At 72.6% G+C, this 56,734-nt stretch carries 53 protein-coding genes (1 of these 53 cut by a window edge); 23 read left to right on the top strand and 30 right to left on the bottom strand.

Annotated features, from left to right (window positions below):
- The 8 genes in view from ACFYPH_RS23505 to ACFYPH_RS23470 are tightly spaced (at most 38 nt apart) and all read left to right on the top strand, a layout consistent with a single transcriptional unit that may run on beyond the window.
- Window positions 1-1,957: the 3' portion of a nitrate- and nitrite sensing domain-containing protein gene (locus ACFYPH_RS23505; protein WP_387184565.1), read on the top strand. The gene continues 422 nt to the left of window position 1, outside the view; the window shows 1,957 of its 2,379 coding nt (coding positions 423-2,379); the start codon falls outside the window, past its left edge; the stop codon is at window positions 1,955-1,957.
- A gap of 16 nt (window positions 1,958-1,973) precedes the next feature.
- Complete coding sequence (locus ACFYPH_RS23500) at window positions 1,974-2,378, top strand: roadblock/LC7 domain-containing protein (protein ID WP_007460021.1); 405 nt, start codon at window positions 1,974-1,976, stop codon at window positions 2,376-2,378.
- A gap of 38 nt (window positions 2,379-2,416) precedes the next feature.
- The gene (locus ACFYPH_RS23495; protein ID WP_354862127.1) at window positions 2,417-3,610 is read left to right on the top strand and encodes an ABC transporter substrate-binding protein; all 1,194 of its coding nucleotides are present in this window, start codon (window positions 2,417-2,419) and stop codon (window positions 3,608-3,610) included.
- Complete coding sequence (locus tag ACFYPH_RS23490; protein ID WP_363939425.1) at window positions 3,607-4,503, top strand: branched-chain amino acid ABC transporter permease; 897 nt, start codon at window positions 3,607-3,609, stop codon at window positions 4,501-4,503. The genes ACFYPH_RS23495 and ACFYPH_RS23490 overlap by 4 nt, the downstream gene beginning before the upstream one ends.
- Window positions 4,500-5,528 (top strand): branched-chain amino acid ABC transporter permease, encoded by a 1,029-nt coding sequence (locus ACFYPH_RS23485; RefSeq protein WP_387184561.1) that lies wholly within the window; start codon window positions 4,500-4,502, stop codon window positions 5,526-5,528. The genes ACFYPH_RS23490 and ACFYPH_RS23485 overlap by 4 nt, the downstream gene beginning before the upstream one ends.
- Complete coding sequence (locus ACFYPH_RS23480) at window positions 5,525-6,268, top strand: ABC transporter ATP-binding protein (RefSeq protein ID WP_354862132.1); 744 nt, start codon at window positions 5,525-5,527, stop codon at window positions 6,266-6,268. The genes ACFYPH_RS23485 and ACFYPH_RS23480 overlap by 4 nt, the downstream gene beginning before the upstream one ends.
- The gene (locus ACFYPH_RS23475) at window positions 6,268-7,038 is read left to right on the top strand and encodes an ABC transporter ATP-binding protein (protein ID WP_354862134.1); all 771 of its coding nucleotides are present in this window, start codon (window positions 6,268-6,270) and stop codon (window positions 7,036-7,038) included. Before ACFYPH_RS23480 ends, ACFYPH_RS23475 begins: the two co-directional genes overlap by 1 nt.
- 33 nt (window positions 7,039-7,071) lie before the next feature.
- Window positions 7,072-7,875, top strand: coding sequence for a class I SAM-dependent methyltransferase (locus ACFYPH_RS23470; protein ID WP_387184558.1), 804 nt, complete (start codon window positions 7,072-7,074; stop codon window positions 7,873-7,875).
- Between the two features lie 121 nt (window positions 7,876-7,996).
- Here the strand turns inward: ACFYPH_RS23470 and ACFYPH_RS23465 are convergent, their stop codons facing one another.
- Window positions 7,997-8,974 carry an NAD-dependent epimerase/dehydratase family protein gene (locus tag ACFYPH_RS23465; protein WP_387184555.1) on the bottom strand — a complete coding sequence of 326 codons (978 nt, stop codon included), beginning with the start codon at window positions 8,972-8,974 and terminating at the stop codon, window positions 7,997-7,999.
- A gap of 487 nt (window positions 8,975-9,461) precedes the next feature.
- Between ACFYPH_RS23465 and ACFYPH_RS23460 the strand changes: the two genes are divergently transcribed.
- Together ACFYPH_RS23460 and ACFYPH_RS23455 are read left to right on the top strand one after the other, a co-directional pair.
- Complete coding sequence (locus ACFYPH_RS23460; protein ID WP_387184552.1) at window positions 9,462-14,924, top strand: carboxyl transferase domain-containing protein; 5,463 nt, start codon at window positions 9,462-9,464, stop codon at window positions 14,922-14,924.
- A 321-nt stretch (window positions 14,925-15,245) separates the two neighbouring features.
- Complete coding sequence (locus tag ACFYPH_RS23455) at window positions 15,246-16,439, top strand: endo-1,4-beta-xylanase (RefSeq protein WP_355068629.1); 1,194 nt, start codon at window positions 15,246-15,248, stop codon at window positions 16,437-16,439.
- A 45-nt stretch (window positions 16,440-16,484) separates the two neighbouring features.
- On the opposite strand, the gene ACFYPH_RS23450 is transcribed toward ACFYPH_RS23455, so the two are convergent.
- The gene (locus ACFYPH_RS23450) at window positions 16,485-16,658 is read right to left on the bottom strand and encodes an NIPSNAP family protein (protein ID WP_387184548.1); all 174 of its coding nucleotides are present in this window, start codon (window positions 16,656-16,658) and stop codon (window positions 16,485-16,487) included.
- 83 nt (window positions 16,659-16,741) lie between these two features.
- On the opposite strand from ACFYPH_RS23450, the gene ACFYPH_RS23445 reads away from it, so the two are divergent.
- The 4 genes from ACFYPH_RS23445 (at window position 16,742) to ACFYPH_RS23430 (ending at window position 20,810) form a co-directional block, all read left to right on the top strand.
- Entirely contained in the window at window positions 16,742-17,647 is a 906-nt protein-coding gene (locus ACFYPH_RS23445; protein ID WP_387184545.1) for an endonuclease/exonuclease/phosphatase family protein, read from the top strand.
- Between the two features lie 103 nt (window positions 17,648-17,750).
- Entirely contained in the window at window positions 17,751-18,143 is a 393-nt protein-coding gene (locus ACFYPH_RS23440; protein WP_354861919.1) for a hypothetical protein, read from the top strand.
- A gap of 1 nt (window position 18,144) precedes the next feature.
- On the top strand, window positions 18,145-20,589 hold the full coding sequence (locus ACFYPH_RS23435) for a DUF4132 domain-containing protein (RefSeq protein WP_387184888.1): 2,445 nt from the start codon (window positions 18,145-18,147) through the stop codon (window positions 20,587-20,589).
- Window positions 20,589-20,810 (top strand): winged helix-turn-helix domain-containing protein, encoded by a 222-nt coding sequence (locus ACFYPH_RS23430; protein ID WP_355068636.1) that lies wholly within the window; start codon window positions 20,589-20,591, stop codon window positions 20,808-20,810. Before ACFYPH_RS23435 ends, ACFYPH_RS23430 begins: the two co-directional genes overlap by 1 nt.
- Window positions 20,811-20,827: 17 nt before the next feature.
- Here the strand turns inward: ACFYPH_RS23430 and ACFYPH_RS23425 are convergent, their stop codons facing one another.
- The 6 genes from ACFYPH_RS23425 to ACFYPH_RS23400 form a co-directional block, all read right to left on the bottom strand.
- Window positions 20,828-21,442, bottom strand: coding sequence for a lactate utilization protein C (locus ACFYPH_RS23425; protein ID WP_387184541.1), 615 nt, complete (start codon window positions 21,440-21,442; stop codon window positions 20,828-20,830).
- Window positions 21,424-22,860, bottom strand: coding sequence for a LutB/LldF family L-lactate oxidation iron-sulfur protein (locus tag ACFYPH_RS23420; protein WP_387184885.1), 1,437 nt, complete (start codon window positions 22,858-22,860; stop codon window positions 21,424-21,426). The genes ACFYPH_RS23425 and ACFYPH_RS23420 overlap by 19 nt, the downstream gene beginning before the upstream one ends.
- 20 nt (window positions 22,861-22,880) lie before the next feature.
- Window positions 22,881-23,648 (bottom strand): (Fe-S)-binding protein, encoded by a 768-nt coding sequence (locus ACFYPH_RS23415; RefSeq protein ID WP_354861926.1) that lies wholly within the window; start codon window positions 23,646-23,648, stop codon window positions 22,881-22,883.
- A 19-nt stretch (window positions 23,649-23,667) separates the two neighbouring features.
- Window positions 23,668-24,417, bottom strand: a complete 750-nt coding sequence (locus tag ACFYPH_RS23410; RefSeq protein WP_387184538.1) for an SDR family NAD(P)-dependent oxidoreductase — start codon at window positions 24,415-24,417, stop codon at window positions 23,668-23,670.
- On the bottom strand, window positions 24,414-25,265 hold the full coding sequence (locus ACFYPH_RS23405; RefSeq protein WP_354861930.1) for a fumarylacetoacetate hydrolase family protein: 852 nt from the start codon (window positions 25,263-25,265) through the stop codon (window positions 24,414-24,416). Before ACFYPH_RS23405 ends, ACFYPH_RS23410 begins: the two co-directional genes overlap by 4 nt.
- Before the next feature lie 97 nt (window positions 25,266-25,362).
- On the bottom strand, window positions 25,363-26,178 hold the full coding sequence (locus ACFYPH_RS23400) for a helix-turn-helix domain-containing protein (protein ID WP_387184535.1): 816 nt from the start codon (window positions 26,176-26,178) through the stop codon (window positions 25,363-25,365).
- 137 nt (window positions 26,179-26,315) lie between these two features.
- On the opposite strand from ACFYPH_RS23400, the gene ACFYPH_RS23395 reads away from it, so the two are divergent.
- Window positions 26,316-26,684, top strand: coding sequence for a nuclear transport factor 2 family protein (locus ACFYPH_RS23395; protein WP_387184533.1), 369 nt, complete (start codon window positions 26,316-26,318; stop codon window positions 26,682-26,684).
- Window positions 26,685-26,709: 25 nt separating this feature from the next.
- Here ACFYPH_RS23395 and ACFYPH_RS23390 read toward each other — a convergent pair whose 3' ends face one another.
- Together ACFYPH_RS23390 and ACFYPH_RS23385 are read right to left on the bottom strand one after the other, a co-directional pair.
- Entirely contained in the window at window positions 26,710-27,594 is an 885-nt protein-coding gene (locus ACFYPH_RS23390; RefSeq protein ID WP_387184530.1) for an MHYT domain-containing protein, read from the bottom strand.
- A gap of 166 nt (window positions 27,595-27,760) precedes the next feature.
- On the bottom strand, window positions 27,761-30,562 hold the full coding sequence (locus tag ACFYPH_RS23385) for a DEAD/DEAH box helicase (protein ID WP_355068648.1): 2,802 nt from the start codon (window positions 30,560-30,562) through the stop codon (window positions 27,761-27,763).
- 86 nt (window positions 30,563-30,648) lie between these two features.
- Between ACFYPH_RS23385 and ACFYPH_RS23380 the strand changes: the two genes are divergently transcribed.
- Entirely contained in the window at window positions 30,649-31,419 is a 771-nt protein-coding gene (locus tag ACFYPH_RS23380; protein WP_354861937.1) for an HAD-IA family hydrolase, read from the top strand.
- Window positions 31,420-31,438: 19 nt separating this feature from the next.
- Here ACFYPH_RS23380 and ACFYPH_RS23375 read toward each other — a convergent pair whose 3' ends face one another.
- The 3 genes from ACFYPH_RS23375 to ACFYPH_RS23365 all read right to left on the bottom strand — a co-directional run bounded on the left by ACFYPH_RS23375 (window position 31,439) and on the right by ACFYPH_RS23365 (window position 33,478).
- Window positions 31,439-31,837, bottom strand: a complete 399-nt coding sequence (locus ACFYPH_RS23375; protein WP_354861939.1) for a hypothetical protein — start codon at window positions 31,835-31,837, stop codon at window positions 31,439-31,441.
- Entirely contained in the window at window positions 31,834-32,130 is a 297-nt protein-coding gene (locus tag ACFYPH_RS23370; protein WP_354861940.1) for a hypothetical protein, read from the bottom strand. The genes ACFYPH_RS23375 and ACFYPH_RS23370 overlap by 4 nt, the downstream gene beginning before the upstream one ends.
- A gap of 142 nt (window positions 32,131-32,272) precedes the next feature.
- Window positions 32,273-33,478 carry an MFS transporter gene (locus ACFYPH_RS23365; protein WP_387184526.1) on the bottom strand — a complete coding sequence of 402 codons (1,206 nt, stop codon included), beginning with the start codon at window positions 33,476-33,478 and terminating at the stop codon, window positions 32,273-32,275.
- Window positions 33,479-33,799: 321 nt separating this feature from the next.
- Here ACFYPH_RS23365 and ACFYPH_RS23360 point away from each other — a divergent pair, with 321 nt between their 5' ends.
- A complete protein-coding gene (locus ACFYPH_RS23360) occupies window positions 33,800-34,717 on the top strand; it encodes a DMT family transporter (protein WP_387184523.1) in 918 nt (305 codons plus the stop codon).
- Here the strand turns inward: ACFYPH_RS23360 and ACFYPH_RS23355 are convergent.
- From ACFYPH_RS23355 to ACFYPH_RS23330, 6 genes are all read right to left on the bottom strand, one after another.
- The gene (locus tag ACFYPH_RS23355) at window positions 34,680-35,564 is read right to left on the bottom strand and encodes a diacylglycerol kinase family protein (RefSeq protein WP_387184882.1); all 885 of its coding nucleotides are present in this window, start codon (window positions 35,562-35,564) and stop codon (window positions 34,680-34,682) included. The two genes, ACFYPH_RS23360 and ACFYPH_RS23355, sit on opposite strands and share 38 nt — an antisense overlap.
- Before the next feature lie 272 nt (window positions 35,565-35,836).
- Window positions 35,837-36,790, bottom strand: coding sequence for a twin-arginine translocase subunit TatC (tatC, locus tag ACFYPH_RS23350; RefSeq protein WP_355068960.1), 954 nt, complete (start codon window positions 36,788-36,790; stop codon window positions 35,837-35,839).
- Between the two features lie 18 nt (window positions 36,791-36,808).
- Entirely contained in the window at window positions 36,809-37,123 is a 315-nt protein-coding gene (gene tatA / locus ACFYPH_RS23345) for a Sec-independent protein translocase subunit TatA (RefSeq protein ID WP_007459946.1), read from the bottom strand.
- A gap of 181 nt (window positions 37,124-37,304) precedes the next feature.
- A complete protein-coding gene (locus tag ACFYPH_RS23340; RefSeq protein WP_387184519.1) occupies window positions 37,305-37,550 on the bottom strand; it encodes a hypothetical protein in 246 nt (81 codons plus the stop codon).
- Between the two features lie 10 nt (window positions 37,551-37,560).
- Complete coding sequence (locus ACFYPH_RS23335) at window positions 37,561-38,619, bottom strand: YafY family protein (protein ID WP_354862724.1); 1,059 nt, start codon at window positions 38,617-38,619, stop codon at window positions 37,561-37,563.
- Window positions 38,616-39,614 carry a helix-turn-helix transcriptional regulator gene (locus tag ACFYPH_RS23330; protein WP_387184515.1) on the bottom strand — a complete coding sequence of 333 codons (999 nt, stop codon included), beginning with the start codon at window positions 39,612-39,614 and terminating at the stop codon, window positions 38,616-38,618. Before ACFYPH_RS23330 ends, ACFYPH_RS23335 begins: the two co-directional genes overlap by 4 nt.
- 118 nt (window positions 39,615-39,732) lie before the next feature.
- On the opposite strand from ACFYPH_RS23330, the gene ACFYPH_RS23325 reads away from it, so the two are divergent.
- Together ACFYPH_RS23325 and ACFYPH_RS23320 are read left to right on the top strand one after the other, a co-directional pair.
- Complete coding sequence (locus ACFYPH_RS23325) at window positions 39,733-40,740, top strand: cation diffusion facilitator family transporter (RefSeq protein ID WP_354862721.1); 1,008 nt, start codon at window positions 39,733-39,735, stop codon at window positions 40,738-40,740.
- Window positions 40,741-40,795: 55 nt separating this feature from the next.
- On the top strand, window positions 40,796-41,881 hold the full coding sequence (locus ACFYPH_RS23320) for a DUF3866 family protein (RefSeq protein ID WP_387184512.1): 1,086 nt from the start codon (window positions 40,796-40,798) through the stop codon (window positions 41,879-41,881).
- 177 nt (window positions 41,882-42,058) lie between these two features.
- Here the strand turns inward: ACFYPH_RS23320 and ACFYPH_RS23315 are convergent, their stop codons facing one another.
- The 5 genes from ACFYPH_RS23315 to rfbA all read right to left on the bottom strand — a co-directional run bounded on the left by ACFYPH_RS23315 (window position 42,059) and on the right by rfbA (window position 46,497).
- Window positions 42,059-43,084 (bottom strand): cupin domain-containing protein, encoded by a 1,026-nt coding sequence (locus tag ACFYPH_RS23315; RefSeq protein WP_354862564.1) that lies wholly within the window; start codon window positions 43,082-43,084, stop codon window positions 42,059-42,061.
- A 206-nt stretch (window positions 43,085-43,290) separates the two neighbouring features.
- A complete protein-coding gene (locus tag ACFYPH_RS23310; protein ID WP_354862562.1) occupies window positions 43,291-43,494 on the bottom strand; it encodes a hypothetical protein in 204 nt (67 codons plus the stop codon).
- 68 nt (window positions 43,495-43,562) lie between these two features.
- On the bottom strand, window positions 43,563-44,921 hold the full coding sequence (gene pafA / locus ACFYPH_RS23305; protein ID WP_234581936.1) for a Pup--protein ligase: 1,359 nt from the start codon (window positions 44,919-44,921) through the stop codon (window positions 43,563-43,565).
- Window positions 44,922-44,989: 68 nt separating this feature from the next.
- Window positions 44,990-45,613 carry a dTDP-4-dehydrorhamnose 3,5-epimerase gene (gene rfbC / locus ACFYPH_RS23300; protein WP_363940569.1) on the bottom strand — a complete coding sequence of 208 codons (624 nt, stop codon included), beginning with the start codon at window positions 45,611-45,613 and terminating at the stop codon, window positions 44,990-44,992.
- Window positions 45,610-46,497, bottom strand: coding sequence for a glucose-1-phosphate thymidylyltransferase RfbA (rfbA, locus tag ACFYPH_RS23295; RefSeq protein WP_354862559.1), 888 nt, complete (start codon window positions 46,495-46,497; stop codon window positions 45,610-45,612). Before rfbA ends, rfbC begins: the two co-directional genes overlap by 4 nt.
- 88 nt (window positions 46,498-46,585) lie before the next feature.
- On the opposite strand from rfbA, the gene rfbB reads away from it, so the two are divergent.
- The 4 genes from rfbB (at window position 46,586) to ACFYPH_RS23275 (ending at window position 50,129) form a co-directional block, all read left to right on the top strand.
- Window positions 46,586-47,587, top strand: coding sequence for a dTDP-glucose 4,6-dehydratase (rfbB, locus tag ACFYPH_RS23290; RefSeq protein ID WP_355068955.1), 1,002 nt, complete (start codon window positions 46,586-46,588; stop codon window positions 47,585-47,587).
- Between the two features lie 169 nt (window positions 47,588-47,756).
- The gene (locus ACFYPH_RS23285; protein WP_354862556.1) at window positions 47,757-48,128 is read left to right on the top strand and encodes a DUF2304 domain-containing protein; all 372 of its coding nucleotides are present in this window, start codon (window positions 47,757-47,759) and stop codon (window positions 48,126-48,128) included.
- Window positions 48,121-48,822, top strand: coding sequence for a glycosyltransferase family 2 protein (locus ACFYPH_RS23280; RefSeq protein ID WP_007459917.1), 702 nt, complete (start codon window positions 48,121-48,123; stop codon window positions 48,820-48,822). Before ACFYPH_RS23285 ends, ACFYPH_RS23280 begins: the two co-directional genes overlap by 8 nt.
- The gene (locus ACFYPH_RS23275) at window positions 48,819-50,129 is read left to right on the top strand and encodes a polysaccharide biosynthesis protein (RefSeq protein ID WP_354862554.1); all 1,311 of its coding nucleotides are present in this window, start codon (window positions 48,819-48,821) and stop codon (window positions 50,127-50,129) included. The genes ACFYPH_RS23280 and ACFYPH_RS23275 overlap by 4 nt, the downstream gene beginning before the upstream one ends.
- 142 nt (window positions 50,130-50,271) lie before the next feature.
- Here ACFYPH_RS23275 and prcA read toward each other — a convergent pair whose 3' ends face one another.
- From prcA to ACFYPH_RS23245, 6 genes are all read right to left on the bottom strand, one after another.
- Entirely contained in the window at window positions 50,272-51,102 is an 831-nt protein-coding gene (gene prcA / locus ACFYPH_RS23270; protein WP_354862553.1) for a proteasome subunit alpha, read from the bottom strand.
- A 61-nt stretch (window positions 51,103-51,163) separates the two neighbouring features.
- Window positions 51,164-52,003 (bottom strand): proteasome subunit beta, encoded by an 840-nt coding sequence (gene prcB, locus ACFYPH_RS23265; protein WP_234581940.1) that lies wholly within the window; start codon window positions 52,001-52,003, stop codon window positions 51,164-51,166.
- The gene (locus tag ACFYPH_RS23260) at window positions 51,922-52,593 is read right to left on the bottom strand and encodes an endonuclease VII domain-containing protein (protein WP_387184505.1); all 672 of its coding nucleotides are present in this window, start codon (window positions 52,591-52,593) and stop codon (window positions 51,922-51,924) included. The genes prcB and ACFYPH_RS23260 overlap by 82 nt, the downstream gene beginning before the upstream one ends.
- Before the next feature lie 6 nt (window positions 52,594-52,599).
- Window positions 52,600-52,815 (bottom strand): ubiquitin-like protein Pup, encoded by a 216-nt coding sequence (locus ACFYPH_RS23255; RefSeq protein WP_088948111.1) that lies wholly within the window; start codon window positions 52,813-52,815, stop codon window positions 52,600-52,602.
- A gap of 104 nt (window positions 52,816-52,919) precedes the next feature.
- Complete coding sequence (gene dop, locus ACFYPH_RS23250; protein WP_354863300.1) at window positions 52,920-54,437, bottom strand: depupylase/deamidase Dop; 1,518 nt, start codon at window positions 54,435-54,437, stop codon at window positions 52,920-52,922.
- A 126-nt stretch (window positions 54,438-54,563) separates the two neighbouring features.
- Entirely contained in the window at window positions 54,564-56,522 is a 1,959-nt protein-coding gene (locus tag ACFYPH_RS23245) for a hypothetical protein (RefSeq protein WP_355068950.1), read from the bottom strand.
- Window positions 56,523-56,734: the final 212 nt, after the last annotated feature.

Here is a 56,734-nt window from a genome sequence, read left to right as displayed (position 1 = left end):
GATCACCTTCCGGGAGAACGTCTCGCACGGCGTCGTCAACGCCGGGCTCGCCGACGGGATCCGGGCCTCGGCCGCCCTGTCGAAGACCGCCGAGGCGATCGGCCAACAGCAGGTCGCCGTGCTCCGCGCCGTCGCCGCCGGCGAGTTGACCCCCGCCACCCAGCAGGACATCACCGCCGCCCGCACCAGCTACACCGAGTCCAGCCTGTCGTTTCTGGCCCTCGCCCCGACCGAGTGGAGCATCTGGTGGGAGCAGGCCGGCACCGGCAAGGAGGCCCTCGCCCTGCAACGGATGCAGGACGAGGTGTCCCGCGCCCAGCCGGGCACGCCACTGCGCCTGGAGACCTCCGACTGGGTGGCCACGACGCAGCAGCGCGCCGCCCGCCTCGCCGACCTGCGGGGGCGCGTCGACGTCGCGGTGCTCGACGACGTCCGGGCCGCCCACGCCGACCAGCGTCGCAGGGCCGTGGCCGAGGCGGTCGGCGTGCTGCTGGCGCTGCTGCTCACCGCGCTCGTGACCTGGGCCGTCGCCCGGCAGATCACCCGCCGGCTGCGACGGCTGCGCGACGCGGCCAACGCCGTCGCGTTCGAACAACTTCCCGCCGTGGTGGCCCGGTTGCAACGCCCCGACAGCGCGAGCGTCGACCCCGACGAGCTGGCCCGTCAACAGTCCACCGCGGCCCTCGAACCCTCCAGCGACGACGAGATCGGCGAGCTGGGTCAGGCGTTCAGCGCCGTGCACCAGGCCGCCGTGCGGACCGCCGCCGAACAGGCCGTGATGCGCGCCAACACCGCCGACATCTTCATCCACCTGAGCCGGCGCGAACAGCGGCTGGTCGACGCCGTCCTGGCTCAGGTCGACCGGGTCGAGCGGGACGAGACCGACCCCGACCGCCTGGACCAGCTCTACACCCTGGACAACCTGGCGACCCGGATGGGCCGCATCAACGCCAGCCTGCTCGTGCTCGGCGGCGTCGGCGTCGGCCGGGTACGCCAACACGACGTGCCGCTGCAACAGGTGCTCCAGGCGGCCCTGTCCCAGATCGAGCACTACGCGCGCATCCGGCTCGGCATGGTCGACGGCGACGTCGCCGTGGCCGCCAAGTCCGTCGACGAGGTCGTGCACCTGCTCGCCGAACTCATGGACAACGCGACCGCGTACTCGCCGCCGGGCAGCGAGACCTGGGTGAGCGGCCGCAGCCTCGGCGACCGGGTCATCATCCAGATCAGCGACGAGGGCGTCGGCCTGCCCCCACAGCGGTTGCAGCAGCTCAACGAGTTGCTGGCCCGGCCGCCCGCCATCGACGTCGCCGCCGTGCGGGCCATGGGGCTGGTCGTCGTGGGTCAGCTCGCCGCCCGCCTGGGAGCCAGCGTCCAACTGCGTCGCGGCCCCCGCCGCGGCACCCTCGCCGAGGCGACGCTGCCCGCGGCGATGATCCGGTCGTTGCCGCCGGAGGAGTTCCTGCTCGCGCCGGGCCGGCTGTCGCGGCGGGCAGCCCGCACCTCCGCACCCCCGCCGTACCGGCCGCGGTCGGAGCCGACCGCCGGGCACGCCCCCGCGGCGCGGACCCTGCCGGCGGCGCCCGTGTTCCGCCCGACGCCCAGCGCGGACCGCGGCGACGCGCCGACCGAGGAGCTGCTCATCTTCGAACAGGTCAACCACTGGTTCCACGCCGATGTCGTCGACGCCTCCGACGGTCGGCAGTGGTCCAGCCCCGCCGACGACGCCTGGCGTACCGCCGCGCAGGCGCACACGCCCGACGTGGCCGCGACCACCAACTCCGGCCTGCCCAAACGACAGCCGCAACGGCACCTGGTGCCCGGCGGCGTCACCGTGGGGCAGCAACAGCAACGCTCCGAATACCGGGACCCGGCCCAGGTCGCCAGCGCGATGGCCGCGTACGCGCGCGGAGTGGCGGCCCGCCGGCGCACCCCGATCAACCTCGGCAACTCATGACCGACAGGGAGAGCACGTGACCGACCACCAGGACCTCGGCTGGCTGCTGGACAGCTTCGCCGAGCGCGCGACCGAGGTCAGCCATGCGATCGCCATCTCCAGTGACGGCCTGATGGTGGCCGCCACCCGCGACCTGCCGCCGGACCGGGCCGACCAGCTCGCCGCGACGGGCAGCGGCCTGGTCAGCCTGCTGCGCGGCGCGGCGGCCTTCTTCGACGCCGGGGCGGTGATCTCCAACGTCACCCAGCTCGAAGGCGGCTTCATGTTCTCGATGGCCTTCAACGACGGGGCATCGCTGCTGGTGCTCGCCGCGCCCGAGTGCGACGTGGGCAAGGTCTCCTACGAGATGACGGAGCTGGCCAACCGGATCGGCGACGCGCTGACCCCCGCGGCCCGTGCGGCGCTCGCCCGCAGCCGCTGACCCCACCGACAGACCCCTCCCCTTCCCCTGGAGACGACATGTCCCTCACCACCCCTGCGCGCAGCCGTGCCCTCGCCGCCGTGCTGCTCGCGCTCGTGCTGACCGTCAGCACAGCCTGCGCCGACGACGAGCCCGGCACGACCGGCGGCGGATCCATCAAGATCGGTCTGCTCGCCTCGCTGTCCGGGACGTACCAGTCCGTCGGCAAGGAGATTCGCGACGGCTTCGAGCTGTACCTGGACACGCACGACGGCAAGCTCGGCGGCCGGCAGGTCGACCTCGTCGTCGCCGACGAGGGCAACGGCGCCGCGACCGCCGTGCCGGCGGCGACCAAGCTGCTCAAGCAGGACCGCGTGGCCGCGCTCACCGGCATCGTCGGCGGCGGTTCGGTCGCCGGCGTCTACCCGCTGCTGCAGGAGACCAAGGTCCCCCTCGTCGGCTCCAACGGCCGGCCGGAGATCAAGGACGTCACCCGGGTCTGGCACACCTCGTACCTCTCCGACGAGCCGGGCGCCGCGATCGCCCAGCACGTCCGGGACAACGTCAAGGGCTCGGTGTACGCCATCGGCCCCGACTACCAGGGCGGCTGGGACGAGCTGCGCGGCTTCACCGAGGCGTTCGCCAAGGCCGGCGGGACGCTCGCCAACCCCGACGGCAAGACCACCTTCACCCCGTTCCCGGCCACCACCAACTTCACGCCGTACTTCGCCCGCATCAAGGCCTCCGGCGCGCAGGCGGTCTACACCTTCTACGCCGGCAGCGCCGCCGTCGACTTCGTCAAGCAGTACGCGCAGTCCGAGATCAAGGACGTTCCGCTGTACGCGGCGGGTTTCCTCACCGAGGGCGGCGTGCTCAACGCGCAGGGCGAAGCCGCCCGGGACATCTTCTCGGTGCTCAACTACTCCCCCGACCTCGACAACGCCGAGAACCGGGGCTTCGTCGCGGCGTGGAAGGCCAAGCACGACGGGTCGCCGACGACGTACGCCCTGGCGTCGTACGACGCGGCGGCGGTGCTCGACCGGGCCATCGGGGCCGCCGGGAGCGACCCGACCCCGGAGGCGATCAACGCGCAGATCGGCAAACTCGGGCAGGTCGCCAGCCCGCGCGGCGCGTGGCAGTTCTCCACGGTCACGCACTCGCCGGTGCAGAAGTGGTACCTGCGTCAGGTCCGCCAGGACGGCCGGGCGCTGTCCAACACCGTCGTGGGTGACCTCGCGACCATCGGCCGGTGATCACGGTGGCGGCCGGCCCGAACCGGATCGACCCGTACGTCATCCCGGCGCTGGACGGTGTCGCCTACGGGCTGCTCGTCTTCGTGGCGGCGGCGGGCCTGGTCTTCTGTTTCGGCGTCGCCAACATCCTCAACCTGGCGCACGGCATGCTCTACGCGATCGGCGGCTACACCGCCGCGGCGCTGTTCGACGGCGGCTGGGCGAGTCTGGCCCTGGCGCTGGGTGTCGGCGTGCTGGCCGCCGCCGCGGCGGGGGTGCTGCTCGCCGGCCTGCTCACACCGGTCGCCACCGGCAACCATCTCACCCAGGCGCTGCTGACCTTCGGGGTGGCGCTGGCCGGCGGCAGCCTGCTCGTCGCCGGCTTCGGGCCCGACGATCCGCAGGTCCTGGTGCCCGCCGCCCTCGACGGGTCGGTGGCGGTCGCCGGGCACCGCTACGCCGCGTACCGGCTGGTGTTCATCGTGGTGGCCGCGGCGCTCGCGGCCGGGCTCTACCTGACGGTGCGGCGGACCCGGGCCGGGATGCTGGTCCGCGCCGCCGTGGACGACGCGGAGATGGTCGCCTGCCTGGGCGTGAGCCCCGCGCGGATCAGGGTGGGTGTGCTCGCCGCCGGTGGCGCGCTGGCCGGCGCGGCCGGGGTCCTGGGCGCCCCCATCATCGGTCCCGGCGCGGACACCGCCGACACGGTGCTGCTGCTCTCGCTGGTGGTCGTCGTCCTCGGCGGCCTCGGATCCATGGTGGGCACCCTGCTCGCGGCGCTGGCGATCGGGGAGATCCAGACCCTGGGCGTGGCGCTGCTGCCGTCGGCCGCCCCGTTCCTGCTGTTCGCCGCCATGGCCGCCGTACTCGCCGTGCGGGCACGGGGCCTGGCCCTGCGGTGGGCGGCGACGTGAGGGACGAGGTGATCCGCCGGGTACGCGTCGCCGTCGCGACGGTCGTCCTGGCCGGCCTGGTCGTGGCGCCGTGGGTGGTGGACGACTACACCGCGGCGATCCTCGCCCGGACGCTGGCGCTGGGCCTGGTCGGGGTGAGCGTGGCGCTGCTCACCGGTGTCGCCGGCATGCCCACCCTGGGCCAGACCGCGCCGTACGCCGCAGGCGCGTACGCCAGCGCCGTGCTCGGCAGCCAGGTCTCCGACGTCGGCGTCGTGCAGGTCGCCGTGGCGGCGCTCGCCGGGGCGACCCTCGCCGCCGTGACCCTGCCGCTTGTCGTCCCGGCCCGGGGCGTCATCGTCCTGATGATCACCCTGGCCGTCGGTGAGCTCGTCGTGACCGTCCTCGGGCGCTGGCGGTCGGTGACCGGCGGCACCGACGGCCTGGCCGGCATCAACCCGGTTCGTCCACTCTGGGGCCTGCCGATCCTGGCCACCGACCAGGCCCGCTATCTCTACACGCTGGTCGTCGTGGCGACACTCGTCGGCGCGGTGCTCCTGCTGCTGCGGACCCGGGTCGGGCTGCTGCTGCGCGCCGGCCGGGACGACGAGATGCGGCTGCGGGCCAGCGGGCACCGCGTGGGGCTGTACCTGTCCGGCGCGCACGTCGCCGCCGGGGCGATCGCCGGCGCCGCGGGCTCCCTGCTCGTCGTCGCCCAGCAGTACATCTCCCCCGCCGACTTCGGCTTCGACACCTCCGCGCTGCTCCTGCTCGGCGTCGTCATCGGCGGCACCGCCTCGGTCGGCGGCGCGCTGGTCGGGGCGGCGCTCGTCATCGCCGTACGCGACTGGTTGTTCGGGGTGCTGCCCGGTCACGCGCCGCTGGTGCTGGGCGCCCTGTTCGTGGCGACGGTGTACCTGCTGCCCACCGGCGTCACCCGGGTCCGCCGACCGCGCGGCAGCCCACGACGACCGATCCCCGCGCCGGGCCACCCGGACGCGGCACCCACAGGCGACCGCGGCCCGACGTCGGAGCTGCGCGTATGAACTGCCTGCTCAGCGCCGAGAAGATCAGCGTGCGGTACGGCTCACTCGCCGCGCTCACCGACGTCGACCTGTGCGTGCACGACGGTCAGCGACACGCCCTGATCGGGCCCAACGGGGCCGGCAAGACGACCCTGCTCAACGTGCTCGGCGCCACGACGCGGCCACAGCGCGGCACGGTGCGCTTCGCCGGCCGCGACGTCAGCCGGCTCGGGCCGGCGGCACGGGCCCGCCGCGGCATCAACCGGATCCACCAACGACCCGCGGTCTTCGCGACGCTCACCGCGACCGAGAACATCGAGGTCGCCGCGCTGCCCCGAACGATCCGGCGGCGCAGGTGGTGGCCCGGTGGGACTCGGGACGCGGCCCGCCAGCGCGCCACCGGGCTGCTCGACCAGCTGGGCCTGTCCGACCTCGCGACGGTGCCCGCCGGTCACCTCGCCCACGGCCAGCGCCGGCAGTTGGAGATCGCGATGGCCCTCGCCGGCCGTCCCCGCCTGCTGCTGCTCGACGAACCGGCGGCCGGGCTGTCGGCCACCGAGGTCGGCCGGCTGGCCGAGCTGCTGGCGGCGCTGCCCCGGCAGGTCGCCGTGCTGCTGGTCGAGCACCACCTCGACCTGGTGTACGCCCTCTGCGACACCGTCACCGTGCTGCGCGACGGCCGGACACTGGCCGCCGGCACACCGGACGAGATCCGTACCTCGCCGCTGGTGCGGCAGGCCTACGCCGACGGGGTGTCCTGATGCTGTACGTGGAGCGGCTCTGCGCCGGTTACGCCGGGGGAATCGTGCTGCACGAGGTGACCCTGCGGGTACCGCCGGGCAGCATCCAGGCGGTGGTGGGCCGCAACGGGGCCGGCAAGAGCACCCTCGTGCACACCATCGCCGGGCTGGTGCGCGCCTCCAGCGGCCGCATCGAGATCGGCGGCGTCCACGTGGCCGGACGGCAACCCCACCGGGTCGCCCAGTCCGGCGTCGGTCTCGTCCCGCAGGGCCGGCGGGTCTTCTCCCGGTTGACGGTGGCCGAGCACCTCGTCCTGGCGGCGGCGCCGTGGCGGGCCGCGACACCCGGCGGCGAGGGCTGGACGGTGCCCCGGATCCTCGAACTGCTGCCCCGGCTGGCGGTCCGGCTGCGCCACCGTGGCTGCGAACTGTCCGGCGGCGAGCAGCAGATGCTGGCCATCGCCCGCGCGCTGCTCGGTCAACCACGGGTGCTGCTGCTCGACGAGCCCTGTGAGGGGCTCGCCCCCGACCTGGCCGCGCGGGTCCGCGACCTCATCGGTCACCTGGCCGCCGGCGGGTTGACGGTGCTGCTCGTCGAACAGCAACTCCGCCACGCGCTGGAGATCGCCGACCGGGTCGCGGTGCTGGAGTACGGCCGGGTCGTCTACGACCGGCCGACCGCCGAGGCGCGCAGCGACCCGGGCCCGCTGGAGGCGATGGTCAGCATCGCCGCCACCGGGCCGCCCCCGGCCACCCGATCGACCCCTCGGCTCTGGGCCGACACCCCGTAGGTCACCCGATCCCTCTCGGAGAGGCAGAAGACGATGGCGACTCCCACAGGCGATGCCGCGTACACCTTCGACAACGGCGCACCGGACGCGGTCCCGCAGATGCGGGCGCTGGAGTCCTTCCTGGACCCGATCACGATGCGCCGCCTGGCCCGCCCGGTCCTGCGCCTCGGGTCGGCCTGCTGGGAGGTCGGGGCCGGTGGCGGCTCGATGGCCCGACGGATCGCCCGCGCGGTCGGCGCCGACGGCCGCGTGCTGGCCACCGACATCGACCCCACGCACCTGCGGGCGGAGGGCAACCTGAGCGTACGCCGGCACGACGTGCGCACCGAGCCCTCGCCCGGGGACGCGTTCGACCTGATCCACGCCCGTCTGGTGCTGCTGCACCTGCCCGAGCGCCGACGGGTCCTGCGCACCCTCGCCGGCGCGCTGGCGCCCGGCGGCTGGCTGGTCGTCGAGGAGTTCGACTGCACCACGCCGGTGCGGGTGCTGAACGCGCCGAGCGACGACGCGGCGAAGCTGTTCGCGCAGGTGATGGACACCATGATGGGTGTGCTGCAGGACCACGGCGCCGACCTGGGGTGGGCGCAGGACGTGCACACCGAGATGACGCTCGCCGGCCTCACCGACGTCGACACCATCACCCACTCGCAAAGCTGGGCGGGCGGGTCGACAGGCACGTCGCTCTACGAGACGAACTCCCGTCAGTTGAAGCCGGACCTGCTGGCGGCCGGCCTGACGCCCCAGCAGCTGAACGCCTTCCGTCGACTGACGGGCGACCCCGCGTTCGCCGTCATGTCGTACCACTTCGTCTCGACGCGCGGCCGTCGGGCCGGTTAGGTCACCGGTGTGACCCGCAGCCGGTGTGCGTGGCGGGCCACACACCCCCTAAAGCATCCTAGGAAAGATCTGCGGCGTCGTTGGCGGGGTTCAGGTGCGCGATCGGGTACTCATGACGTCTCTACAGCTTGCCGATGAGCGGGTTCTCCACCGACAGTTCGCCCTGATCGATAAGCCAGCTCACGGACTCGAGGATCGCGTCTTCCGGTTCCCAGGCGGGTGCGTAGCCGAGGAGGGTGCGGGATTTCTCGATGGACAGCACGTGGTTGCGCTGCAGGTGGCCCCAGCTGTCTTCGGCGAACTCGGGCGTCGTGATGCTGCGGAACTCATCCCAGGTGATTGATTCGAGTGTCGCCTGCTGTCCGAACCAGCCGGCCGCGATGGTGGCGTAACCGCGCACGTTCAGTGCGTGTGCGGCAACGGCGTGGAAGTCTTCGCCTGCCGCGGCGTCACGGTGGGTGGCCGCGAGCTCGAACACCTGCGCGACGTCGTCGGCGTGCACGTGATGCATCGATTCGGCGCCGCTGCCGGGGATGCGCAGAGTGCGACCGGCGGAGATGTCCGCCCAGGTCTCGGGGTTGGTGTTGCCGAGCACACCCGTCGGGTGCCATCCGGGTCCGACGATGTGACCCGGGTGCACGGAGGTCGTCACCAGGCCGCCGCTCGCGGTTTCCCGTTTGAGGTACTGGGCGATCATTTCCTTCTGGGTGCCGTACTCGTCGATGGCGGGGGTGCCTTCGCCTTCGCTGATGGGCAGCTTGATGCTGGGGCCGTACCGCCACAGCGATCCGCAGTGCACGAGGTGGCCGACCTGGCCGCGGATCGTTTCGACCAGGGCGGTGGTGCTCTCGATGGTGAAGCTGAGCAGGTCGATGACGACGTCGGGGTGCTGCGCCAGGACGGTGGCTCCGAAGGTGCCATCGATGTCCTGCTGCTCGCGGTCGACCACGACCTGCGTGACCTGTTGCCACTCGGGGCTGTCGGAGTACGCCTTACGGGTTCCCCGGCTCATGCTGGTCACGTCATGGCCGGCGCGTACGAGGCGGGGGACGAGAAAGGTACCGATGTGGCCGCTGCCACCGACGACGAGTACGCGCATGATGATCCGTTCGTTCAGAGGGGCCGGCATGTAAGGGCGGGGTCGCCGCGAATTGAGCGCTTCGGCTCGGTCCGGATCAGGTGGGTTGGGCAGAGAGCGACTCACGCGCCCGCTGGTCGATGTGCTCCGTGCCGGCCCGTGCGCGACGACTCTGCAGGAACTCTCGCACGTCATCCCGGTGACTCACCCCTCCACGCTACGACTGGGCGGTACGGCGTATGCGGGCCAGCCGAGCCGTCCCGGCGGCTATGGAGAAAAGGTGGCAAACACCCCGAAGGTGACGTCTGGGCATTCACGCCGAGGATCGGGCGGAGATCGACGCCCGCGGCTCGACAGCCAAAAAGTTTTGTTGGGTTCCTACAACACAGCGACGGTTGGTTCGGCGGTTGCGCCATGGCGCTGTCCGTCCGGAGCCGGAAAAGTGACCACTGCCGGGAGCCGTCGACGTCCGGCACGCACATCATGGTCTACCAAAGGGGTCAGTCGGGTGTTCAACCGTGTCGCCATCGTCAACCGTGGTGAAGCCGCCATGCGGCTCATCCACGCGGTCCGAGAGCTGGCCGCGGAGACGGGCAGCCGGATCGAGACGGTCGCCCTCCACACCGACGTCGACCGCACGGCCACCTTCGTGCGCGAGGCGGACATCGCGTACGACCTCGGTCCGGCGTCCGCCCGCCCGTACCTGAACCTGGCGACGCTGGAGCGCGCCCTGACCGAGACCGGCGCCGACGCCGCGTGGGTCGGTTGGGGCTTCGTGGCCGAGGATCCGGCGTTCGCGGAGCTGTGCGAGAAGATCGGAGTCACGTTCGTCGGGCCGAGCCCGGAGGCCATGCGCCAGCTCGGCGACAAGATCGGCGCGAAGCTGCTCGCCGAGGAGGTCGGCGTGCCGGTCGCGCCGTGGAGCCGCGGCGCCGTCGAGACCCTGGACGCCGCCCGGGCGGCGGCGGCCGAGATCGGCTACCCGCTCATGCTGAAGGCGACGGCCGGCGGCGGCGGGCGCGGCATCCGCGTGATCACGAACGAGACCGAACTCGCCGACGCGTACGAGCGCACCAGCCAGGAGGCGGCGCGGGCGTTCGGCAGCGGCATCGTGTTCCTGGAGCGTCTGGTCACCGGCGCCCGGCACGTCGAGGTCCAGGTGATCGCCGACGGCCAGGGCACCGCGTGGGCGCTCGGCGTGCGCGACTGCTCGGTGCAGCGGCGCAACCAGAAGGTCATCGAGGAGTCGGCCTCGCCGGTGCTCGACGCGTCCCAGGCGGCCGAGCTGAAGACCTCGGCGGAGCGGCTCGCCGTGGCGGTCGGCTACCGGGGCGCGGCGACCGTCGAGTTCCTCTACCACCCCGGCGACCGGCTGTTCGCGTTCCTGGAGGTCAACACCCGCCTGCAGGTCGAGCACCCGATCACCGAGCTGACCACCGGATTCGACCTGGTCAAGGCGCAGCTGCACGTCGCGTCCGGCGGCCGGCTCGTCGGCGAGCCGCCGGCCGAGCGGGGGCACGCCATCGAGGCCCGGCTCAACGCCGAGGACCCCGACCGGGACTTCGCGCCGTCACCGGGGCGCATCGCGCGGCTGGACCTGCCCGCCGGCCCGGGCATCCGGGTGGACACCGGCGTGAGCGAGGGCGACACCATCCCGGCCGACTTCGACTCGATGATCGCGAAGATCATCGCGTACGGGCGTGACCGCGACGAGGCGCTCGGCAAGCTGCGCCGGGCGATGGCCAACACCACGGTGATCATCGAGGGTGGCGCGACTAACAAGAGCTTCGTGCTCGACCTGCTCGACCAGCCCGAGATCATCGACGCCAGCGCCGACACCGGCTGGATCGACCGGGTCCGGGGCGAAGGCCGACTCGTGACGCACCGGCACTCCGCGGTCGCCCTGGCCGCCGCCGCCATCGAGTCGTACGAGGAGGAGGAGCGCGCCGAGCGGCAGCGGCTGCTGTCGACCGCCGCCGGTGGCCGCCCGCAGGTGCAGCACGCCAGCGGCCGGCCGCTGGACCTCAAGCTGCGCGGGGTCACCTACCGGATGCGGGTGGCGCGGATCGGGGCGCACCGGTTCCGCGTCGGCATCGAGGCGGGCGGCGCCGAGCGCACCGCCGACGTCGAGCTGGACCGCTTCGACCGGCACACCGGCCAGATCGTCGTCAACGGCATCCGGTACCGCCTGCTCACCGGCACGCACGGGCCGACCCACCTCGTCGAGGTCGACGGTGTGACGCACCGGGTCAGCCGCGACGAGGGCGGCGTCCTGCGCTCCCCCATGCCCGCGCTTGTCGTCGCCACTCCGCTGGAGGTCGGCGCCGAGGTCGAGGCGGGGGCGCCGGTGCTGGTGCTGGAGGCCATGAAGATGGAGACGGTGCTGCGCGCGCCGTTCAAGGCCCGGCTCAAGGAGTGCGCCGTCTCGGTGGGCAGCCAGGTGGAGGCGGGCGCGCCGCTGCTGCGGCTGGAGCCGCTCGCCGACGAGGCCACCGAGACCGCGGCCGGCCCGAGCGTCGCCAGCGTCGAGCTGGACCTGCCCGCCGCCGACGACAACGCGGGGGCGTACGAGCGCAGCCGGCGCGGTCAGGAGGATCTGCGCGGCCTACTGCTCGGTTTCGACGTGGACCCGCACGACGACCGCCGGGTGCTCGACGACTACCTCGTGGTGCGACGGTTGGCCGCCGAGGACGGGCACCGACCGCTGGCCGCCGAGGTGGACCTCGTCGACGTGTTCGCCGACCTGGCCGAGCTGAGCCGGAACCGGCCGACCGGCGAGGACGGCGGCGCCCACGTCCGCAGCGCCCGGGAGTACTTCCACACCTACCTGCAGAGCCTCGACGTGGAGCGGGCCGGGCTGCCCGACGCCTTCCAGGCCAGGCTCGCCAAGGCACTGAGCCACTACGGCGTCACCGACCTGGAGCGCTCCCCCGGCCTGGAAGCCGCCGTGTTCCGGATCTTCCTGGCCCAGCAGCGCGCGTCCGCCGACGCCACAGTCGTGGCGTCGCTGCTGCGCGAGTGGCTGCGGGAGACCCCGCCGGACGAGTCGCTGCGCGAGCCGGCCGGTCTGGCGCTGGAGCGGCTGATCGCCGCGACGCAGGTCCGCTTCCCCGCCATCGCCGACCTGGCCCGGGGCGTGGTGTTCGCCTGGTTCGCGCAGCCGCTGCTGCGCCGCAACCGGGCCCGCGTCTACGCCCAGATCCGGGCGCACCTGCGACACCTGGACGCGCACCCGGACGCCCCCGACCGCGCCGAGCGCATCGCCGAGATGGTCCGCAGCACCGAGCCGCTGGTGCGTCTGCTCGGCCAGCGCCTGGTCCGTGACCACCTGGACAACACAATCATGCTGGAGGTGCTCACCCGCCGCTACTACGGCAACAAGGCCCTCACCCGGGTGCGGACCCGCGAGGTCGCCGACTGCGCCTTCGTGGTCGCCGAACGCGCGGACTCCAGTGTGGTCTCCACGGCGGTAAGCTTCGACGCGCTGGGCGGGGCGCTGCGTGGGCTCGCCGAGCTGGCCGGCGACGAGGACTCCGTCGACGCCGACATCTACCTCGGCTGGGAGAACCAGCCGGAGGACTTCGACGCGATGGCCGCCGCGCTGCTCCAGGTGATCACCGCACATCCGCTTCCGGCGCAGGTCCGCCGGCTCACCGCCACCGTCGCGGGTCGCGGCGGGGCGGTCATGCACCACCACTTCACCTTCCGCCCGTCGGACGGCGGAATGGTCGAGGACCGGCTGATCCGCGGTCTGCACCCGTACATCGCGCAGCGGATGCAGCTGGAGCGGCTGCACAAGTTCGACCTGACCCGGCTGCCGTCATCCGACGAGGAGGTCTACCTCTTCCAGTGCGTGGCGCGGGAGAACCCGGCGGACGAGCGTCTCGTGGCGTTCGCCCAGGTGCGCGACCTGACCGAGCTGCGCGAGCAGGACGGCCGGCTGGTGGCGCTGCCGACGACCGAGGACGCCATCGCGGCCTGCCTCGACTCGATCCGCCGGGCCCAGTCGCGGCGGCCGTCGAAGACGCGCTTCACCACCAACCGGATCGTCGTCTACGTCTGGCCGCCGAGCGAGCTGACCCGCGAGGAGATGGAGATGATCGCCGGGCGCGTGCGCCCGACGACAGTGGGCGCCGGGCTGGAGGAGATCCTGTTCATCGCGCGGCAGCGCGACCGTCGCACCGGCGAGCTGACCAAGATCGCGGTACGGATCTCGTTCGACGCCGCGGGCGGCGCGGAGCTGACCGTCGGCACGCCCCCGGTCGAGCCGGTCGAGCCGCTCGACGAGTACCGGCTGAAGGTGCTGCGGGCCAGCAGCCGCAACACGGTGTACCCGTACGAGTTGACCAGCCGACTCGGTGACTTCGTCGAGTACGACCTCGACGACGCGCACGCGCTAATTCCGGTGGACCGGCCCAAGGGGCGCAACCGCGCCGCGATCGTCGCCGGTGTCGTCACCACGCCGGCCACGCTGCATCCGGAGGGTGTCACCCGGGTCGTGCTGCTCGGCGACCCGACGAAGTCGTTGGGCGCCCTGTCCGAGCCGGAGTGCCGGCGGGTGATCGCCGCGCTGGACCTCGCGGAGCGGATGCGGGTGCCGCTGGAGTGGTGGGCGCTGTCCGCCGGCGCCCGGATCTCGATGACCTCGGGTACGGAGAACATGGACTGGGTGGCCGCCGCCCTCAAGCGGATCGTCGAGTTCACCCAGGCCGGTGGCGAGATCAACATCGTGGTGGCGGGCATCAACGTCGGCGCGCAGCCGTACTGGAACGCCGAGGCCACGATGCTCATGCACACCAAGGGCGTCCTGGTGATGACGCCGGACTCGGCGATGGTGCTCACCGGCAAGCAGTCGCTCGACTTCTCCGGCGGGGTGTCCGCCGAGGACAACTTCGGCATCGGCGGCTACGACCGGGTGATGGGGCCGAACGGGCAGGCGCAGTACTGGGCGCCGAACCTGACCGCCGCGCGGGACGTGCTGATGGCCCACTACGAGCACACGTACGTCGCGCCCGGCGAGGCCGCGCCGCGGCGGGCGAGCACCACCGACCCGGTGGACCGCGACGTCTCCACGTTCGCGCACGACGTGGCGGGCAGCCCCTTCCGCACGGTCGGTGAGATCTTCTCCGCCGAGGCCAACCCGGACCGCAAGAAGCCGTTCGACATCCGGACGGTGCTGCGGGCCCTCGCCGACCAGGACCACCCGGTGCTGGAGCGGTGGGCGGGCATGGCCGACGCCGACACCGCGGTCGTGCAGGACGCCCACCTCGGCGGCATCCCGGTGTGCCTGCTCGGCATCGAGTCCCGATCGGTGCCGCGGCGCGGGTTCCCGCCCACCGACGGCCCGGACACCTACACGGCGGGCACGTTGTTCCCCCGCTCGTCGAAGAAGGCCGCGCGGGCCATCAACGCCGCCAGCGGCAACCGGCCCCTGGTCGTGCTGGCGAACCTGTCCGGCTTCGACGGCTCGCCGGAGTCGATGCGCAAGCTGCAACTGGAGTACGGCGCCGAGATCGGCCGGGCGATCGTGAACTTCCAGGGCCCGATCGTCTTCTGCGTGATCTCGCGCTACCACGGCGGCGCGTTCGTGGTGTTCTCGAAGGCGTTGAACCCGAGCATGACGGTGCTCGCGCTGGAGGGGTCGTTCGCCTCGGTGCTCGGCGGCGCTCCCGCCGCGGCGGTGGTGTTCTCCGCCGACGTCAACGCCCGTACGGCCGCCGACGAGCGGGTGCGAGCCCTGGAGGCCCGCGTCGCCGCGGCGGCCGGCACCGAGCGCGCCGCGCTGGCCGCCGAGCTCGACGAGCTGCGCACGTCGGTGCGGGCGGAGAAGCTCGGCGAGGTGGCCACGGAGTTCGACCGGGTGCACAACATCCAACGCGCCGTCGAGGTGGGCTCGGTGGACGCCGTCATCCGCGCCGCCGAGCTGCGTCCGCGCGTCATCGAGGCCATCGAGGCGCGTCTGCGCGGCTGATCAGCTGCCGATCCCGCATGGTGGGGACGGCGCCGACCCATCCCGGTCGGTGCCGTCCCCACTGCCGTTGGCAGGCCGGCCACACCGCGCACCCGTCGAAACTTTCATCCGATGACTCTCCACAGTCGCGCAGCTCACCCGACTCTTTTCCGGAAGTTTTCAGAGTTGACGAGGCCCATCGACGGCCATAATGTTTCGAACGAGTTTCCGGTGCTTCGGAGAGCGCCACCGAACCCGAGACCGCACCCCGCCCACTCATCCCCGGGCCGCACCCTCCCTTCAAAGATCGACGTTTGTCGATCATGCTCGAAAGGAAGGCAGATGAAGCCAAGACGGTGGATCAGCGCCGGCCTCGTCGCCGTCGCGACCGCTGCGGCGTTGAACGCGATGCCGGCCACCGCGAGCCGGCCGTACGACCCGACCACGCAGAGCCTCGCGACCCTCGGCCAACGTCACGGCCTGAAGATCGGCACCGCGGTGAACGCGACAGCCCTCAACGACGCCAACGACCCGCAGTACCGCCGGCTGGCCGCCTCCGAGTTCTCCTCGGTCACGGCCGAGAACGCGATGAAGTGGGAGAGCCTGGAGCCCACCCGGGGCACCTACGACTGGACGGCCGCCGATCAGCTCGTCGAGTTCGCCAAGCGCAACAGGCAGGCCGTGCGCGGCCACGTGCTGGTCTGGCACAACCAACTGCCCGCCTGGCTGACCAGCGGCGTCGCCGACGGCAGCATCTCCAAGCAGGAGCTGCGTGAGCTGCTGCGCAAGCACATCACCACGGTCGTCAACCGCTACAAGGGCAGGATCTGGCAGTGGGACGTGGTCAACGAGGCGGTCAGCGACCCCTGGGACACCCCGTCGACGTTGCACTACAAGGGCTTCTGGGCGCAGAACCTCGGCCCCGACTACATCGCCGACGCGTTCCGCTGGGCCCGCGCCGCCGATCCCACGGCGCTGCTGTTCTACAACGACTACAACATCGAGGCGTTCGGCTCGGGCAACCCGGCCGACGACAAGACGCAGTTCGTCTACGACATGGCCAAGGGGCTGCGCGCGCGGGGCGTCCCGATCGACGGCGTCGGCTCGCAGGGCCACCTGGGCACCCAGTACGGCAACTTCGACACCCTGCAGGTGACCGCCGCCCTGAAGCGGTTCGCCGCGCTCGGCCTGGCCACCGCGTTCACCGAGGTCGACGTCCGCAGCGAGATGACCGAGGCGGTCCGGGCCGGCAACTCCGCCGAGATCAACCCCCGGTTGCAGGCGTCGGCGGCCAACTTCAGCGTGCTGATGAAGGCGTGCCTCGCGGTGCGCACCTGCCTGTCGTACACCGTCTGGGGTTTCAGTGACAAGTACTCGTGGGTGCCGGACTGGTTCAACGACCCGCCCGAGGGTCTGGCCACCATCTACGACGAGAACTACCAGCCCAAGCGGGCGTACCAGGAGCTGAAGTCAGACCTGATCTTCGCCGGCCCGCCGTACGTCCTGCCGCGTATCGCGCCCAGGCCGCACCGCTGAACCGGCACGGGTCGTGCGGGGTCCACCCTCCCCGCACGGCCCGTGTCAGCGCGGCACGGCCAGGTCGTCCTCCGGCAGGAGCGGGCGCATGAACGTCCGCTCGTAGCGCACCACACAGCCCGACTCGTCGCGGATGGCGTCGGCCGCGACGAACTCCGGGTCGTCGCCGAACCGTGCGCGGTACCGCTCGTACGCCGCCAGGCTCTCGAAGCTGAACAACGCCTCGGCCCTGCCGCGCGACGGCCGGCAGTAGGATCACGGGCACCTCGGCGAAGACTGTCGCCTGCCCTGCCGGAGCCCGCATGTCGACAGATCCGCCCGGCGACACCACCCGAATCCGAGGCGCGCTCCTCGGCCGCCGTGGCGCCGGCCCGTATCGCGCGATCCGCCGAGCGCTCGCCGCCGGCTGCCTCATCGCCGTCGCCGGGGTGCCGGCCCAATCGCCGGTGGCCGGGGCTCCCGCGCCCACGATGGTCCGGGTGCTGCAGATGAACCTGTGCAACAGCGGTCGCGCCGGCTGCTGGACCGGGCGGGCGTTGACCAGGGCCGCCGAGGTGATCAGGGCCGAACGACCAGCCCTGGTCACCCTCAACGAGATCTGCCGGGACGACGTGCCCACCCTGGAGGCGGTGTTCGCGGCCACCCACCGCGGCGCGGCGGTCGTGTCCGCCTTCCAGGCCGCCGGCGACCGCCCCAGCGGCGCCGACACCCGATGCCGCAACGGCCAGGCGTACGGCATCGGGTTGCTGACCCGGCTGCCGGCAGCCGACAGCCGGTACGCCGTGCACAGTGGAATCCACCCCGCACAGGACGTCGCGGACCCCGAGGAACGACCCTGGCTCTGCGTCCACGTCGGCGGCGCCCTCAACGCCTGCACCACCCACCTGGCGGCGACCAGCCGCGCCGTCGCGCTCACCCAGTGCGGCCACCTGCTCGACGAGATCCTGCCCGCCATTCGTCGGAGCACCGGGTACGCGCCCACCGTGCTCAGCGGCGACCTCAACCTCCGCCTCGGCGACGACCCCGACGTACGGTCCTGCACGCCGCCCGGTTACCTGCGCGTCGGCGACGGCGCGGTGCAGCACATCCTGACGAGCACCGACATCGTGCTCTGCTGCACCCGGTCGGTGGGCATGGGCGGGGCGACCGACCACCCCGCCCTACTGGCCACCCTCGTCATCGAGGACACACGGCCGACCCGCCGCTGACGACAGCCGCCGGCGGGTGCGCTCGGCAGAACAGCGCCTGCGCCGCTTCTCGTCGGAGGGTCGTGCCATGCTGCCGCTCATCTCAGAGCAGGGAGCACAGGGCATGGTCACGGTGATCGTTCGGGATGAGACAGCGACCGGCAGAGCCATCGAGAGCTGGCCGTTGGCGGGCCTGCCGGAGCGCATCTCGGCGCGGGAACTGGTCCGGCTGCGGGTGCGCGAGGAGGTGGCGCGGTTCAACGCCCAGCAGCCGCGGCACTTCCGGGGCCTGGTCCAGCCGACCGACACGGAGGCGACGCTGAACGGCTACCGGGTCACCCCGGGCAGGCGACTCGACTGGGTGGCGCAGGCGGATCGCGCCTGCGCGGCGTTCGCCCGTAACGGTTTCCTGCTGTTGGTCGGCGACCGCCAGATCGAGGACCTCGACGAGGAGATCGACCTGCGTACCGACCCGGACGTGGCGTTCGTCCGGCTCGTCGCGTTGGTGGGTGGCTGACATGGGCGACTGGACGGCGCTGCTGCCCCACCTGAGCGATGCGGACCGGCGACAGGTGGAGACCGGTGTCGCCGAGGCCGACGAACGGATCCGGGCGGTGTTGAGGATCGCGAGCACGTACTTCTGGGGTTCCTCGGTGACAAGCGTGCCGGAGTGGGCCACCGTCGAGTCGTGGCCAGCCGAGGAGCGTCGCCGCGCCGCCCTGGCCGTGCACCGGGAGTCGGCGAGCGGCTCGATCCCCACCGCGCTGAACGACGTCGTACGCAGCCTCGCCGCCGAGGACGTCCCGTTCACGCGGGCGGACCTGGTGTGGTGCCTGGACGTCCTCGCTCGCGGCGCCGGCTTCGACAACGGCGCCGACCTGGAGCTGCCCGCCCTGATCGCTCCGCGCCTGCCGGCCGCCGAGCTGGCCGACCTGGTGCCGGCGCTGTCCGCCCTGGTCAGTGAGCTGGTCGACGACTACTTCATCGCGGCGGGGCCCCGCCGACGTGCCGTGACGCTGCTCGGGCGGGCCATCGACCGGGCCACCGGCAGTCGCCTGCCGTCGTCGCTGTTGCACGGCGGGGACACCTTCGGGCCAGCCGTACGCGCCGACCTGGGCGCCGACCTCGTCGCGCCGGGGGTGCCGGAATTGCTGGAGCACTGCGCCGCGCTGGACAAACCGGCGGCGACCGCGAAGTGGCTGCGCCGCCTCGACGAACTACTCGCGGCCGCGCACGGCGGCCGGCAGGTCGTACGCCGGCTGCTCGACGCGTTCACCGCCCACGGCCGGACCGTCCACGACGACTCGGACCGCCTCCTGCGCGGGCTGGTCTGGGCGCTGTCGCGCGAGCGCGACGAAGGAGCGACGGACCTGCTGGCGCGGGTCACCGCCAGCGCGGCGGCAGCGCCGCGCCAGGCCGCCGGGTTCCCGTACGCCCCGCGCACGGCGATCGCGGCGGTACGACTGCTGACCGACCGCGACGGCGACGTGCCGCTGCGCACGCTGGCCCGGCTGGCCGTGACGGTGCGCAACAAGGCCGTGCGGAGCCGGGTCCAGGCCGCGCTGACCCAGCTCGGCGCGCGACGCGGGTGGACGCTCAGCGAGGTCATGGAGCTGACCGTCGACGACCACGGGCTCGGGCCCGACGGGTGCCTGCGCACACCGGTCGGCCCGTACGAGGCGACGGTCGAGATCGTGGGCGACCGGGCACGCCTGGTCTTCGCCCGCGACGGCGTCGCGCTCAAGGGCGTCCCGGCCCAGGTCAAGCAGGCGCACGGCGACGAGCTCACGCACCTGCGGGACGTCGTCAAGCGGATCGGCGCGACCCTGGTCAGCGAGCGCCAGCGGGTGGAGGGGCTGCTGTCGGAGGAGCGCACCTGGTCGTACCCGGACTGGTCGTCGCGCTTCCTCGACCACCCGGTCACGGCGACCTACGGGCGGCGCCTGCTGTGGGAGACCAGCACCGACGGCCAGCGCTGGACGGCCGGCCTGCCCCGACGGGACGGCGACGGGTGGACGATCGTCGACCGGGACGGCCGGTCCCTCACGCACGGGTCGGTCCGGCTGTGGCATCCCGTCCGCGCGAGCACTGCCGAGGTGCTGGCGTGGCGTGGGCACCTGGTCGCCGCCAGCCTGACGCAGCCGTTCAAGCAGGTCTTCCGGGAGGTCTACCCGCGCACGCCGGCCGAGGAGAAGACGCACACCTACTCCAACCGGTTCGCCGGGCACATCCTGCGCTACCGGCAGGCCAACGCCCTGCTGCGCGCCCGTGGCTGGCAGGCCGGCTACCTCGGCACCTGGGACGGCGGGTACGACAGCGAGGCCACGAAGGTCTTCGGCGGCGGGGCGTGGCGGGCGTCCTTCCACCACGCGCTGGTCGACAACCCGGATCCACACCACTACGACGTCGAGTACTGCTCCACCGACCAGGTGCGCTTCGCCCGACACGACGGGACGACCTGGCTGCCCGCGCCGGTCATCGACGTGCCACCGCTGGTGTTCAGCGAGGCCATGCGCGACGTGGACCTGTTCGTCGGCGTCACCTCGATCGCCACCGACCCGCAGTGGGCCGATCGCGGCGACGAACGGTTCTCCGCCTACTGGCAGCGCACGGCGGTCGCGGAGCTGACCCCGTCGGCGCAGGTACGCCGGGACGCGCTCGCGCGGCTGCTGCCCCGGATGGCCATCGCCGACCGGGTGGACCTCACGGACCGGTATCTGCGGGTCCGAGGGACCCTGCGCGCGTACCGGATCCACCTCGGGTCGGGCAACGTCATGATGGAGCCCGACGACGCGTACCTGTGCATCGTCGCCGCGCGCGCACAAACCGGGCGTCTGCACCTGCCGTTCGACGACGACCCCATGCTGTCCACGATCCTGTCCAAGGCGATCATGCTGGCCGCCGACGACCGGATCACCGACCCCACCGTGCTGAGCCAACTGCGACCCGTCGAGGTCGACTGATGCCGACCGAGAGAGTGGACTACCGGCGCATAGCGAACGAGATCGCCGGAAAGATCAAGTCCGGAGAACTTGCGCCGGGCGAGAAGCTACCGTCCACACGGGAGCTTGCCGAGCAGCACGCCGTGCACATTTCCACCATCAACCGGGTCATGACCATCCTCAAGGACCGCGGGTTGGTTGAGGGACATCCCGGTAAAGGTGTCTACGTAGCCGAGGGATGAGCTCAGGCCGGCCGGGGTCAGGGCAGCAGGACGACGTGCAGACGGCGCGGGCCGTGCACCCCCTCCACCCGGATCAACTCGATGTCGCTGGTGGCCGACGGCCCACTGATCCAGGTCAGCGGGCGGTGCGGCGTCAGTCGGGCCAGGGCCTCGGGCACGGTGGCCACCACCTGGTCGGCGCGGAGGACGCACACGTGCCGGTCCGGTAGGAGGCTGAGCACCCGGCGGCCCTGGTCGGGCGAGCCGTCGAGGACGATCGTTCCGGTCTGGGCGATGGCGACGGCGGCGGCGGTGACGACGGCGTCCGCGGCGCCGATCCGCGCGTGGTCGAGGCCGTCGTCGGTCAGCGTGGTCACCGTCGGCGGCAGCCAGGCAGGCGGCAGACCCGGCGGTACGACGACGGTGCCCCCCGCCGGCAGGAGGTCGGCGATCGTGTCGGCGACGGCGGCCTCGGCGACCCGGTGCACGTGCGCCCGGTAGTCGGTCAGCCGCTGCGCCAGCTGGTCGAGGTCGACGGTGTCGGCCTGCCGGTAGTCGCGGGGCGCCGGCGCCGGCGCGGGGCTGCCGGTGGCGAGCGCGGCCCGCAGCCGGCCGAGGACGAGGTCCCGGGAGGTCACCGCCCGGCCCACCATTCGCGGAACGTCTGGGCCGGCGGGTCCGGCAGGTCCCGGCTGGCGGTCCAGCCGTTCAGCGGTGGGGGCAGCCCTCGGCCACGCCGACCGGCGAGCCGGCTCAGCCGCGCGGCGCGCTGCCCGGCCGCGTACAGCCGGGGTCGGTCCATCGTGTACGCGGCGGCGGCCATCGCGATCGACTCGGCGGTGGGCCGCGGTCGTGACTCGACGGCCTCGGCACGCAGGTGCACCAGCAGCTCCGGGATGTTGATTTTGACGGGGCAGGCGTCGTAGCAGGCGCCGCAGAGCGTCGACGCGTACGGCAGGGAGGCGTTGTCCTCGATGCCGGTGAGCTGGGGCGACAGCACCGCCCCGATGGGCCCCGGGTACACCGACCCGTAGGCGTGGCCGCCGGCACGCTCGTAGACCGGGCACACGTTGAGGCACGCCGAGCAGCGGATGCACCGCAGCGCCTGCCGGCCGACCTCGTCGGCGAGCACCGCGCTACGCCCGTTGTCGAGCAGGACCAGGTGGAACGCCTGCGGCCCGTCGCCCGGGGTCACGCCCGTCCACATCGAGGTGTACGGGTTCATCCGCTCCCCCGTCGACGCCCGCGGCAGCAGCTGGAGGAAGACCTCCAGGTCCCGCCAGGTCGGCACCACCTTCTCCACGCCCATGACGGTGATGAGGGTTTCCGGCAGGGTCAGGCACATCCGCCCGTTGCCCTCGGACTCGACCACGGCCAGGGTGCCCGTCTCGGCGACGGCGAAGTTCGCGCCGGACACCGCCACCGGCGTACTCAGGAACGTCTCGCGCAGGAACCGGCGCGCGGCGGCCGCGAGGGCCGCCGGGTCGTCGGTGAGCGCCGGGTCGACGCCGGGCATCTCGCGGAGGAAGATCTCCCGGATCTCGGCCCGGTTGCGGTGGATCGCGGGCACCAGGATGTGGCTCGGCCGGTCGTCGCCGAGCTGCACGATCAGCTCCGCCAGGTCCGTCTCGATTGGGGTGATCCCGGCCGCTTCGAGGGCCTCGTTGAGGCCGATCTCCTGGGTCGCCATGGACTTGACCTTGATGACCCGGTCCGCGCCGGCCACGCGGACGAGGTCGGTGACGATCCGGTTGGCCTCAACCGCGTCCGCCGCCCAGTGCACCACGCCGCCGGCGTCGGCGACCTTCTCTTCGAGCTGTTCCAGCAGGTCGGGCAGGCGGTGCAGGGTGTCGGCCTTGATGGCCGCGCCCGCCGCGCGCAACTGCTCCCAGTCCGCCTGCTCGGCGATCACACCCGCGGACTTGGCCCGGATCGTCGACGTGGCGTGGCGGAGGTTGCGCCGCAGTTGCGGGTCGGCCAGGCTGCGCCGCGCGGCGCTCGGAAACGACTCGTCGCCGCGCAGGTGCCCCACGCCCGCCGGCGCGGTCACCGGTGGGGTGGTCGCCGGCATGCCGAGGAACGTCCGGCGGGTCACGACCGGACCGCCGATCGGGCGCTGACCGTGCCGCTCTGCTCGGTCGAGGCCAGGATCTCGGCGAGGTGCACGGTGCGCACCCCGGTCCGCAGTCGCGACAGGCCGCCGCCGATGTGCATGAGACACGAGACGTCCCCGGCGGCGCACACGTCGGCGCCGGTGGCGAGCACGTGGCGCATCTTGTCCGCCAGCATCGCCGTGGACGTCTCCGGGTTCTTCACCGCGAACGTGCCGCCGAACCCGCAGCACTGCTCCGCCGCCGGCAACTCGACCAGGTCGAGGCCGCGCACCGCGCGCAGCAACTGTCGCGGCCGGTCACCCACCCGCAGCATCCGCAGCGAGTGGCAGGTCGGATGGTAGGTGACCCGGTGCGGGTAGTACGCGCCCACGTCGGTCACCCCGAGCACGTCGACGAGCAGCTCCGACAGCTCGTACGTCCGCTCGGCCACCGACTCGGCCCGGCTGGCCAGCCGTACGTCGCCGGCCCGCCGGGCCACCATCGCGTGCTGGTGGCGCACCGACCCGACGCAGGAACCCGACGGCGCGACGATCACGTCGTACGGGTCGAAGACCCGCACGTGCCGGCGTACCAGGGGAACGGCCTCGCGCTGGTAGCCGGTGTTGACGTGCATCTGCCCGCAGCAGGTCTGCTCCGGCGGGAAGACCACCTCGTGGCCGAGCCGCTCCAGCAGCCGCACCGTCGCGGTGGCCGCCTGCGGGAACATGGTGTCGGCCAGGCAGGTCACGAACAGCGCGATCCGCACCGCACACCCCCGCCCGTCGTCACGGCCGGACCCGCAGATGGGTGAGGCCACCGTCGACGTCCAACACCGTACCCGTGGTCGACGCCGCGAGCGGCGACGCGAGGTAGACGATCGCGTTCGCGACCTCCTGCGGCGTGACCAGTCGTCCGATGGGCTGGCGGGCCTGCAACGCCAGGCGCTCGGCGGCCGGGTCGTCCGCCTGCGCCAGCAGTCGTCCCACCCAGGGCGTGTCGGCCGTGCCGGGGCAGACGCAGTTGAACCGGATGCCCTCGCGGACGTGGTCGGTGGCCATGGCGAGGGTCAGCGACAGCACGGCGCCCTTGCTGGCCGAGTAGAGCGCCCGGCCGGGCAGTCCGTTGAGCGCGGCGATGGACGAGAGGTTGACGACCGACGCGTGCTCCGAGCGGCGCAGCCAGGGCAGGGCCGCGCTGACGACGCGCGCCATGCCGACCACGTTGACGTCGAGCACGTGGTGCCACTCGTCGTCGGTCTGGTCGGCGACGGTCCCGGTCGCGCCGATCCCGGCGTTGTTGACCACCACGTCGATGCCGCCGAGCGCGTCGGCGGCCGCGGCGACAGCCTGTTGCACCGACGGGCGGCTCGACACGTCGGCGGCGATGCCGGCGATGCCCTCCGGCAGGCCGCTCGGGTCGAGGTCGAGGACGGCCACCCGGGCCCCCCGCTCGCGCAACTCCACGGCGGTGGCGCGGCCGATGCCGGAGGCGCCTCCCGTGACCAGCGCGGCCAGCCCGGCGAACTCCGCGCTCATGCCGCCACCAACGTCTGGCGTGCCCGCCCCAGGCCGGCGACCTCCAGCTCCACCACGTCGCCGGCGCGCAGGTACGGGTGGTCCGGAAGGCCCAGCGCCACCCCGGCGGGCGTGCCCGTGTTGATGACGTCGCCGGGGTACAGGACCATGAACTGGCTGAGGTACCAGACGACGTGCGCGACCGGGAAGATCATGTCCTTGGTGGACCCGTCCTGGCGGAGAACCCCGTTGACCCACAACCGCAGCGCCAGCGACTGCGGGTCGTCGACCTCGTCGGCCGGCACGAGGCTCGGCCCCAGCGGGTTGAAGGTCTCGCAGCTCTTGCCCTTGTCCCACTGGCCCCCGCGCTCCAACTGGAACGCCCGCTCGGAGACGTCGTGCGACACCGCGTACCCCGCGATGTGCCGCATGGCCTCCTGCGGGGAGTCGGCGTAGCGGATGGTCGTGCCGACGACGACCGCGAGTTCGACCTCCCAGTCGGTCTTCGTCGAGCCGCGCGGAACGAGAACGTCGTCGTACGGCCCGACGATCGTCATCGGGTCCTTCATGAAGACCACCGGCTCGGCCGGCAGCGCCGCACCCGTCTCCGCCGCGTGATCGCGGTAGTTGAGTCCGATGCAGACGATCTTGTGAGGTCGGGCGATGGGAGCACCCACCCGCAGGCTGTCCGCGTCGGGCAGCTCGGCCAGCTCGCCACTGTCGAGCGCGACCCGCGTCCGCGCGATCCCGTCCGACGCCCAGAACGCCCCGTCCAGGTCTGCGGTGAGCGGCCGCAGGTCGAAGGTCGTACCGTCGCGCTGGACGACCGGGATCTCCTGGCCGCTCGGGCCGAGGCGCTGGAAGTTCATCTCACTCTCCTCTGTGTCCGGGCTGACCGGCGGGTGGCGGACACCCCCGCATTCAACACCGACACGCCCCGCGACCGGCACAGCGGGAGCACCTCGGTCAGCTCGGTGGGACCTCGTCGCCGCCCCGTACGCCGAGGGCGCGCAGCGTCGCCGCGTCGGCGGGGAAGAACGACTCGACGGCCAGCCCGGCGACGGTGACATCCAGCGGGGTGCCGAACACGGTGGTGGTGCTGAGGAAGGACAGTTCCCGGCCGTGGTGGCGGTACCGGAGTCCGACGGCGACCCGCGAGACCGGGTCGTCCAAAGCCTGCGAATGGCCGTTGCCGCCGGGATAGCCGCGCAGCTCCTCGTACAGGTCGTGCAGGGCCGCGTCGCCGGTGGCGGCGGCCGTCTGGCGCAGCCGGGTGAGCAGGTGCGTACGCCACTCGGGCAGGTTGCCGATCCGCGGGGCCATGCCGTCGGGGTGCAGGCTGAGCCGCAGGACGTTGACCGGAGGGACGAGCAGGTGCGGCGCCGCGCCGTCGGTGAACAACGCCACGGCGGGGTTGGCCTCGACGAGTTGCCAGTGCCGGTCGATGAGCGCCGCCGGGTACGGGCCGTGGCCGTCGAGGATCCGCCGTACGGCGGCACGCACCGGGGCCAGCTCCGGGTCGTCCAGCTCGTGGCGGGGGTAGGCGGGCGCGTACCCGCCGGCGAGCAGGATGGTGTTGCGGTCCGCCAGCGGTACGTCGAGCTGCTCGGCGAGCCGCAGGATCAGCTCGGGGCTCGGCCGGGACCGCCCGGTCTCCACGAAGCTCAGATGGCGAGCGGAGATCCCCGTCTCGATCGACAGGTCGAGTTGGCTCATCCGGCGGCTCTGGCGCCAGTCGCGCAGCAGCTCGCCGACCCGTCGTACCGGCCTGGTCGTCGTCACGCGACCGACCCTAGTGATCGCGCCGGCGCACGGACCATTACCTCCGACGTAATCGACAGCGCCCCGGGCGGGCCGCAACCATCTCTCCCGAGAGCGGCGCCCACCGCCGCTCGTCACCCGACGATGAGGAGAGAGCCATGGCTACGAGCTTCGACGCGCTGGCCGAGCGGTACATCGCGATCTGGAACGAGACCGACCTGGCCCGTCGCCGCACGCAGATCGCTGACGTGTGGGCCCCCGACGCCCGCTACGTCGACCCGCTCACCGTCGCCGAGGGCCGGGAGGCGATCGACGCGACGATCGCGGCGGTGCAGGGCCAGTTTCCCGGCATGACGTTCCGGCTGGCCGGCCCGGTCGACGGCCACCACGACCAGGTCCGGTTCACCTGGGAGTTGGGGCCCGACGGGGTCGAGGCGCCGGTCGTGGGCTTCGACGTCGCCGTGCTGGACGGCAACGGGCAGCTCAGCCAGGTGCTCGGCTTCCTGGACCGGGTCCCGGTGGCCTGATCACTCCCTCCCCGGGTGCTGAACGTCAGCGCGGCGGGGTGTCCCGGCGCGACGGGAACGGGGTGCCGGGGTGCCCCAGGGTGGAGCGCGCACGCAGCCCGACCGGGTCCGGAGCGGCCACCGGCGCAGCCGGGGCCGGCTCCGGTCCCCGGCGCGCGTCGAGGTACGCGGCGGCGGCCCGGTCGTCGTCGGTGGGCGCGGCGAGCAGGGCGTAGAGCAGCCCGACCACCCCGAAGATCACCGCCACGATGATCGGCACCAGCAACGCGCTCACCCTGGTGCCGGTCACCCCGTCCGCACGTTCGTGCAGGTGCACCGAGAGCGCGCTCATGCCGGTGAAGTGCATGCCGTTCACGGCGACGCCCATGACCAGCGCGGACGCGAAGATCGCCAGTGGGCGACGGACGGTCATCGCGAGCCACAGCGCGACGGTGGCGGCGACGACCGCGACGACCACCGAGAGGATGACGCGGGTGCTGTCGTAGCCGAGGCTGCCGTTGAGGCGCATCGCCGCCATGCCGGTGTAGTGCATGGCGGCGACGCCGACGCCGGTGAAGACGCCACCGGCGACGAGGCGTACCGGATTCAGCCGGCCGGTGCCGACGATGGCCAGGCCGATACCGACCGCGACCACCGCGATGGCGGTGCTGGCGGCGGTGAGGGGCACGTCGTACCGGATGCGGGTGCCGCCGACGGCGAAGCCGAGCATGGCCATGAAGTGCATCGCCCAGATGGCGGTGCCGCCGAGCGCCCAGGCGGCCAGCAGACCCCACCAGGCGCGCTGACCGGCGGTACGGGCGGTACGGATGCGACCGGCGCAGACGAGCCCGAGGATCGAGCCGAGCACGGACAGCGCGTAGCTCAGCGCGGGTGTGATCCACCCGTACTCAAAGTGATTGATGTCCGCCACGGCGGTCCTCTCCCCCATTCGTTACCGGCGCGTAAGTACGGCGCTCGGGCAATGATCAGGGGTGCCCCGACCAGGCGCAACAGCGCCCCCCGGGCTGTTCGGGGGGTGCCGTCGCGGTGACCGTCCGATGCGTCGGTTCGCGGGCGATGCTGACCGAAAATGATGATCAGGCGGAGGTGTGGTACGCCAGCACGCCCCGGTTGATGGCCGCTATCGCCTGTCGGGCGGTGGAGCGCAGCTCCGGCGAGGCGCCGCCGGAGTCGGCAAGTTGACCGAGCAGGTCGACCACCTGCCGGGCCCACCGGACGAAGTCACCGGCCGGCATCTCCCCGTCGATCTCGTGCCCGCTGCCGAGCACCTTGGCCAGCGCCTCGCCCCGCGCCCACCGGTAGACCGGCCAGGCGAAGCCCAGATCCGGCTCCCGGGTCGCGGCCAGACCGCGCGCCGCCTCGTCGGCTTCGATCTCACCCCACAGCTTCAGCGTCTCGTCGACGGCGTCGGCCACCGGGCCGCGCGGCAGCGACGCCCGCTCGTCGACGTCGCGACGCGCCTCGAAGACCACCACGGACACCGCGGCGGCCAGCTCGGCCGGGGAGAGCCCGTCCCACACCCGTCGGCGCAGACACTCGGCGACCAGCAGATCCGCTTCCGTCCAGATCCGGCCGAGCATCCGACCGGCGTCGGTGACCACGCCGTCGCGGGCGAGGTAACCACGGTCGGTCAGCAGCGCGACGATCCGGTCGAAGGTCCGCGCGAGGGACCCGGTGCGCCCGGACACCCGCTCGCGCAGCTCCTCGGTGTCCCGCTCCAGCCGACGGCGCCGCTCCGCCCAGCGGGCGTGCTCCTCGCGCTCCGGGCAGGCGTGGCAGGGATGGTTACGCAGCTCGGTGCGGAGTTGGGTGAGCCGGTGGTCCTCGCCGGGCGCCTGCCGGGAGCGGCCACCGCGGCGACCGCCGTGCCGGTCCAGGCCGGTGCCGCTGACCTCGGCGGCCAGGTCCCGCCGGGCACCCGGCGAGCGGTGGTTGAAGTGTTTGGGCACCCGGATGCGGGCCAGCACCTCGGCCGGGGTGGTGAAGTCGCCGGGGCTGACCCGCCCCGCCCAGCGGTCCTGGGTGAGCACCAGCGGACGAGGTTCGCCGAAACCACCGGTCGCCGGGTCCAGCACGACGGCCAGGCCGGCCCGCCGGCCCGACGGCACGCGGATCACGTCGCCGACCCGCAGGCGCTCCAGCGACGCCACGGCGGCGGCCTTGCGCTGGGTCTGCCCCTGCCGGGCGATGGCCTTCTCCCGGTCGGCGATCGCCACCCGCAGCGCGAAGTACTCGTCGAAGTCGCCGTGGTGGCAGGCGGCCTCCGCGCCGTACGCCTCGATGGTCTCGGTGTTGCGCTGCACCTGCCGAGCCAGGCCGACCACCGACCGGTCGGCCTGGAACTGGGCGAACGAGGACTCCAGCAGCGCCCGGGCGGGCTCCGCGCCGACCGTGCCGACCAGGTTCACCGCCATGTTGTACGAGGGCCGGAAGCTGGAGCGCAACGGATAGGTGCGGGTGGAGGCGAGCCCGGCCACGTGCCGTGGGTCGGTCTCCGGGGACCACACCACGACGGCGTGCCCCTCGACGTCGATGCCACGCCGACCGGCACGGCCGGTGAGCTGGGTGTACTCCCCCGGGGTCAGGTCGACGTGCGCCTCGCCGTTGTACTTGACCAGCCGTTCCAGGACCACGCAGCGGGCCGGCATGTTGATGCCCAACGCCAGGGTCTCGGTGGCGAAGACCGCCTTGACCAGACCCCGGACGAACAGCTCCTCGACGATCTCCTTGAACACCGGCAGCATGCCGGCGTGGTGGGCCGCGAGGCCACGCTCCAACCCGTCGAGCCACTCCCAGTAGCCCAGCACCGTCAGGTCCTCGCCGGGGATGGCGGTGACCCGGGACTCGACCACCCGGCGGATCTCGGCCCGCTCCTCGGGCGAGGTGAGCCGCAGCCCGGCGGCCAGGCACTGCTGCACGGCGGCGGCGCAGCCGGCCCGGCTGAAGATGAACAGGATCGCCGGCAGCAGCCCTTCGCGGTCCAGCCGGTCGACGATGTCCGGGCGCATCGGCCCACGCCAGCGGGGGCCGCGCCGGCCGGCGCCCGGCCCGGCGCTGCGCCCCTCCCCCAGCTCCAGGCGGCGCACGGTGTCGCGGGTGTAGCGCAGCAGCTCCGGGTGCACGTCGTGCTTGCGGGCGGCGTCGGCGTCGTGGAACAGGTCGAACATCCGCTTGCCGACCAGCATGTGCTGCCACAGCGGCACCGGCCGGTGCTCGCTGACCACCACGGCGGTCTCGCCGCGCACGGTGACCAACCAGTCGGCGAACTCCTCGGCGTTGGACACGGTCGCCGACAGCGAGACCAGGGTGACCGAGGCGGGCAGGTGGATGATCACCTCTTCCCACACGCCGCCGCGGAACCGGTCGGCGAGGTAGTGCACCTCGTCCATCACCACGTACGCCAGCCCCTGCAGGGTGCTGGACCCCGCGTAGAGCATGTTGCGCAGCACCTCGGTGGTCATCACCACCACGGGCGCGTCGCCGTTGATCGCGTTGTCGCCGGTGAGCAGGCCGACCTGCTCGGCGCCGTACCGGGCGACCAGATCGTGGTACTTCTGGTTGGACAGCGCCTTGATCGGCGTGGTGTAGAAGCACTTGCGCCGGGTCGGTGGCGTCGCGGCGTCGTCGGCCGCCGCCGGGTCGTCGGGCCGCCCGCGCAGCGCCAGGTGTACGGCGAACTCGCCGACCACGGTCTTACCCGCGCCGGTGGGGGCACAGACCAGCACGCCGCTGCCCCGCTCCAACGACTGACACGCCTCGCGCTGGAAGTCGTCGAGATCGAACCCCAGGTCCAGGGCGAACTCGTCCAGTGCCGGGAACTGCGCGGTCTGCGCGGCCCGGCGGCGCGCCGCTGCGTACCGCTCGGCGGGGCTCGACATGGCACCAAGATTAGTGCGTGCCGGGACAGTGCACCCCACAAGGCCGTCCCGAGGGGCCGTCGGCGGGGGTCGGTAGGGTGCACGGCGTGCCGGACCATGCCGAACCGCCCCAGACCAGTCCGCCGGGCAGCGTCGCGGACGCCAGCGCCCCGCGGGCGTCCCGACGGCCCGTCAAGGCGGTGCTCTTCGACTTCCACGGCACCCTGGCCCAGGTGGAGGAGCCCCGACAGTGGGTCATCGAAGCCGCCGCCGCGTGCGGGGTCACCCTGGACCGGGTTCGCGCCACCTCGCTGGCCGACCGGCTGCTCACCGCCGGCCGCGCGGGCGGCCCCCTGCCGGCCCGGGTGCCGCCCCGGCTGGCCGAGCTGTGGGCCGACCGGGACCTCTACGCGCACGCGCACCGGGGTGCGTACACGGGGCTGGCCGAAACCGTGGACGCGGGCATCGAGGGTTTCGCCGACGCGCTCTACGAGCGGCTGCTCGTCGCCGAGGGCTGGCTGCCGTACCCGGACACCGCTCCCACGCTGGCCGCGCTGCGCGACGCCGGTGTGCGGGTGGCGGTGGTCAGCAACATCGGCTTCGACCTGCGGCCGCACTTCGACGCCTGGGGGTTGACCGACCTCGTCGACGCGTTCGTGCTGTCGTACGAGGTGGGGCGCTGCAAGCCCGACCCGGCGATCTTCTGGCGGGCGTGCGGGATGCTCGGCGTCGACCCCGAGCAGACGCTGATGGTCGGCGACAGTCCGGCGGACGCGGGCGCCGTCGCCGCCGGCTGCGCGGTGCTGGTGCTCCCGGCCGCCGACCCGGGCCGGGAGAACGGCCTCGGCGCGGTCCTGGACCTGGCCCTGCCGACCTGAGCCGCGCCCGCGGAAACCGTCAGGTCGGGATGTGGATGACCGGCAGCTCGCCGTCGCCGTACCGGTCCTCCCCGGTCAGGATCGAGGCGTCATGGTCGAGTACGGCCAGCACCGTGGTGGCGAGATCGGCCCGACCCGTCACCGTCCGCCAGTAGCTGAGCTCGTGCCAGGAGCGCCCCTCGGTGGAGAGCACCGCACAGGCGTCCAGGGTCAGCAGCCGGTGCAGGGTCGCCCGTTCCTTCGGGTCGCTGACGATCGCCAGGGCCTCCGCCGCGGTCACGGCGGTGACACCGAACCTGTTGCGGTCCTGGATGACCTCGTGCAGCGGCTCCCCGACATGCACCGACCCCGCCAGATAAGCCAGCAGCGCTGACCGATCCAGCACGAGCCGAACCGGCCGGTCGTCCGCGGCGCTCACGCGGCCGGCTGGTCGGTGGTGTCCAGCAGGTGTTGGCGTGCCCGCTCACGCAGCGCATTCCGGCGCTCCGGCGACCAGTCGGCCTCAACGGCGGCACGACGGGCGCGCGCCTCGGCCACACCCTGCTCGGTGATCTGGATGCCCTGGTGGGCCAGCTCCGCGTCCAGGGCGTCCAGACGCATCCGGTCCCGGACGGCCTGGGTGATGTACGCGCTGGCGTTGGACTCGTGCTCCAGGCGCTCCGCCACGTCGGGTGGGACGGAGATGGACAGCTTCCGCATCGCGCTGGTCATACCCAAGACCGTACGCCGGTAGCACCGCGTCGGCGAACACCTACGGCCGTGTCCCGCGCTCCGGTGCGTGCGGGGTCGAAGGGCCACGCCGGGGCGGCCGGCCCCGAACGGCGGAAGCTCGCCGTCGTTCGGGGCCGGCCGCTCAGGCGACCGCCTCCCGCAGGGGCCGCCAGGCGATGGCGGCGATCGCCGCCATCGCGACGGCGGCGATCCAGAACGGTGTGGTGATCTCCCAGGCGCTGGCGAACAGGCCGCCGAGGAGCGAGCCCAGCGCCGCGCCGCCGAGATCCAGCAATGCGTACACGCTGCCGACCCGGCCGCGCAGGTGCGCAGGCACGACCCGTTGCCGGACCGAGGTGACGGTGATGCCCCACACCATGGCATGGATGCTGAACACGACCAGCACGACGGCGGCGACCCACGGTGTCGTCGTGGTCGCGAGGCACACGTGCGTCACGACCTCGATCACCAGGCCGGCACGCAACACGGTGGCGCTGCCGAGCGCGCGCGTGAGCATCGTGGCGACTGCGGTGCCGACCAGGCCGCCGACCGCGAACGCGGACAACAGAAATCCGTAGCCGACGGCGGATACACCCAGGCGCTCCCGGCAGTAGAGCACGAACACGGCGAACGCGGCACCGAACGCGATGTTGCCCAGTCCCATGCTCACGGCGAGGGTCCGCAGCAGTCGGTGCCGCCACAACCACCGCACGCCGGCGGCGACCTCGGCACGCAGCGAGGCCCGCCGAGGCGGATCGCCAACGACGGGGACGCGCCGGATGCCCGCGATCAGCGCTGCGGACGTCGCGAAGGTGAGCGCGTCGACCCCGAACGGCACCGCCGCCGCGACGACGAACAACCACGCGCCCAGCGGCTTCGCGACGAACTGGTTACCGATGGTGAAGCTCGCGTAGAGCCGAGCGTTGGCGCGCGGCAGTTCCTCCGGGGCGACCACCGCCGGGAGCAGGGCACCCAGCGCGGTGTCCGCGAGGGTTTCGCCCGTACCCAGAAGGAAGAGCACCGCGTAGATGACGGCCACCGAGACGGTTCCGGTCGCGATGGTCATCGACAACGCCACCAGGGCCGCGGCGCGGGCGAGGTTGACGACCACGACCAGACGGCGACGGTCGAGCCGATCGACGTAGGCACCGCTGACCAGGGCGAACAGCAGCCAGGGCAGTTGCTGCGCGAAGACGGCGCCGGCGATGAGGGCCGGGTTGTCGCTGACGGAGGCGACCAGCAGCGGGCCGGCGGCCATGGTGACACCGTCGCCGACGTTGGACACCGCCGCAGCGGTCCACAGTTTGGTGAAGTCCGCGCCGAGACGCGCGGATATAAGGGCACGCACAAGAGCTCCTCGAGCCAGGGAAGGAAACGGTCGTCGTGGGACCGCTCCGCGGCGAGGAGCACCAGACCCCCGGAGGTGATCTCCGGCGGCGCCCGATCAGTGCCGGGCGTGCCCTCGCGGCGAAGCGGAGACCGTGACCATGGCGAGGCGCATGCCAGCTCCCAACTGTGGATCAATACCGGTCCGAGCAGGATAGCTGGCCCATCGACGCTCTCGTATCCCCGAAGCGCGACCCGCTCGCCACCAGCCGGGCGACGCGGCTCGCGTTCTTCCCGACGGTCGACACCGCCGGAGAGCCCTGCGGGCTGACCGCCTAGCGTCGTGCTCGTGACGGAGACCCTGCTGCCCGCAACGCGCCCGGCCGACGCGCCCCCGCAGCGCCGCGGCGGCGTCCTCGCCGTGGGGCTGGTGCTCGGCGGGGCGCTGTCGGTGCAGTTCGGCTCCGCCCTGGCCGCGCTGCTCTTTCCGCGTACCGGGGTGGCCGGGGCGGTCACCCTGCGGTTGACGATCTCGGCGGTGCTGCTGCTCATCGTGTGCCGGCCCCGGCTTCGGGGGTACGACCGCTCGGCCTGGCTCGCGGCCGGCGCGTTCGGGCTGGCCCTGGCCGGCATGAACTCGCTGTTCTACCAGGCCATCGAGCGGATCCCGCTCGGCCCGACGGTGACCCTGGAGGTGCTCGGCCCACTGGCGCTGTCGGTGTTCACCGCCCGTCGGCTGGCGAGCTGGTGCTGGGCCGGGCTCGCGCTGGCCGGGGTGGCGCTGCTCGGGCAGGGCGGCTTCGACCGGCTCAACCCGGCGGGGGTGGCCTTCGCGTTCGGCGCGGGCGCGATGTGGGCGGCGTACATCGTGCTCAGCGCGCGGGTCGGCGGCCGGTTCCCGGGCGCGGACGGGCTGGCCCTCGCGCTGACCCTCGCCGCGCTGGTCACCCTGCCGCTGGGCATCGTCGACGGCGGCGCCGTCCTGCTCGACCCGGAGGTGCTGGCGCTGGGCACCGCCCTCGCGGTGCTCGCCTCCGGGCTCCCGTACACCCTGGAGCTGCTGGCGCTGCGCCGGATGCCCACCGCCACCTTCGCGGTGCTGATGAGCCTCGGCCCGGCCATCGCCACCCTCGCCGGATGGCTGGTGCTGCGGCAGGCGCTGACGCTGCTGGAATGCGCCGCCATCGTGCTGGTCATCGCCGCCAGCATCGGCGCGGTACGGGTCAGAGCAGCAGTCGCAGCGCCCCCGGCACGGCAGTGATCGTCACCGGCAGGCGCAGCGAGCGTTCCCCGTCGGCGTACGTGACGATGTCGTCGGCGGCCAGCTCCACGGTGCGGGCCCGGTAGCTGCTCACCAGCGGGTGACTCACGTGGGTGCCCTGGTAGATGCGCGGCTTGACCCGGATGAGGGTCCGCCGGTCGACCCGACCGGCCACCACCACGTCCAGCAGCCCGTCGGTCGGATCGGCGTCGGGGCAGATCCGCATCCCACCGCCGTACGTCGGGCAGTTGCCCACCGCCACCAGCACCGCGTCCATCTCGTGCGGCACCCCGTCCAGGCGCAGCGTGTAGCGGCGGGGCCGGAGCCGGGCCAGCTCGACCACGATCGCCAGGTCGTACCGGCGGGCGCCGCGCGGCCAGCGCATCCGGTTGGCGCGCTCGTTGACGATCGCGTCGAAGCCCGCCGCGAGGACGGCGCCGTACCAGCGCTCGGCCCCGTCGGCGCCGGTCATCCGGGCCAGGTCGACGACGCGGGTCCGGCCGGCGCGCAGCGCCTCGGCGATCACCGCCACGGCGGCGACGGGATCGGCCGGAAAGCCGGTGTCGAGGGCGAAGTCGTTGCCGGTGCCGGCCGGTACCGGCCCGAACGGCACGTCGGTGCCGGCGACGGCCTGCATGGCCCGGTGTACGGTGCCGTCCCCGCCGATCGCGACCAGCGCGCCGACGCCGTCGGCGATCGCGGTACGACACGCCGCCTCCGCCTCGTCCGGACTGGACGCCGACAGCAACCGGACCGGGCGGCCGGCGGCGGCCAGCCCGTCCAGCAGTCGGGGCAGCAGCGCCCGGTGCCGCCCCCGACCGGCCGTGGGGTTGGCGAGCACGGCCACCGGGCCACCCTCGTCCCGGGCGCGGTCGACCGAGTCGCGGGCGGGCGGGGTGCGCTCGACCGGCCCGTCGGTGGGCGGGCCGGGCAGGTGATCGTCTGCGGTCACGGGCAGCACCGTACCGGTCGGACACCCGCCGTTCACCAGGGGCGGCCGACGTCACGATCAGTCTCACCGCCGGCGCGTGGGGTGAGCGTCTGACGGGGCCGCTGACGCGACGACGCCGCCCCCGGCAGGCGGGGACGGCGTCGGTGGACTCCGGCGGCGCGGGGCCGTCAGGTCATGTCGTCGTAGCGGCGTTCGATGGGCGCCGGCTTCGCGATCGGCTCGGGCGCACCGATCGGCGCGGTCGCGTCGACCCGCTGCCCGGCCACGACCGGGTCCGTGTCGAACTCCAGCGGCGAGACCTCGTCGTCGTCGAGACCGGCGTAGATTTCCTTGCCCCGCCCACGCCGCTTGTCGTTGATGAACGCGACGCCCACCGCGCCGAAGTAGAGCGCGGAGAGGCAGACCGCCAGGGCGGTCATCCCGAACGGGTCCGGGGTGGGGGTGACCACGGCGGAGAACGCGAAGAACACGAAGATCGCCACCCGCCACCAGCTGAGCAGCCGCTTCGCGCTCGCCAGGCCGACGAAGTTGAGCATCAGCACGACCAGCGGGAACTCGAACGCCACACCGAACAGCAGGATCAGGTTGGTGACGAACGAGATGTAGCGGGTGACTTCCAGGGTGGTCGAGATGTCGTCGCCGGACACGTTCATCAGGAACTCGAGGCCCTTGGCGGTGACGAAGAACGCCAGCACCGCGCCGGCGGCGAAGAGCGGTGCCGCCAGGGCCGTGAAGGCGTAGGCGTAGCGCCGCTCGTGCCGGTGTAGCCCGGGCGCGATGAACGCCCAGAGCTGGTAGAGCCAGATCGGCGCCGCGATGATCAGGCCCACCCACAGGCCGATCTTCAGGTTCAGCAGGAAGACGTCCGCCGGACCGAGCTGGACGAACAGGCACTTGTTGGTCTCCGGGTCGACCGACCCGGGCAGATCGCAGTACGGCTTCGACAGCAGCACCCGGACCGGCTCGGCCAGCCAGATACCGAAGCCGAAGCCGATCATGATTGCCAGCGACGCGCGGAAGAGACGGTTGCGCAGCTCACGGACGTGCTCGATGAGCGTCATCGAGCCGTCGGCGGCCCGTTCGAAGGTGCTCGGGCCGCGCTTACGCAGGGCGAAGGCCACGGTGGTGGGGCCCTTCGGTCAGTTGTCGCGGACGCGGTGCACCGGGTCGACGACCGGCTGCTGCGCCGGCGCCTGCTGGTACGGCGCCTGCTGCGGCTGCCCGGCGTACGGCGCCTGCTGGCCGGCGTGCGGCGGCAGCGGCTGGTAGCCGGCCTGCGCGTCGGCCTTCTCGGCCAGGTCGCGGTCGTCGTCCTGCAGGCTCTTGGTCTCGGCCTTGATGATCCGCAGCGAGCGACCCAGCGAGCGGGCCGCGTCGGGAAGCCGCTTCGCACCGAAGAGCAGGATCAGCACAACCACGAGAACTGCGATGTGCCACGGCTTGAGGGCACCCATGAGAAGCTCCAGTCGCTCTGTGTCCGGGGGGTGATACGCAGCCCATCGTACGTGTGGATGGACCGAATGCCACCTGCCGGGGATGATGATCAGGGCCCGGCCGGTGAAGTCTTGACCAACCGCGATGATCAGTCAACCATCGCCACCCGGCCGGGGGACGACGGTGGCCGACAGAGGTCGGTCAGCCGCGCTTGGCCTTGATCACGGCGAGTCGCTGCTGGGCGGTGTCGAGCTGGCGCTGGACACCCTCGGCGCGCTGCTGCAACGCCTCGGCGGTCTCCCGGAGCGACTCCGCCTCGGTGGCCCGCCGCTGCAACGCCACCGCGGCGCGGCGCAGCTGGGGCAGCCGGCTCAGCACCGGGCGGACGGCCAGCGCGAGCGCCACGAGCGGGAGCAGCACCACCGCGAGCACGATCCAGATCAGCACGCCGGTCAGCCTACTGGGTGCGGGCGGCCACCGCCGGATCGCCCGACGGCACGCCGGCCGGCACGGAATCGGCCGGCGCACGCCGGGGAACAGCCGCCGGCACGGCGTACGCGTCGAGCGCGGCGGCGGCTGTCGCCCGGACCTGTTCGGCCAGCTCGACCGGGGCGACCACTGTGACGTCCGGGCCGAGGCCCAGCACGAACCGCCGCGCCCACCCCAGGTCGGTCACCCGCAGCGACACGAGCCACTGGTCGCCGTCGCCGGCCTCGACCCGCTCGCACGGGTAGTACTCGGTGATCCACCGCTCGCCCCGCCCGATCCGCAGTGTGATCAGCGGCAGGTCGGGCGACGGCCGGAAGACACCCTCGGTGAGGTCGTGCGGGACAGCCTGCGGCGGGACGGTGGCCGGCTCGTCCAGTTCGGTGATCGCGTCGATCCGGTCGGCCCGGAACAGCCGGACCGCCTCCGCGCGCCGGCACCACGCCTCCACGTACGCCCGACCGCCGACCATCAGCATCCGCAGCGGGTCGACGACGCGCTCGGTGGTCTCGTCCCGGGCCGCGGTGTAGTAGGTGATCCGCAGCGCCTTTCCGCCCTCCACGGCCGAGCGCAGCGCCTCGACCCGCCGGGTGTCCCCGGGCAGCCGGACCGCGACCGGTGCGCCCACCAGGTCACCGGCGGCGTCCTCGATCTTCGCGAGGGCCCGCTCGATGGCCTCCCGGTTGGCCACGCCTGGGGTCTCGGCGAGCATCCGCAGCGCCACCACGAGCGCGAGGGCCTCGTCGGGGGTGAGCCGCAGCGGCCGGTCGATGCCGGCGTCGTAGGTGATGGTCACCCGGTCGCCGTCGAACGCCATGTCGATCAGGTCACCGGGGCCGTAACCGGGCAGCCCACACACCCACAGCAGCTCCAGGTCCTCCCGGAGCTGTCGTTCGGTGACGCCCAGGTCACCGGCCGCCTCGGCGATCTCGATGCCGGGCCGGGCCAGCAGGTAGGGAACCAGGTTGAGCAGCCGCGCCAGTCGGTCGGCGGAGGCGCGGGAACCGCCGCGGGCGGCCGGGCGGGTCACCGGGCACCCCCGGAGACGGTCAGCTCGTCGTGCCGGACGGCGATCTCCTTGAGTCGCTGGATGACCGCCTCGCGGACCTCCGGCGGGTCGAGCACCCGCACGTCCGGGCCGTACCCGACGAGCTGGCCGGCCAGAGAGTCCGGGTCGGCGTACGGCAGGACCAGCTGGTCGCCGTCCGGCCCGGCGGTCACCTGCACCGCCCAGCGACGCAGGCCGGCGGCCCGCCCGGGCGTCGCCAGCACGGTGGCCCGGCCGGTGCGCTCCACCGGCCCGGACCAGCGGGCCACGTGGCTGATCAGGTCGACGCCGGCCGGCGGCTCGTACGCGCCGGGTGCGCCGGTCACCCGGACCGCGCCGACCACCCGGGACAGGCGGAAGCAGCGGGTCGCCGCGCGGTCCAGGTCGTGGCCGACCACGTACCACCGCCCGCGCCAGCAGACCACGCCCCACGGTTGCAGCCGGCGGCGGCTGGGGGCGTCCCGGTCGGGCACCCGGTAGTCGAACCCGACCTCGCGGCGGTCCCGCGCGGCGGCGGTCAGCGGCGCGAACGCGGGATCGACGGTGACCATCGGCTCCATGCCGAGGGTGGCCTGCGGGTCGACGTCCACCCCGGCGGCGCGCAGCTTGGCCAGCCCGGACGACGCGGCGGCGGCCAGCCCGGCGTGCTGCCACAGGCGGGCGGCGATGCCGACCGCGGCGGCCTCGTCGGGTTCCAGGGGGATGTCGGGCAGCGCGTACTCGCGGTGGGCGATGCGGTAGCCGGGCTCGGCGTCGAAGACGCTGGCCGTGCCGGTCTCCAGCGGGACGCCCAGCTCGCGCAGCTCGGCCTTGTCCCGCTCGAACTTGCGCTGGAACGCCTCGTGGTCGCGCGCGTCGTCGGGGTCGTGCTCGTAGCCGGGCACGGTCGCGGCGATCTGCGCGGCGGTCAGGAACCGTCGCGTGGACAGGAGGCAGATCACCAGGTTGACCAGGCGTTCGGTGCGGGTCCGCGACACGGGTAGACGCTAGCAGCCGACGCGGCGCAGGCGTGCACCCACGCGGGCATGCCGCACACTTGTTCGGATCGGACCCCTCCCCCGGCGCGTCGCCGCCCGCGGCCATAGTGTTGCCCTCATGTCGCAGGGCGAGATGAATACCGAGAGCGAGAGCGTCGGCACCGTGGTCGTCGCGGGCGCCGCCAACCTCGCCATCGCGATCGCCAAGCTGGTCGCCGGGCTGATCTCCGGGTCGGCCGCGATGCTCTCCGAGGCGGCGCACTCGGTCGCCGACACGACCACCGAGGTGCTGCTGTTCCAGGCGCTGCGCCGCGGGGCCCGCCCGGCCGACCAACGACACCCCTTCGGGTACGGCAAGGAGAGCTACGTCTGGGCGTTCTTCGCCGCCATGTTCACCTTCGTGGCCGGCGCCGGCTTCGCCGTCACCCACGGTGTCACCACCATCCTCGTGCACGAGCACAGCGGCAACTATCTGATCTCGTACATCGTCCTCGCGGTGTCGTTCGTCATCGAGTCGATCTCGCTGGCCCGGGCCGTGCGGCAGGTCCGCCGCGAGTCCCAGCGCTGGGACACCACACCCCGCCGGTTCCTGCGACTGACCGCCGACACCACCGTCAAGGCGGTCTTCCTGGAGGACAGCGCGGCCCTGATCGGCCTGCTGCTGGCCGCGCTCGGCGTCGGCCTGTCCCAGGCCACCGGCGACGAGGTGTGGGACGGCATCGCGTCGATCCTGATCGGGTTGCTGCTGCTGGCCGTCGCCGGGATCCTGGCCAGCAACAACCTGTCGCTGCTGGTCGGCCGGGCCGTCCCGGAGCGGCTGCGCCGCGAGATCGAACGCGACCTGGCCGGGCTGCCCGAGGTCGAGCGCATCGACACCCTGCTGACGATGCAGCTCGGCCCGGACGACATCCTCGTCGCCGCGAAGGTCGACTTCCGTGACGAGGCCACCGGCGCGGCCATCGAGGCCACCGCCGACGAGGCCGAGCGGCGGCTCACCGGCCGGTACCCGGAGATCCGCTACGTCTTCCTCGACCCGACCCGCTCGCTGCCGGGAGCCGCCGGGCGGGCGCGCGACACCCAGGCCAGGCCGAGCGCGGACGCCGGCGGCGAGCCCGACCCCGCCTGAGGGGCGGGCCGACCCGAGCGCGGGCCGGCTGGTCCGCGCGGCTAGCGTGCCCGTCATGGTGCGATGGCGGACGGGGACGGTGGCGGCGCTGCGGCGGCAGTGGACCGGGGCGGTGGAACTCGACGTCGACCTGCCCGACGGCACGCGCATGCGGGCGCTGGCCTATCCCGAGCTGGTCGGCACGCCCGAGCCGGGTGACCGGGTGCTGCTCAACGCCGGTGCGCTGCTGATGGGGTTGGGCACCGGCGGGTACGCCCTCGTGGTGGCCCTGCCGGACCGGCTGCCGCCGGACCCGCCGGACGCCGGTGACACCCGCGACGCCGGGCACCTGGTCAAGGCCCGCTACACCCCGTTGCAGCCGATCCTGCTCGGCGTCGACGAGGAGGCCAGCCCGCACCGCGCCCTGCTGGCCGACGCCGACGACCTGGGTGGGATGCCGGTGGTCACCGCCGACCTGCACTCGGCGCTGCCGGCGATTCTGGCCGGCATCCGGGCCGAGGCCCCGCACGCCCGGGTGGCGTACCTGCTCACCGACGGCGGGGCGTTGCCGGCCTGGTTCTCCCGCACGCTCGCCGGGCTGCGCGACGAGCTGGCCGGGACGATCACCGTCGGGCAGGCGTTCGGCGGCGACCTGGAGGCCACCACCCTGCACGGCGGCCTGCTCGCCGCCCGCCACGTGCTGGACGCGGACGTGGCGATCGTGGCCCAGGGGCCCGGCAACCTGGGCACCGGCACCCGGTGGGGTTTCTCCGGCGTCGCCGTCGGCGAGGCCGTCAACGCGATCGCCACGCTCGGCGGCCGGCCGGTCGGCTCACTGCGCATCTCCGACGCCGACCCCCGCCCCCGACACCGGGGCGTGTCGCACCACAGCCTCACCGCGTACGGCCGGGTGGCCCTCGCCCCGGCGGAGCTGGTGGTGCCCGACGACCTGGACCCGGCCCTCGCGGCCGAGGTCGACGCGGCGCTGGCGCCGCTGACGGCCCGACACCGGATCGTCCGAGTGCCCACCGCCGGCCTGGACGCCGCGCTGCGCGCCAGCGCCGTGCCGCTGTCCACGATGGGCCGCAACCTCGACGCCGACCACGCCTACTTCGTGTCCGCCGCCGCAGCCGGCCGCCACGCCACCACCCACCTCCCCTGACCGCACCCCGCCCCAACCCCCACCCGCCCGCCCGCCCGCGTTGATCATGAAGTTATTGCCCCGACACGCCGGGCGGGCGGGCAATAACTTCATGATCAACCCCGGGCGGGACCGGGGTGGGGACCGGGTGGGACGCGGGCGGGACCTGGGTGGGAGGGTGACGGTCGGGTCAGCGGATCACCCGAACCGGGGCTTGCGGAACATCTCCAGGAAGACCAGCGGCTCGGTGCCGAGGTTCTCGATGTAGTGGCCGTAGGCGAACGGCACGTACCCGACGTCACCCGAGCGCATGTCGAAGGTGCCCGCCACGCCCTGACTGGCGAACACGCCCATCCGGCCGTGGCCGGAGAGGTAGTACTGCCACTCGTCGTCGGTCGGGTGCCAGTGCAGCTCGCGCAGCTCGCCCGGATCGACCTCGACCAGCGCGGCGCAGATCGCGGTGGCCGCCGGGAACTGGGTGACGTCGGCGATGCGGACCTGGCCGCCCGCGAACCGCTGCGGCTGCTGCGCGAGCAGCCGGTGGCTCAGGCTGCGGGGCACGTCCCCGCTCGGGCTGACCACCTTGTCGCGGTCCAGCGGCGGCGGCACCTGCCCCGCGAAGATGTACTTCTCCCGCTCCGGGATCGAGTCGAGCTGCTCAGGCCGCCACCCGAAGTTCTTGGCCAGCACGTCCTTCGGGGTGTGCGCGAAGAAGTCGCTGATCAGGAACGTGCTGTTCTCGGTGAACGCGCCGTCGTCGAAGACGAGCAGGAACTCCACGCCCTCGTCGAGCGCCTGGATGTGGTGCGGCACCCCCTGCGGAAAGAACCACAGGTCACCGGCGCGTACGTCGTCGAGGAAGTTGCGGCCCTCCTGGTCGACGGCGCTGATCCGGGCGCTGCCGCGCGACACGTACGCCCACTCGGACTGCTTGTGCCAGTGCAGCTCCCGGTACCCGCCCGGTTCCAGCGCCATGTCCACGCCGCTGAGCTCGGTGGCGACCGGCAGCTCCCGTACGGTCACCTCGCGGGTCCAACCGCCGCCCTGCACGCGGGCGTGCGCGTCGGAGAACGAGAACCGCAGGTTGGGCAGTGTCCCCGCGTCCGTGCTCGGCGGGGTCAGCAGATCGGGGTTCTGCCGGTCCCGGACCACGTCGCGCGGCCCGGGGTCCTGCCAGCCTCCCCCACCGCGTTCCGGCTGCGGCACCGTCCGGTCGTCGTCCATGATCGCCTCCCGCGTCGTCGCGTCCCGGTGTCGTCGGCGCAGTGGGCGGGCGGACCCGCCCGCGACGGCGACGTCGGCGGATACCCGTCGACGCGACCCGGCCGGGCCAACCTCTGGCCCCGGGAGGGTCACCGACGAACACCGCTCCCGCGACAGCGCGGGTGGGTCAGCAACGGACACCGCTCGCGCGACAGCGCGGGGCGGGATCAGGCGAGGAAGATCAGGGCGAGCCAGCCGCCCACGATGAGCACCAGCGCCAGGGCCAGCACCCACGTCGGCACGGTGTACTCACCGCGCCGGTTGCGGTCGATCTCGGCGCGGATCTTCTCCCGCCGGCGTTCGACCCAGTTCTGCCGCTCGGCGCCGCGCCCGGAGCGCTCGGAACGGTCGGATGGTTCAGAAGTCGTCATGGCGCGCCCAGCCTACCGGGCCGGCGGGCCCCGTCGGCGGCACACCACCGCCGGGGCCGGCACACCCGTCACATGCTGGCGATCAACCGCTCCACCCGCTCGTCGTACGCCCGGAACGGGTCCTTGCAGAGCACGGTGCGCTGTGCCTGGTCGTTGAGCTTCAGGTGCACCCAGTCGACGGTGAAGTCGCGCCGCTTCTCCTGGGCGTGCCGGATGAACTCGCCGCGCAGCCGCGCCCGTGTGGTCTGCGGCGGGGTCTCCTTGGCCTCGAAGATCTCCGGGTCGGTGGCCACCCGGTCCACCTCGCCGCGACGCTCCAGCAGCCCGTAGAGGCCCCGCCCACGGCGCACGTCGTGGTACGCCAGGTCCATCTGCGCCACCCGGGGGTGCGACAGCGGCAGGTCGTGCTTACGCTGGTAGCGCTCGATCAGCCGCAGCTTGCTGACCCAGTCGATCTCCCGCGAGACCGGCTCCAGGTCACCGCTCTCCACCGCGTTGAGCACCCGGCCCCACAGCTCGACGACCCGCTTGGCGGCCTGGTCGCCGCCGCGGCGCTCGACGAACTCGGTGGCCTTGGCCAGGTACTCCTGCTGGATGTCCAGCGCGCTGACCTCCTTGCCGGAGGCCAACCGCACCTTGCGCCGCCCGGTGATGTCGTGCGACACCTCGCGGATCGCCCGGATCGGGTTCTCCAGCGAGAGGTCCCGCATGACGACCCCGGCCTCGATCATCCGCAGCACGATGTCGGCGGTGCCGACCTTGAGCAGCGTGGTGACCTCGTTCATGTTCGAGTCACCGACGATCACGTGCAGGCGCCGGTAGCGCTCGGCGTCGGCGTGCGGCTCGTCGCGGGTGTTGATGATCGGTCGGCTGCGGGTCGTCGCCGAGGAGACGCCCTCCCAGATGTGCTCGGCTCGCTGGGACAGGCAGTAGACCGCGCCACGCGGAGTCTGCAGGACCTTGCCGGCCCCACAGATCAACTGCCTGGTGACCAGGAACGGGATGAGCACGTCAGCGAGCCGGCCAAACTCGCCGTGCCGCGAGACCAGGTAGTTCTCGTGGCAGCCGTACGAGTTGCCGGCCGAGTCGGTGTTGTTCTTGAACAGGTAGATCTCACCTGCGATGCCCTCGTCGTGCAGCCGCTTCTCCGCGTCGACGAGCAGCCCCTCCAGGATCCGCTCGCCGGCCCGGTCGTGGGCCACCAGGTCGGTCACCGAGTCGCACTCCGGTGTCGCGTACTCCGGATGCGACCCGACGTCCAGGTAGAGACGGGCCCCGTTGCGCAGGAACACGTTGCTCGACCGGCCCCAGGACACGACGCGACGGAACAGATACCGCGCGACCTCGTCCGGGGACAGCCGCCGCTGCCCGCGATAGGTACAGGTGACGCCGTACTCGGTCTCGAGGCCGAAGATTCGCCGCTCCATGGTGTGACATTAGCCGCCCGGAGGCCCGGTTCGTCACTGTCACACCACAGGTCGTGCTTCGGGGGTGGTCACATACCGGCTGAGTGCGACATTCCGTCCGGCCCGAGACTGGCCACGAACCGCCGGCAGGCGTCGTACTCCGGCAGCAGGCCGCGCTCGCGGGCCTGCGCCAGGGTCGGCGCGGCGTCGTCGCGGGCGGACAGCAGCGGGACGTCGGCGGGCCACTCGATGCCCAGCTCCTCGTCCAGCGGGTGCACCGCGTGCTCGCCGGTCGGGTTGTACGTGGCCGAGCAGAGGTAGCTCAGCGTCGCGTCGTCGGTCAGCGCGCAGAATCCGTGCCCCAGCCCTTCGCTGAGGTAGACCGCCCGCCGGTCGGTGTCGTCCAGCCGGACGCCCTCCCACCGGCCGAAGGTCGGCGAGCCGACCCGCAGGTCCACGATCACGTCGAGAACCGCGCCGCGCACACACGTCACGTACTTGGCCTGCCCGGGCGGCACGTCGGCGAAGTGGACGCCGCGCACCACGCCGCGCGCCGAGACCGACAGGTTGGCCTGGGCCAGCCGCAGCGGGTGCCCCACCGCCTCGGCGAGGTGGTCGAAGCGGTACCACTCCATGAACATGCCGCGCGGGTCGCCGTGCTGCTGGGGGGTGATCTCCCAGGCGCCCTCGATGCCCAGCTCCCGGATCTTCATCGGCCCACCCGCGCTTCGTTCTTCTCGGCCAGCAGCCCGAACAGGTAGTCGCCGTAGCCGCTCTTGACCAGCGGTTCGGCGAGCGCGCGCAGCTGATCGTCGTCGATGAGGCCGGCCCGCCAGGCCACCTCCTCGACACAGCCGATCTTCAGGCCCTGCCGCTCCTCGATCACCCGGACGAACTCGCCGGCCTGCATCATCGAGGCGAACGTGCCGGTGTCCAGCCAGGCCGTGCCCCGGTCGAGCAGGGTGACGGACAGCTCGCCGGTCTCCCGGTACGCCTCGTTGACCGCCGTGATCTCCAGCTCGCCGCGAGCGCTCGGGGTGAGCTTGGCGGCGATGTCGACCACCCGGTTGTCGTAGAAGTACAGGCCGGGCACCGCGAAGCGGGACTTCGGCCGGGCCGGCTTCTCCTCGATCGAGAGCACCCGCCCCTCGGCGTCGAAGTCCACCACCCCGTACTCCTGCGGGTTGGCCACCGGGTACGCGAACACCCGGCCGCCGACCAGGTCGCCGTGGGCGGCGAGCTGCCGACCCAGGCCGACGCCGTGGAAGATGTTGTCGCCGAGGATCAGCGCCACCGACTCGTCACCGATGAAGTCCGCGCCCAGCACGAACGCCTGGGCGATGCCCTCCGGGCGGGCCTGCGTGACGTACTCCAGCCGCAGCCCGAACTGGCTGCCGTCGCCGAGCAACCGGCGGAACTGGTCCTGGTCCTCCGGTGTGGTGATCACCAGGATCTCCCGCACCCCGGACATCACCAGGGTGGAGAGGGGGTAGTAGATCATCGGCTTGTCGAAGACCGGCATCAGTTGCTTGGACACTGCCCGGGTGATCGGCCAGAGCCGGGAACCGGTGCCGCCGGCGAGTAGGATTCCGCGCACCGGGGGAGCTTAGCCGCTACCAGCCCGCCGGCATGTCGGTGGTCGCCGCCGACAGCCGGCCCACCGCTTCGCGTACACTCCTGGACCCGTGAGGATCCTCGTCACCGGCGGTGCCGGATTCATCGGTTCAGAGTACGTCCGCATGCTGCTGGGCGTGCCTGGTGGCACCGCCTCGGGCGTGCCTGCGGTCGACCCCGCCGGCGTGACCGTGCTCGACAAGCTCACCTACTCGGGCAACCTGGCGAACCTCGACCCGGTGCGCGACGACCCGCGGCTGCGCTTCGTGCAGGGCGACATCTGCGACCCCGGTGTGGTCGACGAGGTGGTCGCCGGGCACGACGTGATCGTGCACTTCGCGGCGGAATCGCACGTCGACCGCTCGATCGCCGGAGCCGCGCCGTTCGTCACCACCAACGTGCTCGGCACCCAGACGCTGCTGGACGCGGCGCTGCGCCACGGCACCGGCCGCTTCGTGCACGTGTCGACCGACGAGGTGTACGGGTCGATCGACGAGGGCTCCTGGACGGAGACCTGGCCCCTCGCGCCGAACTCGCCGTACTCGGCCTCGAAGGCCGGCTCCGACCTGCTCGCCCTGGCCTACCACCGCACCCACGGCATGGACGTGGTGGTCACCCGCTGCTCCAACAACTACGGGCCGTACCAGTTCCCCGAGAAGGTCATCCCGCTGTTCGTCTCCAACCTGCTCGACGGCGGCACCGTTCCGCTCTACGGCGACGGCGGCAACATCCGCGACTGGCTGCACGTGCACGACCACTGCCGGGGCATCGCGCTGGTCCAGCAGAAGGGCCGCGCCGGCGAGGTCTACAACATCGGCGGCGGCACCGAGCTGACCAACAAGGAGCTGACCGGTCTGCTGCTGGAAGCCTGCGGCGCCGGCTGGGACCGGGTCGTCCCGGTGACCGACCGCAAGGGCCACGACCGCCGCTACTCGCTGGACATCACCAAAATCAACCAAGAGCTGGGGTACGCCCCGAGCATCGACCTCACCGACGGTCTGGCGCAGACCGTGCAGTGGTACCGCGACAACCGGGCCTGGTGGGAGCCGCTGAAGGCGGCGCCGACCGCATGACCCGGGCGATCACCAACGATCGGTTCCCCCGTTCCATCCCCCGATCGGCGTACAGTGTGCTAGGGCACGGCCGTTGGGCCGCCGCGGGTCTGCCACCCCTCACGGGCTGGCACACCACCCTGGCCGCCGCGTTCGCCTCCGCCGCTCCACCCGCCCCGTGGAAGGTCGCATGAAGCTCACCCTCGTCACCGGCTTGACCGGCCTGATATTGCTGGCCACGATCGTCGAGCTGCTGCGCCGCCGGCAGCTCCGCGAGAAGTACGGCATGCTCTGGCTCGGCGTCCTGGTGATCGTCATTCCGCTGTCGCTCTTCCCCCGCCTGCTGGACAACGTCGCCGAGCTGCTCGGCGTCCAGTCCGGCGTGAGCCTCGTGCTCTTCCTCGGCATCGTCTTCCTCCTGCTGGTCTGCGTGCACCTCAGCTGGGAGGTCAGCGCCCTGGAGGAAGAGACCCGCACCCTGGCAGAAGACTTCGCCCTCCTGCGCGCCGAGATCGACGCGGACCGGGCGGCCCGAGACGAACTGGTGTCGCACGATGGTTAACGGCAAGCGGGTCCTGATCATCATCCCCGCGCTCAACGAGTCCGGCTCGATCGCCGACGTCGTCGGCGAGGTCCGCGGCGAACTGCCCGGCGTCGACGTGCTCGTCGTCGACGACGGCTCCACCGACCGCACCGCCGCCGTCGCCGCGGCGGCCGGCGCCCGGGTCGCCAAGCTGCCGTACAACCTCGGCGTCGGCGGCGCCATGCGCCTGGGCTACCGGTACGCCCGCGACCACGACTACGACGTGGCCATCCAGATCGACGCCGACGGCCAGCACGACCCCCGGTACGTGCCGAAGCTCGTCGACCTGCTCGACGAGACCGACCTGGTGATCGGCGCCCGGTTCGCCGGCGAGGGCGACTACAGCGTCCGCGGCCCCCGCCGCTGGGCCATGGTCATGCTCTCCGGCGTCCTCTCGCGTGTCGCCCGCACCAAGCTCACCGACACCACCTCCGGCTTCCGGGCCGCCAACCGCCGGGTGATCGACATGTTCGCCACCTGGTACCCGGTGGAGTACCTGGGCGACACGGTCGAGACGCTTGTGCACACCGCCCGGCGGGGCTACACCATCCGCCAGGTGCCGGTGGCCATGCGCAAGCGGATGGCGGGCACTCCCAGCCACTCCCCGGCCAAGGCCATGATCTACCTCGGTCGCGCCTTCGCCGTGCTCACGTTGGCGCTCATTCGCCGGTGATCCGCCGGCTCCTGAGTCTCGTCCCACCGGGGACCGTCGCCGTCGGCGCCGGCCTGGCCCTGCTGGGGCTCGCCTCCTACGTCCACCTGGCCGTCGCCGGGCACAGCCTCACCGAGGCCGACTACTCGTCGCTCGCGGCGCTCTGGACGATCGTCTTCACGCTCGGCATCGGCCTGTTCATGCCCGTCGAGCAGGAGGTCGCCCGCCTCGTCGCCGGCCGGCACAGTCAGGGCCTCACCCCCGGGCCCGTGCTGGCCCGGGGGGCCGCCCTGGCCCTCGGTCTGCTCATCGCCATCGTCGCGCTGATCGTCATCGCCCGGGCGCCGCTCGCCGACCGGCTCTTCGCCGGTGACAACGACATGGTCACCGTGCTGATCGGGTCGCTCGCCGCGCTCGCCGTCGCACACACCACCCGCGGCGTGCTCTCCGGCCTGCAACTGTTCCCCTGGTACGGCACCCAGCTCGGCGTCGACGGCGGCCTGCGCATCGTCCTGGTCGCCCTGCTCGGTCTGACCGGCGTCACCTCCCCCGTCTGGTTCGGCGCGGTGCTGATCGCCGCGCCGCTGATCGGCGTGGCGGTCACCGCCCCACCGGTCCTGCGGGTCATCGGCGGCGGCGTCCCCGTCGCCTGGGCCTCGTTCCTGCGCGGCCTCGGTCTGCTCATCGCGTCCAGCCTGCTCTCCCAGGTCGTCGTCAACATCGGCGTGATCAACGTCAAGGTGCTGGACCCGTCCGACGTGGCCACCGCCGGCGCCCTGCTCTCCGCGCTGGTGCTGGTCCGGATCCCGCTGTTCGTCTTCGCGTCGCTGCAGGCGTCCCTGCTCCCGGGTCTCGCCACCTCCGCCACCACCGGCGACCGCACCGCCTTCAACGGCCTCCTGCGCCGGGCCCTGGGCGTCGTCACCGCGCTCGGCCTCACCGGCGCCGTGCTCGCCGTCCTGCTCGGCCCGTGGCTGGTGCAGACCCTGTTCGACGCGCCCGACGTCCTCGGCCACGGCGACTTCGCCTGGCTCGCGGCAGCCACCCTCGCCTACCTCTGGGCGATGGTCCTCGGCCAGGCGCTGCTCGCCCTCGACCGGCACCGGGCGCAGGCCGTCGCCTGGGCCGTCGGCGTGGCCGCGCTGGTCGTCGCCACCCTCGCCCCGGTCGCCACCGCGCTACGGGTCGAGCTCGGCTACGCCATCGGCTCCGTGGTGGTCGCCGCGACGATGGCCGCCCTGCTGCGCGGCACCCGCGCCAGCGGCACGACCCCCACCGACGTCCCGCACCGCGAGGCCGTCACGCCCGGGGTGACCGGAGGGCTCTGACCCCGCGCCGCCCACGCCCGCTGCGTATCGCCAGCGGCCGACGTACCGGCCCGCCCGCGGCACAGGACCCGCGGCCGGGCCGGGCGGGGAACGCAAAGCGGCGGGCGGCCCGGGAACTGGCCGCCCGCCGACATGACCCGTCCTACTTGCCGTCCGCCGGCTTGTCCTCCAGGTCTGCGGAGCCCGCCGACGTCGTCGGCTTGTGCGCCTCCGTGGTCGGCTGCGCCGGCGTGTCCGGCCCGCCCGCCTCGGCCGGCTCCTCCGCTGCCGCGACATCGCCGTCCAGCAGCGCCGTCAGCGCCGCGCCCGTGATCCGGCGGAACGTACGACCCACCCGCTGGCGGTCCAGCACCGCAACCTCGAGCTGGTTCGCGGCGATCGTGCGGGCCGCGCCGCCCTCACCACCGACGGTGCTCAACGCCTGCACCGCCACCCGGGCCGCCTCACCGAGGGACATGTCCGCCCGGTGCTGCGACTTCAGCACACCGGTGATCGCCTCGGCCTGACCACCCATGGCCATCCGGCCCGGCTCGTCGTTGACCGACCCGTCATAGGTGAGCCGGTACAGCTCGTCGTCGTCCGGAGTCGCCCCGACCTCCGCAACGCAGATCTCCACCTCGAACGGCTTCGACTGCTCGGTGAAGATCGCGCCGAGCGTCTGCGCGAACGCGTTGGCAAGCGCCCGCCCGGTGACGTCACGCCGGTCGTAGCTCAGGCCGTTCAGATCGGCCATTCGCACCCCGGCCCGGCGCAGGTTCTCGAACTCGTTGTACCGACCGACGGCGGCGAAGCCGATCCGGTCGTAGATTTCGCTGACCTTGTGCAGGGCGCTGGAGAGGTTCTCCGCGACGAAGAGCACCCCGCCGGAGTAGCTCAGGACCACGGCGCTGCGACCCCGAGCGATGCCCTTGCGGGCCAGCTCGGAGCGGTCGCGCATGATCTGTTCGGGCGAGGCGTAGAACTGCATGGCCACGGCGGCGGTTCTCCTTACGGCGCTGTGCTGACGACTGCGGACTGGTGGGGGTGGACGGGGCTCATCCGCCCGGGTTCTCCATCCGGCCGGCGACCACACCCTCGGCGATCGCCGCCGTCTCGGTGTCGGTCAACCGGCGGGTGCCCTCGGCGGTAGCGGTCATCACCACCGGATAGATCCGGCGGGTCAGGTCCGGTCCGCCGGTCGCGGTGTCGTCGTCGGCCGCGTCGTAGAGCGCCTCGACCGCGAGCCGGGTCGCGTCGTCCACGGACAGGCCCGCCCGGAAACGCTTCTTCAGCGCCGACTTCGCGAAGAGCGAGCCGGAGCCGATCGCGTCGTACCCGGTCTCCTCGTACGGGCCACCCGTCACGTCGAAGCTGAAGATCCGCCCCGCCCGCGCCGGGTCGGCGGCGGCCAGGTCGAAGCCGGCGAACAGCGGCACCACGGCGAGACCCTGCATGGCCGCGCCCAGGTTGCCCCGGATCATCGACGCCAGCCGGTTGGCCTTGCCGTCGAGCGAGAGCATCGCGCCCTCGATCTTCTCGTAGTGCTCCAGCTCCACCTGGAACAGTCGCATCAGCTCGATGCCGATGCCCGCGGTGCCCGCGATGCCGACCAGCGAGTACGCGTCGGCGGGGTGCACCTTCTCGATGTCGCGCTGGGCGATCAGGTTGCCCATGGTGGCCCGTCGGTCGCCGGCCATCACCACGCCACCGGCGGCCGAGATCGCCACGATGGTGGTCGCGTGCGGCGCCAGGTCGGCGGCCATGCCCGGCGGCAGCGGCCGACGACCGGGCAGCATCTCGGGCGCCACCCGGCTCAGAAACGTGGTGAAGGAGGACGTCCCCGCGTTGGTGAACACATCTGGTAGACGCCCGGATGGATCAAAGCCCGCTGCCACGTGGTTCCTCTCAGGTACGTGATCGCCCTGGCCAGCCTCGTAGGACTGTCACGGAACTGGCCAAGACCACCGTTGCAGTTGAAGCAGAGTATCCCGCGCACCCACCCGGTGCGATGATCGTGGTCCAGATGTTGCGGGTCCGCGCCGCCACAGATCGCGCAGACCCCGCCCTGCTCGGCCAGGAGCTCCTGAAACTCCTTCTCCCCGATGCCGTACCGCTGCTGGAGGTGGTACTCGCGTGTGCCGCCGTAGAGTCGTTGCGCCGTCTCTTTGCCACGGGCGTTGTGGCAGGGTTTGCAGTAGCTGTGCCGACCACTGGCCTTGGTCGAGGTGGTGGGAAAGTCGTTCAGGGGCTTGATCTGCTCACAGTCCGGACACCACTTGAGGCCTTCGCCGACGGGCCTGGGTGATCTCCGCTGCGGAGCAATACCGCGCTTGCGACGGCTTGCCTCCGACCGTGCGGCGGCGCAGACCTTGCAGTAGAAGGCCAGCCCGTCCTTCCTCCGCCGGTCACGGTGGAACTCAGTGCTGGCCAGCACTCTCTTGCACTGCGGACATGCCTTCTCGGCACCGTCCGGCGAATCGGACATATGGTATCATTCACCTCCTTTCTGTACATAACCCCTCACGAATTCCTCTGCGTTTTCTTCGAGGACGGAGTCGATCTCGTCGAGCAGGTCGTCGACGTCCTCGGTGATCTCGGCGTGCCGCTCAGCCACCTCGGGGTTGGCCTCCGTGGTGACGTCCTCGATCTCCTCGCCCTGGCGGGACTTGCCGGACTGCGACTGGCCGCCGCTGTCATGAGTGGCCATTGCTGCCTCCTCCACGATCGTCTGCGATGAACTTACCTCGCTCGGACGACGAAAAGCCCGCTGCGCGCCGGCTTGCGGCGCACAGCGGGCTTTCGGGGCCGCGTTCAGCCGCCGGTCAGCGTCTCCAGGAGGTCCTTGGCGCTGGCGCAGCGGTCGAACAGGGCGCCGACGTGGGCGCGGGTGCCCCGCTCCGGCTCCATCATCGGCACCCGGACCAGCGACTCGCGGCCCACGTCGAAGATCACCGAGTCCCAGCTCGCGGCGACCACCTCGGAGGCGTACTGGGCGAGGCAGCGGCCACGGAAGTAGGCCCGGGTGTCCTCCGGGGGCTCGGTCATGGCGCTGCGGGTCTCCTCGTCGGTGAGCAGCGTCTTCATCGCCCCGCGGGAGACCAGCCGGTTGTAGAGGCCCTTCTCCGGGCGTACGTCGGAGTACTGCAGGTCGACGAGCTGGAGCTTGTGCGAGCCCCAGCCGAGCTTCTCCCGCTCCCGGTAGCCCTCCAGCAGCCGCAGCTTGGCCACCCAGTCCAGTTCGTCGGCGCAGAGCATCGGGTCGCGGCCGAGCCGGTCCAGCACGTCCTCCCAGCGGTCCAGCACGTCGGCGGTCTGCTCGTCGACGTCGGTGCCGTAGCGGTCGTCGACAAAGGACCGCACCCGCTCCAGGTACGCCCACTGCACGTCCAGGGCGGTCAGCCGGCGGCCGTCGCGCAGCCTCATGAGGTGCGTGAGCGAGGGGTCGTGGCTGACCGCGCGCAGTTCGCTGACCGGGTCGGCGATGCCGAGGTCGGGGCCGAGCGCCTTCTCCTCGATCATGGTGAGGATCAGCGCGGTGGTGCCCACCTTGAGGTAGGTGGAGATCTCGGAGAGGTTGGCGTCGCCGATGATGACGTGCAGCCGGCGGTACTTGTCGGCGTCGGCGTGCGGCTCGTCGCGGGTGTTGATGATCGGCCGCTTGAGGGTGGTCTCCAGGCCGACCTCGACCTCGAAGAAGTCGGCGCGCTGGGAGATCTGGAAGCCGCTCTGCCCGCCGTCCTGCCCGATGCCGACGCGGCCGGCGCCGCAGACGATCTGCCGGGTCACGAAGAACGGCGTCAGGTACGCCACGATGTCGGCGAACGGGGTCTGCCGGCGCATCAGGTAGTTCTCGTGGGCGCCGTAGCTGGCGCCCTTGTTGTCGGTGTTGTTCTTGTAGAGGTGGATCGGCTGGCTGCCGGGGATGGTGGCGGCCCGGCGGGACGCCTCGGCCATGACCCGCTCGCCGGCCTTGTCCCAGCGCACGATGTCGCGGGGGGTGGTGACCTCGGGTGTGGAGTATTCGGGGTGGGCGTGGTCCACGTAGAGGCGTGCGCCGTTGGTGAGTATCACGTTGGCCAGGCCGAGGTCCTCGTCGGCGAGAGCCTCGGCGGGGTCGTACGCGGCCCCGGAGTACGTGAAGCCGCGGGCGTCGCGCAGCGGCGACTCCTCCTCGTAGTCCCAGCGGGCACGCCCGCCCCGGTTGAGCTCGGGCCGGGCCCCGTAGGCGTTGACCACCTGGGACGAGGTGACCATCGGGTTGGCTCCGGCCTGGCCGGGCACGGAGATGCCGTACTCGACCTCGGTGCCCATGATCCGTCTTACGCTCATCGACCTACCCGCTTCGCTCGCCCGACCCGGTCCCCCGTCACGTCGAGCGTAGTCCGACTGTTCGGGGACGGGGGCACGGCGGCGTGGGCGGGTTACGGGTGTCGGCCCGTGGCCCGCCCGCCGCGTTCAGTACTTGATGATCATTGGCACGGTGGTGACCCGGGGGCGCAGCTCGGGGTACCTGGTCAGCAGCTTGTCGACGCGTCGCTGCGCGGACGGGTCGCTGATCAGCAGCCGGATCGGGCCGCGCGCACCGCGCAGGATCTTGCGGGTGCGCTCCGGTTCCTCGAACATCGGCAGATAGATGGCCCGTTCCGTCTGCGCGGTGGTGCCCTGCAGGGCGGAGAGGCAGATCGACTCGACGTAGCCGCGGTAGCCGCCCCGGTCCAGCACGACGGTGACGGTGCCCGGTTGGACGGGATGACGGCGGTACGCGGCGGCGCAGACCTGGGCCACTCTCGACGGTTTGTCGACGCTGTGCCGGACCCACAGCTGGGTCCAGCTCTGCTTGTCGACCACGAGCACGCTGCCGCGCCAACCGGTGAGCCCGCAGAGGGTCACGACGGTGAGCACGGCCAGGGCGGCGGCGAGCGCGGGGATCGCGGCGGCGCGGACACCGCGCTCGCCGCCGGACGGGACGGGCAGCAGCCGGACCAGGGCGGCGGTGCCGACGATCAGTCCGATGAGGGCGAGGTGTGTGCCCTTCATGAAGTAGTAGGCGGGCTGGACGCCGGCGACGATGTTGGCCAGGGCGATGGCGAGGGCGAACCCGACGGCCACCAGCACGGCCGCGAGGTGACGGCGCCAGGCGCGGTCGGCGCGGCGGGCCTGGATCACCAGGCCGATCAGCACGATCGGGGTGAGGCCGAGCAGGGCGTGCCACGCCTCGGCGAGTTCCGGGCCGGCTTTCGCGTCGAGCGCTTCGGTCTGGCCGGCGCCGAGGATGCCGAGCAGCAGGGGCAGCGGGGCGAGAAGCGCGGTGAGCAGGCCGACGCCGAGCAGCGTACGGCGGACCTGGGTCAGCTCGCGGCGGTGCGCGATGAGCCAGCCGAGCACGAGCAGCCCGGCCGGGGGGAGGTACAGGTAGTAGGTGAAGCCGATTCCGGTGAGCAGGGCCCCGAGCAGGACGAGTTGTTCCCGGTTGCCGGCGAGGGGGCGTACGACAAGCGCGGTCAGCCCGACGGCGAGGGCGAGCCCGAGCACCTCGCTGGGGTAGCCGGCGATCAGCAGGCGGGGCAGTTGGCTGCCGAGGACGAGGGCGCCGATGACGATGGTCAGGACGACCCGGTGCAGCGGGTGCTGCGGACCGGACAGTCGCTGGGCGGCCCAGAACAGCGTGAGCACGAGGAGGCCGAGGGTGGCGAAGCACCACCATCCGTAGTGGGTGAGGCTGCTGACCCCGCTGGGAGTGCCGGTGGCCGAGCGCAGGTGCGCGTCGAGGAGCGCGGTGGTGAAATGCCAGCCCTGCGGATAGCGGACGAGCAACGAGACGATGTCGTCCCGGGAACCGGCCGGGTCGAGGAAGACGTACCCGCCGTGCCGGCCGATGGCGTCGACGAGGGCGACGTGGCGGAAGTTGTCCTCGCCGAGGGCGAGCAGGCTGAGGCGTCCGGCGAGGGTGGAGGCGCGCAGCCAGGGCAGGGTGAGGTAGCCGACGGTGGCGACGGTGGCGACGATCGGCAGCAGGTCGGTCCAGCCGGGGCGAGGCAGGGTGGGACGTCTACCGGTGGCCGCCGCGATGAGAGTGAGCGCCGTCAGCGCGGCGCCGGTGACCGCGACGGGGTGCAGCCCCCACGGCCAGACCGAGAAGAGCAGACCGGCGATGGTGGTGGCGCCGACGAGCAGCAGCACAGCGAGCATGAGCCGGTCGAGCAGGGTGCGGCCGCCGCGCAGCAGGCTGGCGGTGGCCAGCAGCACGAGCGGGGGCAACAGCCAGGCGAGGTGCAGGGGGTACGCCACCGCGGGAACCAGCCAGGCTGCCGCCAGCGCGATGAGCAGCCGGCGGTGGGGGCGGGCGGGCGGCGGGGTGTCCGGGTTGACCGCGGGAGGTGCCGGTGGGTCGGTGACGGTCAGCTCGGACGGCACGCGGATCCTCGGGAAGTCGGAGGGTGGGGGCGCCACAGCGTACCGGGTCAGGTGGGGCTCGTGTGGGATGCCGGCGACGTGCCGGTGGTACGGGCGGGGGGCGGGGGGGGGCGGGGGGGGGGCCCCCCGGGGCGGCGGCGCCCCCCGCCCCCCCCCCGGCCCGGGGGGGGGGGGTAGTGACGGCCGGCGCCCCCACCCCCGACCCCCCCACC

It is taken from the genome of Micromonospora sp. NPDC005252, from assembly GCF_042872475.1.
Taxonomy (GTDB): Bacteria; Actinomycetota; Actinomycetes; order Mycobacteriales; family Micromonosporaceae; genus Micromonospora.
The sequence above is the reverse complement of the archived record's forward strand: the minus strand, read 5'-3'. Positions and strand labels throughout refer to the sequence as shown.

What these genes read in the sequence shown, in the direction of transcription:
- ACFYPH_RS23455 (WP_355068629.1), top strand. Translation starts at nt 15,246, where the DNA reads ATGAAGCCAAGACGGTGGATCAGCGCCGGCCTCGTCGCCGTCGCGACC.
- ACFYPH_RS23280 (WP_007459917.1), top strand. Translation starts at nt 48,121, where the DNA reads ATGGTTAACGGCAAGCGGGTCCTGATCATCATCCCCGCGCTCAACGAG.
- ACFYPH_RS23320 (WP_387184512.1), top strand. Translation starts at nt 40,796, where the DNA reads ATGGTGCGATGGCGGACGGGGACGGTGGCGGCGCTGCGGCGGCAGTGG.
- ACFYPH_RS23435 (WP_387184888.1), top strand. Translation starts at nt 18,145, where the DNA reads ATGGGCGACTGGACGGCGCTGCTGCCCCACCTGAGCGATGCGGACCGG.
- ACFYPH_RS23285 (WP_354862556.1), top strand. Translation starts at nt 47,757, where the DNA reads ATGAAGCTCACCCTCGTCACCGGCTTGACCGGCCTGATATTGCTGGCC.
- ACFYPH_RS23260 (WP_387184505.1), bottom strand. Translation starts at nt 52,593, where the DNA reads ATGTCCGATTCGCCGGACGGTGCCGAGAAGGCATGTCCGCAGTGCAAG.
- ACFYPH_RS23410 (WP_387184538.1), bottom strand. Translation starts at nt 24,417, where the DNA reads ATGAGCGCGGAGTTCGCCGGGCTGGCCGCGCTGGTCACGGGAGGCGCC.
- ACFYPH_RS23385 (WP_355068648.1), bottom strand. Translation starts at nt 30,562, where the DNA reads ATGTCGAGCCCCGCCGAGCGGTACGCAGCGGCGCGCCGCCGGGCCGCG.
- ACFYPH_RS23440 (WP_354861919.1), top strand. Translation starts at nt 17,751, where the DNA reads ATGGTCACGGTGATCGTTCGGGATGAGACAGCGACCGGCAGAGCCATC.
- ACFYPH_RS23395 (WP_387184533.1), top strand. Translation starts at nt 26,316, where the DNA reads ATGGCTACGAGCTTCGACGCGCTGGCCGAGCGGTACATCGCGATCTGG.
- ACFYPH_RS23470 (WP_387184558.1), top strand. Translation starts at nt 7,072, where the DNA reads ATGGCGACTCCCACAGGCGATGCCGCGTACACCTTCGACAACGGCGCA.
- ACFYPH_RS23315 (WP_354862564.1), bottom strand. Translation starts at nt 43,084, where the DNA reads ATGGACGACGACCGGACGGTGCCGCAGCCGGAACGCGGTGGGGGAGGC.
- dop (WP_354863300.1), bottom strand. Translation starts at nt 54,437, where the DNA reads ATGAGCGTAAGACGGATCATGGGCACCGAGGTCGAGTACGGCATCTCC.
- ACFYPH_RS23495 (WP_354862127.1), top strand. Translation starts at nt 2,417, where the DNA reads ATGTCCCTCACCACCCCTGCGCGCAGCCGTGCCCTCGCCGCCGTGCTG.
- ACFYPH_RS23445 (WP_387184545.1), top strand. Translation starts at nt 16,742, where the DNA reads ATGTCGACAGATCCGCCCGGCGACACCACCCGAATCCGAGGCGCGCTC.
- ACFYPH_RS23255 (WP_088948111.1), bottom strand. Translation starts at nt 52,815, where the DNA reads ATGGCCACTCATGACAGCGGCGGCCAGTCGCAGTCCGGCAAGTCCCGC.
- ACFYPH_RS23475 (WP_354862134.1), top strand. Translation starts at nt 6,268, where the DNA reads ATGCTGTACGTGGAGCGGCTCTGCGCCGGTTACGCCGGGGGAATCGTG.
- ACFYPH_RS23325 (WP_354862721.1), top strand. Translation starts at nt 39,733, where the DNA reads ATGTCGCAGGGCGAGATGAATACCGAGAGCGAGAGCGTCGGCACCGTG.
- pafA (WP_234581936.1), bottom strand. Translation starts at nt 44,921, where the DNA reads ATGGAGCGGCGAATCTTCGGCCTCGAGACCGAGTACGGCGTCACCTGT.
- ACFYPH_RS23405 (WP_354861930.1), bottom strand. Translation starts at nt 25,265, where the DNA reads ATGAACTTCCAGCGCCTCGGCCCGAGCGGCCAGGAGATCCCGGTCGTC.
- ACFYPH_RS23480 (WP_354862132.1), top strand. Translation starts at nt 5,525, where the DNA reads ATGAACTGCCTGCTCAGCGCCGAGAAGATCAGCGTGCGGTACGGCTCA.
- ACFYPH_RS23465 (WP_387184555.1), bottom strand. Translation starts at nt 8,974, where the DNA reads ATGCGCGTACTCGTCGTCGGTGGCAGCGGCCACATCGGTACCTTTCTC.
- ACFYPH_RS23430 (WP_355068636.1), top strand. Translation starts at nt 20,589, where the DNA reads ATGCCGACCGAGAGAGTGGACTACCGGCGCATAGCGAACGAGATCGCC.
- ACFYPH_RS23370 (WP_354861940.1), bottom strand. Translation starts at nt 32,130, where the DNA reads ATGACCAGCGCGATGCGGAAGCTGTCCATCTCCGTCCCACCCGACGTG.
- tatA (WP_007459946.1), bottom strand. Translation starts at nt 37,123, where the DNA reads ATGGGTGCCCTCAAGCCGTGGCACATCGCAGTTCTCGTGGTTGTGCTG.
- ACFYPH_RS23310 (WP_354862562.1), bottom strand. Translation starts at nt 43,494, where the DNA reads ATGACGACTTCTGAACCATCCGACCGTTCCGAGCGCTCCGGGCGCGGC.
- ACFYPH_RS23425 (WP_387184541.1), bottom strand. Translation starts at nt 21,442, where the DNA reads ATGGTGGGCCGGGCGGTGACCTCCCGGGACCTCGTCCTCGGCCGGCTG.
- rfbC (WP_363940569.1), bottom strand. Translation starts at nt 45,613, where the DNA reads ATGAAGATCCGGGAGCTGGGCATCGAGGGCGCCTGGGAGATCACCCCC.
- ACFYPH_RS23420 (WP_387184885.1), bottom strand. Translation starts at nt 22,860, where the DNA reads ATGCCGGCGACCACCCCACCGGTGACCGCGCCGGCGGGCGTGGGGCAC.